This is a genomic window from Photobacterium lipolyticum (assembly GCF_003026475.1).
GTDB classification, from domain to species: domain Bacteria; phylum Pseudomonadota; class Gammaproteobacteria; order Enterobacterales; family Vibrionaceae; genus Photobacterium; species Photobacterium lipolyticum.
The window spans coordinates 112,819-169,673 of record NZ_PYMC01000007.1 but is presented as its reverse complement, the minus strand read 5'-3'; the positions used below and the strand labels follow the sequence as shown (position 1 = coordinate 169,673).

At 50.0% G+C, this 56,855-nt stretch carries 56 protein-coding genes (2 of these 56 only partly in view); 33 read left to right on the top strand and 23 right to left on the bottom strand.

Annotated elements, in window-relative coordinates; all coding sequences use genetic code 11:
* The 3 genes from glpT to glpD form a co-directional block, all read left to right on the top strand.
* Window positions 1-1,144 carry the 3' portion of a glycerol-3-phosphate transporter gene (gene glpT / locus C9I89_RS11745; protein ID WP_107283550.1) on the top strand. It extends 227 nt beyond the left edge of the window, so only the last 1,144 of its 1,371 coding nucleotides appear in the window; its start codon lies beyond the left edge, outside the window; it ends in the stop codon at window positions 1,142-1,144.
* A 97-nt stretch (window positions 1,145-1,241) separates the two neighbouring features.
* Window positions 1,242-2,003, top strand: coding sequence for a DeoR/GlpR family transcriptional regulator (locus C9I89_RS11740; protein WP_107283549.1), 762 nt, complete (start codon window positions 1,242-1,244; stop codon window positions 2,001-2,003).
* Between the two features lie 275 nt (window positions 2,004-2,278).
* Window positions 2,279-3,820, top strand: coding sequence for a glycerol-3-phosphate dehydrogenase (gene glpD / locus C9I89_RS11735; RefSeq protein WP_107283548.1), 1,542 nt, complete (start codon window positions 2,279-2,281; stop codon window positions 3,818-3,820).
* A 106-nt stretch (window positions 3,821-3,926) separates the two neighbouring features.
* Here glpD and C9I89_RS11730 read toward each other — a convergent pair whose 3' ends face one another.
* The gene (locus tag C9I89_RS11730; protein WP_170107687.1) at window positions 3,927-4,343 is read right to left on the bottom strand and encodes a flagellar basal body-associated protein FliL; all 417 of its coding nucleotides are present in this window, start codon (window positions 4,341-4,343) and stop codon (window positions 3,927-3,929) included.
* 168 nt (window positions 4,344-4,511) lie between these two features.
* On the opposite strand from C9I89_RS11730, the gene C9I89_RS11725 reads away from it, so the two are divergent.
* A complete protein-coding gene (locus tag C9I89_RS11725) occupies window positions 4,512-5,054 on the top strand; it encodes a chorismate--pyruvate lyase family protein (RefSeq protein WP_107283546.1) in 543 nt (180 codons plus the stop codon).
* On the top strand, window positions 5,048-5,911 hold the full coding sequence (ubiA, locus tag C9I89_RS11720) for a 4-hydroxybenzoate octaprenyltransferase (protein WP_107283545.1): 864 nt from the start codon (window positions 5,048-5,050) through the stop codon (window positions 5,909-5,911). The genes C9I89_RS11725 and ubiA overlap by 7 nt, the downstream gene beginning before the upstream one ends.
* Window positions 5,912-6,209: 298 nt before the next feature.
* On the opposite strand, the gene plsB is transcribed toward ubiA, so the two are convergent.
* On the bottom strand, window positions 6,210-8,651 hold the full coding sequence (gene plsB / locus C9I89_RS11715) for a glycerol-3-phosphate 1-O-acyltransferase PlsB (RefSeq protein WP_107283544.1): 2,442 nt from the start codon (window positions 8,649-8,651) through the stop codon (window positions 6,210-6,212).
* A 334-nt stretch (window positions 8,652-8,985) separates the two neighbouring features.
* Here plsB and lexA point away from each other — a divergent pair, with 334 nt between their 5' ends.
* The 5 genes from lexA to C9I89_RS11685 all read left to right on the top strand — a co-directional run bounded on the left by lexA (window position 8,986) and on the right by C9I89_RS11685 (window position 14,358).
* Window positions 8,986-9,606, top strand: a complete 621-nt coding sequence (gene lexA / locus C9I89_RS11705; protein ID WP_107283543.1) for a transcriptional repressor LexA — start codon at window positions 8,986-8,988, stop codon at window positions 9,604-9,606.
* Between the two features lie 474 nt (window positions 9,607-10,080).
* Window positions 10,081-11,229 carry a cytochrome c oxidase subunit II gene (coxB, locus tag C9I89_RS11700; RefSeq protein ID WP_107283542.1) on the top strand — a complete coding sequence of 383 codons (1,149 nt, stop codon included), beginning with the start codon at window positions 10,081-10,083 and terminating at the stop codon, window positions 11,227-11,229.
* A 13-nt stretch (window positions 11,230-11,242) separates the two neighbouring features.
* On the top strand, window positions 11,243-12,847 hold the full coding sequence (gene ctaD / locus C9I89_RS11695; protein ID WP_107283541.1) for a cytochrome c oxidase subunit I: 1,605 nt from the start codon (window positions 11,243-11,245) through the stop codon (window positions 12,845-12,847).
* Between the two features lie 15 nt (window positions 12,848-12,862).
* Window positions 12,863-13,447, top strand: coding sequence for a cytochrome c oxidase assembly protein (locus C9I89_RS11690; protein WP_107283540.1), 585 nt, complete (start codon window positions 12,863-12,865; stop codon window positions 13,445-13,447).
* A gap of 8 nt (window positions 13,448-13,455) precedes the next feature.
* On the top strand, window positions 13,456-14,358 hold the full coding sequence (locus tag C9I89_RS11685) for a cytochrome c oxidase subunit 3 (RefSeq protein WP_107283539.1): 903 nt from the start codon (window positions 13,456-13,458) through the stop codon (window positions 14,356-14,358).
* 135 nt (window positions 14,359-14,493) lie between these two features.
* Here the strand turns inward: C9I89_RS11685 and C9I89_RS11680 are convergent, their stop codons facing one another.
* Complete coding sequence (locus C9I89_RS11680) at window positions 14,494-14,703, bottom strand: DUF2909 domain-containing protein (RefSeq protein WP_107283538.1); 210 nt, start codon at window positions 14,701-14,703, stop codon at window positions 14,494-14,496.
* Between the two features lie 26 nt (window positions 14,704-14,729).
* Between C9I89_RS11680 and C9I89_RS11675 the strand changes: the two genes are divergently transcribed.
* The 6 genes from C9I89_RS11675 (at window position 14,730) to C9I89_RS11650 (ending at window position 20,016) form a co-directional block, all read left to right on the top strand.
* Window positions 14,730-15,407, top strand: a complete 678-nt coding sequence (locus C9I89_RS11675) for an SURF1 family protein (RefSeq protein ID WP_107283537.1) — start codon at window positions 14,730-14,732, stop codon at window positions 15,405-15,407.
* Window positions 15,404-16,012 carry a cytochrome oxidase gene (locus C9I89_RS11670; RefSeq protein ID WP_107283536.1) on the top strand — a complete coding sequence of 203 codons (609 nt, stop codon included), beginning with the start codon at window positions 15,404-15,406 and terminating at the stop codon, window positions 16,010-16,012. Before C9I89_RS11675 ends, C9I89_RS11670 begins: the two co-directional genes overlap by 4 nt.
* A gap of 4 nt (window positions 16,013-16,016) precedes the next feature.
* Complete coding sequence (locus tag C9I89_RS11665) at window positions 16,017-17,078, top strand: COX15/CtaA family protein (RefSeq protein WP_107283535.1); 1,062 nt, start codon at window positions 16,017-16,019, stop codon at window positions 17,076-17,078.
* Window positions 17,026-18,030 carry a heme o synthase gene (gene cyoE / locus C9I89_RS11660; protein ID WP_425440411.1) on the top strand — a complete coding sequence of 335 codons (1,005 nt, stop codon included), beginning with the start codon at window positions 17,026-17,028 and terminating at the stop codon, window positions 18,028-18,030. The genes C9I89_RS11665 and cyoE overlap by 53 nt, the downstream gene beginning before the upstream one ends.
* A gap of 140 nt (window positions 18,031-18,170) precedes the next feature.
* On the top strand, window positions 18,171-19,520 hold the full coding sequence (gene dinF / locus C9I89_RS11655; RefSeq protein ID WP_107283533.1) for an MATE family efflux transporter DinF: 1,350 nt from the start codon (window positions 18,171-18,173) through the stop codon (window positions 19,518-19,520).
* Window positions 19,521-19,659: 139 nt separating this feature from the next.
* Window positions 19,660-20,016: a 3D domain-containing protein gene (locus tag C9I89_RS11650; protein WP_425440413.1), complete on the top strand. Its 357-nt coding sequence runs from the start codon at window positions 19,660-19,662 to the stop codon at window positions 20,014-20,016.
* A gap of 102 nt (window positions 20,017-20,118) precedes the next feature.
* On the opposite strand, the gene nfuA is transcribed toward C9I89_RS11650, so the two are convergent.
* Both nfuA and C9I89_RS11640 read right to left on the bottom strand, forming a co-directional pair.
* On the bottom strand, window positions 20,119-20,697 hold the full coding sequence (nfuA, locus tag C9I89_RS11645; protein ID WP_170107690.1) for a Fe-S biogenesis protein NfuA: 579 nt from the start codon (window positions 20,695-20,697) through the stop codon (window positions 20,119-20,121).
* A gap of 124 nt (window positions 20,698-20,821) precedes the next feature.
* Window positions 20,822-21,517, bottom strand: coding sequence for a ComF family protein (locus C9I89_RS11640; protein ID WP_107283530.1), 696 nt, complete (start codon window positions 21,515-21,517; stop codon window positions 20,822-20,824).
* Between the two features lie 37 nt (window positions 21,518-21,554).
* On the opposite strand from C9I89_RS11640, the gene bioH reads away from it, so the two are divergent.
* The 3 genes from bioH (at window position 21,555) to C9I89_RS11625 (ending at window position 23,306) form a co-directional block, all read left to right on the top strand.
* On the top strand, window positions 21,555-22,319 hold the full coding sequence (gene bioH, locus C9I89_RS11635) for a pimeloyl-ACP methyl ester esterase BioH (protein WP_107283529.1): 765 nt from the start codon (window positions 21,555-21,557) through the stop codon (window positions 22,317-22,319).
* A gap of 114 nt (window positions 22,320-22,433) precedes the next feature.
* Complete coding sequence (locus tag C9I89_RS11630) at window positions 22,434-22,808, top strand: hypothetical protein (protein WP_107283528.1); 375 nt, start codon at window positions 22,434-22,436, stop codon at window positions 22,806-22,808.
* A gap of 33 nt (window positions 22,809-22,841) precedes the next feature.
* A complete protein-coding gene (locus C9I89_RS11625) occupies window positions 22,842-23,306 on the top strand; it encodes an ATP-dependent Lon protease (protein ID WP_107283527.1) in 465 nt (154 codons plus the stop codon).
* 179 nt (window positions 23,307-23,485) lie between these two features.
* On the opposite strand, the gene C9I89_RS11620 is transcribed toward C9I89_RS11625, so the two are convergent.
* Both C9I89_RS11620 and greB read right to left on the bottom strand, forming a co-directional pair.
* Window positions 23,486-25,855, bottom strand: a complete 2,370-nt coding sequence (locus C9I89_RS11620) for a Tex family protein (protein ID WP_107283526.1) — start codon at window positions 25,853-25,855, stop codon at window positions 23,486-23,488.
* Between the two features lie 153 nt (window positions 25,856-26,008).
* Entirely contained in the window at window positions 26,009-26,479 is a 471-nt protein-coding gene (gene greB / locus C9I89_RS11615) for a transcription elongation factor GreB (RefSeq protein WP_107283525.1), read from the bottom strand.
* A gap of 288 nt (window positions 26,480-26,767) precedes the next feature.
* Here greB and ompR point away from each other — a divergent pair, with 288 nt between their 5' ends.
* Both ompR and envZ read left to right on the top strand, forming a co-directional pair.
* Window positions 26,768-27,487, top strand: coding sequence for an osmolarity response regulator transcription factor OmpR (ompR, locus tag C9I89_RS11610; RefSeq protein WP_107283524.1), 720 nt, complete (start codon window positions 26,768-26,770; stop codon window positions 27,485-27,487).
* Between the two features lie 3 nt (window positions 27,488-27,490).
* Window positions 27,491-28,822, top strand: coding sequence for a two-component system sensor histidine kinase EnvZ (gene envZ, locus C9I89_RS11605; RefSeq protein ID WP_107283523.1), 1,332 nt, complete (start codon window positions 27,491-27,493; stop codon window positions 28,820-28,822).
* A 52-nt stretch (window positions 28,823-28,874) separates the two neighbouring features.
* Here envZ and C9I89_RS11600 read toward each other — a convergent pair whose 3' ends face one another.
* From C9I89_RS11600 to C9I89_RS11570, 7 genes are all read right to left on the bottom strand, one after another.
* Window positions 28,875-30,248: a uracil-xanthine permease family protein gene (locus C9I89_RS11600; RefSeq protein WP_107283522.1), complete on the bottom strand. Its 1,374-nt coding sequence runs from the start codon at window positions 30,246-30,248 to the stop codon at window positions 28,875-28,877.
* Window positions 30,249-30,654: 406 nt separating this feature from the next.
* Window positions 30,655-32,736 (bottom strand): ATP-dependent DNA helicase RecG, encoded by a 2,082-nt coding sequence (gene recG, locus C9I89_RS11595; protein WP_107283521.1) that lies wholly within the window; start codon window positions 32,734-32,736, stop codon window positions 30,655-30,657.
* A gap of 15 nt (window positions 32,737-32,751) precedes the next feature.
* Window positions 32,752-33,459 (bottom strand): tRNA (guanosine(18)-2'-O)-methyltransferase TrmH, encoded by a 708-nt coding sequence (gene trmH / locus C9I89_RS11590; RefSeq protein WP_107283520.1) that lies wholly within the window; start codon window positions 33,457-33,459, stop codon window positions 32,752-32,754.
* Between the two features lie 140 nt (window positions 33,460-33,599).
* On the bottom strand, window positions 33,600-35,705 hold the full coding sequence (spoT, locus tag C9I89_RS11585) for a bifunctional GTP diphosphokinase/guanosine-3',5'-bis pyrophosphate 3'-pyrophosphohydrolase (protein ID WP_107283519.1): 2,106 nt from the start codon (window positions 35,703-35,705) through the stop codon (window positions 33,600-33,602).
* Between the two features lie 18 nt (window positions 35,706-35,723).
* On the bottom strand, window positions 35,724-35,999 hold the full coding sequence (gene rpoZ / locus C9I89_RS11580) for a DNA-directed RNA polymerase subunit omega (RefSeq protein ID WP_107283518.1): 276 nt from the start codon (window positions 35,997-35,999) through the stop codon (window positions 35,724-35,726).
* A gap of 49 nt (window positions 36,000-36,048) precedes the next feature.
* Window positions 36,049-36,675: a guanylate kinase gene (gene gmk / locus C9I89_RS11575; protein ID WP_107283517.1), complete on the bottom strand. Its 627-nt coding sequence runs from the start codon at window positions 36,673-36,675 to the stop codon at window positions 36,049-36,051.
* Window positions 36,676-36,920: 245 nt separating this feature from the next.
* Window positions 36,921-37,784, bottom strand: a complete 864-nt coding sequence (locus C9I89_RS11570; protein WP_107283516.1) for a YicC/YloC family endoribonuclease — start codon at window positions 37,782-37,784, stop codon at window positions 36,921-36,923.
* A 260-nt stretch (window positions 37,785-38,044) separates the two neighbouring features.
* On the opposite strand from C9I89_RS11570, the gene rph reads away from it, so the two are divergent.
* Both rph and pyrE read left to right on the top strand, forming a co-directional pair.
* A complete protein-coding gene (gene rph / locus C9I89_RS11565) occupies window positions 38,045-38,761 on the top strand; it encodes a ribonuclease PH (protein WP_107283515.1) in 717 nt (238 codons plus the stop codon).
* A gap of 115 nt (window positions 38,762-38,876) precedes the next feature.
* Window positions 38,877-39,518: an orotate phosphoribosyltransferase gene (pyrE, locus tag C9I89_RS11560; RefSeq protein ID WP_107283514.1), complete on the top strand. Its 642-nt coding sequence runs from the start codon at window positions 38,877-38,879 to the stop codon at window positions 39,516-39,518.
* 292 nt (window positions 39,519-39,810) lie between these two features.
* Here pyrE and slmA read toward each other — a convergent pair whose 3' ends face one another.
* The 3 genes from slmA to coaBC form a co-directional block, all read right to left on the bottom strand.
* A complete protein-coding gene (slmA, locus tag C9I89_RS11555) occupies window positions 39,811-40,401 on the bottom strand; it encodes a nucleoid occlusion factor SlmA (protein WP_107283513.1) in 591 nt (196 codons plus the stop codon).
* 212 nt (window positions 40,402-40,613) lie between these two features.
* A complete protein-coding gene (dut, locus tag C9I89_RS11550; protein WP_107283512.1) occupies window positions 40,614-41,069 on the bottom strand; it encodes a dUTP diphosphatase in 456 nt (151 codons plus the stop codon).
* On the bottom strand, window positions 41,056-42,279 hold the full coding sequence (coaBC, locus tag C9I89_RS11545; RefSeq protein ID WP_107283511.1) for a bifunctional phosphopantothenoylcysteine decarboxylase/phosphopantothenate--cysteine ligase CoaBC: 1,224 nt from the start codon (window positions 42,277-42,279) through the stop codon (window positions 41,056-41,058). Before coaBC ends, dut begins: the two co-directional genes overlap by 14 nt.
* Window positions 42,280-42,630: 351 nt before the next feature.
* On the opposite strand from coaBC, the gene radC reads away from it, so the two are divergent.
* The 7 genes from radC (at window position 42,631) to C9I89_RS11510 (ending at window position 48,087) form a co-directional block, all read left to right on the top strand.
* On the top strand, window positions 42,631-43,305 hold the full coding sequence (radC, locus tag C9I89_RS11540) for a RadC family protein (protein ID WP_107283605.1): 675 nt from the start codon (window positions 42,631-42,633) through the stop codon (window positions 43,303-43,305).
* Between the two features lie 173 nt (window positions 43,306-43,478).
* Entirely contained in the window at window positions 43,479-43,715 is a 237-nt protein-coding gene (gene rpmB / locus C9I89_RS11535; protein WP_107283510.1) for a 50S ribosomal protein L28, read from the top strand.
* A 16-nt stretch (window positions 43,716-43,731) separates the two neighbouring features.
* Window positions 43,732-43,899, top strand: a complete 168-nt coding sequence (rpmG, locus tag C9I89_RS11530) for a 50S ribosomal protein L33 (protein ID WP_002535344.1) — start codon at window positions 43,732-43,734, stop codon at window positions 43,897-43,899.
* Between the two features lie 264 nt (window positions 43,900-44,163).
* A complete protein-coding gene (locus C9I89_RS11525) occupies window positions 44,164-44,658 on the top strand; it encodes a hypothetical protein (protein WP_107283509.1) in 495 nt (164 codons plus the stop codon).
* Window positions 44,659-44,681: 23 nt separating this feature from the next.
* On the top strand, window positions 44,682-45,491 hold the full coding sequence (gene mutM / locus C9I89_RS11520) for a bifunctional DNA-formamidopyrimidine glycosylase/DNA-(apurinic or apyrimidinic site) lyase (RefSeq protein WP_107283508.1): 810 nt from the start codon (window positions 44,682-44,684) through the stop codon (window positions 45,489-45,491).
* Between the two features lie 169 nt (window positions 45,492-45,660).
* Entirely contained in the window at window positions 45,661-47,004 is a 1,344-nt protein-coding gene (locus tag C9I89_RS11515) for a UDP-glucose dehydrogenase family protein (RefSeq protein ID WP_107283507.1), read from the top strand.
* Between the two features lie 78 nt (window positions 47,005-47,082).
* Window positions 47,083-48,087, top strand: coding sequence for an NAD-dependent epimerase (locus C9I89_RS11510; RefSeq protein ID WP_107283506.1), 1,005 nt, complete (start codon window positions 47,083-47,085; stop codon window positions 48,085-48,087).
* A 71-nt stretch (window positions 48,088-48,158) separates the two neighbouring features.
* On the opposite strand, the gene coaD is transcribed toward C9I89_RS11510, so the two are convergent.
* Together coaD and C9I89_RS11500 are read right to left on the bottom strand one after the other, a co-directional pair.
* Window positions 48,159-48,644: a pantetheine-phosphate adenylyltransferase gene (gene coaD, locus C9I89_RS11505; protein ID WP_107283505.1), complete on the bottom strand. Its 486-nt coding sequence runs from the start codon at window positions 48,642-48,644 to the stop codon at window positions 48,159-48,161.
* Between the two features lie 30 nt (window positions 48,645-48,674).
* Window positions 48,675-49,727, bottom strand: a complete 1,053-nt coding sequence (locus C9I89_RS11500) for a glycosyltransferase family 9 protein (RefSeq protein ID WP_107283504.1) — start codon at window positions 49,725-49,727, stop codon at window positions 48,675-48,677.
* Between the two features lie 92 nt (window positions 49,728-49,819).
* Between C9I89_RS11500 and C9I89_RS11495 the strand changes: the two genes are divergently transcribed.
* Window positions 49,820-50,524, top strand: coding sequence for a 3-deoxy-D-manno-octulosonic acid kinase (locus C9I89_RS11495; RefSeq protein ID WP_107283503.1), 705 nt, complete (start codon window positions 49,820-49,822; stop codon window positions 50,522-50,524).
* Here C9I89_RS11495 and waaA read toward each other — a convergent pair.
* Window positions 50,509-51,807 (bottom strand): lipid IV(A) 3-deoxy-D-manno-octulosonic acid transferase, encoded by a 1,299-nt coding sequence (gene waaA / locus C9I89_RS11490; protein ID WP_107283502.1) that lies wholly within the window; start codon window positions 51,805-51,807, stop codon window positions 50,509-50,511. The genes C9I89_RS11495 and waaA overlap by 16 nt on opposite strands.
* A gap of 202 nt (window positions 51,808-52,009) precedes the next feature.
* Between waaA and C9I89_RS11485 the strand changes: the two genes are divergently transcribed.
* Together C9I89_RS11485 and C9I89_RS11480 are read left to right on the top strand one after the other, a co-directional pair.
* Complete coding sequence (locus C9I89_RS11485) at window positions 52,010-53,062, top strand: CDP-glycerol glycerophosphotransferase family protein (RefSeq protein WP_107283501.1); 1,053 nt, start codon at window positions 52,010-52,012, stop codon at window positions 53,060-53,062.
* A gap of 4 nt (window positions 53,063-53,066) precedes the next feature.
* Window positions 53,067-53,843, top strand: a complete 777-nt coding sequence (locus C9I89_RS11480) for a glycosyltransferase family 2 protein (RefSeq protein WP_107283500.1) — start codon at window positions 53,067-53,069, stop codon at window positions 53,841-53,843.
* 130 nt (window positions 53,844-53,973) lie between these two features.
* Here the strand turns inward: C9I89_RS11480 and C9I89_RS11475 are convergent, their stop codons facing one another.
* The 3 genes from C9I89_RS11475 to C9I89_RS11465 form a co-directional block, all read right to left on the bottom strand.
* The gene (locus C9I89_RS11475) at window positions 53,974-54,699 is read right to left on the bottom strand and encodes a glycosyltransferase family 25 protein (RefSeq protein ID WP_107283499.1); all 726 of its coding nucleotides are present in this window, start codon (window positions 54,697-54,699) and stop codon (window positions 53,974-53,976) included.
* Window positions 54,700-54,801: 102 nt separating this feature from the next.
* Window positions 54,802-55,884, bottom strand: coding sequence for a glycosyltransferase family 4 protein (locus C9I89_RS11470; RefSeq protein WP_107283498.1), 1,083 nt, complete (start codon window positions 55,882-55,884; stop codon window positions 54,802-54,804).
* 2 nt (window positions 55,885-55,886) lie between these two features.
* Window positions 55,887-56,855: the 3' portion of an O-antigen ligase family protein gene (locus tag C9I89_RS11465; RefSeq protein ID WP_107283497.1), read on the bottom strand. 357 nt of this gene lie beyond the right edge of the window; only the last 969 of its 1,326 coding nucleotides appear in the window; its start codon lies off the right edge, out of view; the stop codon is at window positions 55,887-55,889.

Sequence of the window (56,855 nt, the reverse complement as noted above, 5' to 3'; positions counted from 1 at the left end):
TTATGGCTTATCTAAATTCTTAATGGGTAGCGTGTCTGACCGTTCAAATCCGCGGTATTTCCTTGCTGCCGGTTTGACCATGTCGGCCCTGGTGATGTTGTGCTTTGGTTTCATGCCTTGGGCAACAAGCAGTATTACCGCCATGTTTATTCTGTTGTTCCTGAACGGCTGGTTCCAGGGTATGGGATGGCCGGCCTGTGGTCGTACTATGGTGCACTGGTGGTCACGTAAAGAGCGTGGTGAAATTGTGTCGGTCTGGAACGTGGCGCATAACGTGGGTGGTGGTTTGATTGGCCCGATGTTCCTGTTGGGTTTATGGGCCTTCAATGATGACTGGCGCACCGCGTTTTACGTACCTGCGTTCTTCGCGTTGCTGGTTGCAGCTTTCACATTAATCGCAATGCGTGATACACCGCAGTCTTGTGGTCTCCCTTCCATCGAAGAGCATAAAGACGATTATCCTGATAACTATGATGAATCACATGAGAAAGAGATGACCGCGAAGGAAATCTTCTTCAAGTATGTGTTTAACAACAAGCTATTATGGTTCATTGCGATTGCTAATGCTTTTGTTTATCTGATCCGTTATGGCGTACTGGACTGGGCACCGGTCTATCTGAGCGAAGTCAAAGATTTTACGGTAGATAAATCATCTTGGGCTTACTTCTTATACGAGTGGGCGGGTATTCCTGGCACATTATTGTGCGGCTGGATGTCAGATAAGTTCTTTAAGGGACGTCGTGCACCTGCCGGTATTCTGTTTATGTCCCTGGTGACTATTGCGGTATTGATTTATTGGTTTAACCCGGCTGGTAACCCAATGGTTGATATGATGGCACTGGTTGCGATCGGCTTCTTGATCTACGGCCCGGTTATGCTTATCGGTCTGTATGCGCTGGAGCTGGCACCGAAAAAAGCGGCAGGTACAGCAGCCGGTCTGACGGGCCTGTTCGGTTACTTGGGTGGCGCAGTAGCAGCAAATGCTATTTTGGGTTACACCGTTGACCACTTTGGTTGGGATGGTGGCTTCATGGTGCTGACGTCAGCATGTGGCTTATCCATCTTCTTCTTGGTGCTGGCAATGGTTGGCGAAAACAGTGTTCATGCACAACGAGCACTTGATAGTGCACAGCAAAATGCATGATTGAGATCGCCGTCATTGGCATCTTGCCAAAGCTGTAGGTAATATGACAGGGCTTCGCATTCGCGGAGCCTTGTTGCAACCAGGAGCTGCGTTAGCCGTGAAGCAGAGCAAACGTCATCAGGAAATCATCGATATCGTTAAAACCCAAGGCTATGTCAGCACTGACGACCTAGTTGAACGTTTTAAGGTAAGCCCTCAAACTATTCGTCGTGATCTCAATGATCTGGCTTCGGAAAATAAAATTCGCCGCCACCATGGCGGAGCGACGATCCCATCCAGTTCCGAAAATACCTCCTACACGACCCGTAAAGTCATGCAGTTGGCGGAAAAAGATCGCATCGCAATGGCGATGGTTAAGCATATCCCTGATGGAGCGACGCTGTTTATTGATATTGGTACCACCCCGGAAGCCGTTGCGCGTGCCTTGCTCAATCATAATGATCTACGCATTGTGACCAATAACCTCAATGTCGCTAGTGTGCTGACCGGCAAGGCGGATTTCCGGGTTATTCTGGCGGGGGGCGAAGTGCGCAACCGGGATGGTGGCATTGTCGGTGAAGCGACACTGGACTTTATTTCTCAGTTCCGTCTCGATTTCGGCATTATGGGGATCAGCGGTATCGATCTTGATGGTTCATTGCTGGACTTTGATTATCATGAAGTTCGTGTTAAACAAGCGATTATTGAAAACAGCCGCTGTGTCATGCTGGGTGTGGATCATACCAAGTTTGGTCGCAATGCGATGGTCAACTTGGGGGATATCAGCCAGATTGATATGCTGTTCACCGATGCTCAACCACCTGAAGAGCTGGCCAAGCACCTGCAGGAAAATGACGTCCATACTGAAATTGTTGGCTAACGAGTCAATGCCTGTCTGAATGACTGACAATATTGATGAAGAAACGGGCTACCAGAGATGGTGGCCCGTTTTTTTGTGGCCATACCACTCCGGGTTAAGAGCTATACAGAACCACTAGAATCGAAATAGTTTACCCGCTACGTTCATGTAACAAATCAAAAACAAAAAGGGTGATTTTTAATAGCGTGTTCGCTATTATGAGCGAATGCGAACTTAATTTGAGTATTGTTGCTCGTTTGGTTTCGAATCATCGATGTAATGTGGAAGGTAACGGCATGACGGCAGAAAACGAACATATCTTAGATGTAATTGTTGTGGGGGGGGGTATCAATGGTGCTGGTATTGCTGCCGATGCGGCCGGCCGGGGACTGGATGTCGGCTTATATGAGGCTGATGATTTCGCGTCTGCCACGTCGTCTGCCAGTTCTAAGTTGATCCATGGTGGTTTGCGCTATTTAGAGCACTATGAGTTTCGCTTGGTCGGGGAAGCCCTTGCTGAGCGCGAAGTACTATTACGTAAAGTCCCGCATATTGCACGCCCAATGCGTTTCCGTTTGCCACACCGTCCTCATCTTCGCCCGGCCTGGATGATCCGTGCCGGCCTGTTTCTTTATGATCACCTGGGCAAACGTACTACCTTACCTGGCAGCCACGGTCTGACGTTTGGCCAAGATTCGGTCTTAATACCTGCCATCACCAAAGGCTTTGAATATTCAGACTGCTGGGTTGATGATGCGCGGTTAGTGGTACTGAATGCGATGGAAGTGGCGGAAAAAGGCGGGGAAGTGCGCAACCGCTGCAAAGTTGAAAAAGCGGTACGTGAGGGGGAGTTATGGATAGTGACAGTGCGCGATGTGCTGACCAACCAGATCTTTGTTCGTAAAGCACACGCTCTGGTGAATGCGGCGGGTCCTTGGGTTAAAGCTTTCTTTGATCAGAGCATGGAAGAAAACTCTCCGCGCAATATCCGTTTGATTAAAGGCTCGCACATCGTCGTGCCGCGTGTCCATGATGAACCACAGGCTTATATTCTGCAGAACGAAGATAGCCGTATTGTTTTTGTGATCCCGTATCTGGATCGGTTCTCGATCATTGGTACCACCGATGTGGAATATAAGGGTGACCCACGTCAGGTTGCAATTGATGACAACGAAATCGACTATTTACTGAAGGTCTATAACGGACATTTCGTGAAGCGATTAAACCGAAATGATGTGGTGTGGACCTACAGCGGTGTGCGTCCGCTGTGTGATGATGAATCCGACTCGCCACAAGCCATTACCCGTGACTACACGCTGGAATTAGATCAGGAAGGGGGCAATGCGCCATTACTGTCAATCTTCGGCGGCAAGCTGACGACATATCGTAAGCTCGCTGAAGCGGCAATGACCAAACTGACCCCGTTCTTCCCGCAAATCGGACAAGCCTGGACTGCAAATTCATACTTGCCGGGTGGTGAAGCAGCTTTTGATGGTCAGCAGCTGGCCCGCCGGCTGCAGCAGCAATACCCATGGTTAACGGCATTCACCAGCGAGCGCATGGCGACTAACTACGGTACTCGCGCATCAGCATTGCTGGAGGGGGTGAGCTGCGAAGCGGAGATGGGGCTGCACTTTGGGGAAGGCTTATATGCCAAAGAACTTGATTATATGATTGAACATGAATTTGTGCAGGCTGGAATCGACGCGTTATGGCGCCGGAGCAAACTTGGCCTGTATCTCAATGAAGAGCAGGTAGGTGCGGTGACACAATATATTGCCGACAAAGTTCAGAATCGCGGGTCAAAGGGGCAAATCCGGCCTGAAGCGGCAGCCTAGCTATTGCTGGTATAGCCTCGCAGCGATGGTCATTTTCTTCATCATAATAAAAAGCGCTCACTGAGCGCTTTTTTGTGTCTGCTTGATATATTGAACACTGAAAACGCTACTGATAGAGGTATTTCGTAAACAGTAATTCGGTCAGGAGCTTCTGGTTTGTCTCGCGGATCAACAGTTCATTGACCTTGTTCAGGCACTCCTGGCGGATCTCTTCGCGTCCTGCCAAAGACTTCACTTTGACTTCAGGCTGCTGGCCGATGATGTTAATGATGGCATCGCGGATCAGTGGTGCATGGTGCTCCACTTTGGTTATGAGATCCGGATCTGACACCATCAAATCAATTTGTAAGCGCAGATAACCGAGCTTCTTACCTTGAGTCACGTAGTTGGTCGTGATGTCGGGTGATAACGTGTAGTAGCTGTATTGTGGCATTAGTGGCGCCGCATCTTCCGCCGCAGCATGATGAGAGGCCAGGGAGCTGGTAAGCAGTAGTATTAAGCCAAAGACTTTTGATTTCATCATTACACTCATAGGGTTATCATAATTTTCCGCAATGAATTGCTATCTTTCGATCGGAACGATATTCGTATCCGTTACAGCTTGCTACAATAGTGTTTCTTCATGGTAATAAATTAACCGCATTCTACCAAGTTCTTTTCATGTTCGGCCGGTAGAATTTGTATTGGGAAAATGTCGGAATTCAAACAGTTGTATAAACCCTTGTTGGATAGCGCCTGTTGGCAGTCGCCAGATTCCGTGGCACTAGAGGGGACAGAGTTTGGGCATTGGTTGCTTGAACCCGATTCATTATCGCGTCGTCTTGAGCGGCATTGTGACACATTTACTGTTTCTCTGCTCGAGCAGCAGAAAATAGATAAATCTTTGTTATCAGACGATGAGCGAGCCTTGCTCGGGGATAAGGAGTGCCTGATGCGCAAGGTTGTGTTGCGGGGCGATGGCCAGCCATGGGTGTTTGCCTGTACCTTAATCCCGCTATCGACACTGACCGGGCAGGAGCGTGATCTTGAGCAGTTAGGCGAGATACCATTAGGGTTCAGAGTCTTTACTGATCGCAGTGCCCGTCGTGACGCGCTTGTGGTGGCCAATGTCGGCTCTGAGGAGAAGCCTTTGTGGGCAAGGCGTTCGCGCTTATGGATAAATGATAAACCTTTGCTGGTGGCCGAATTATTTCTGACGCAGGCACCGGTTTACTCAAAGGAGAGCCAATGTTAGCGATGACCAAAGCGAGAGCATATTGGCAGCTTGCACGATTTGACCGCCCGATCGGGAGTTTACTGCTGCTTTGGCCAACACTCTGGGCCTTGTTTCTGGCCGCCGATGGATTACCGGATATGCCGGTGCTGGCGGTATTTGTGCTCGGGGTGATCTTTATGCGGGCCGCAGGCTGCGTGATCAATGACTTTGCCGATCGCCATTTTGATGGCCATGTGAAACGAACGGCTAACCGGCCGATGCCGTCGGGCAAAGTGTCAGAGCGTGAAGCGTTAGGCCTTTTTGGCCTGCTGGTCCTAGTGTCGTTTCTGTTGGTGCTGACCATGAATACCCTGACTATTATGCTGTCAGTCGTCGGCTTATTGCTGGCGGCGGCTTATCCGTTTATGAAGCGATATACCCACTTGCCTCAGCTTATCCTGGGCATGGCCTTTGGCTGGTCGATCCCCATGGCTTATGCTGCACAAGCGGGTGAATTACCTGCTGCAGCGTGGTTGCTGTTCATTGCCAATATTCTATGGACCATTGCTTATGATACTCAGTATGCGATGGTTGATCGTGATGACGATATCCATGTCGGGATCAAATCGACAGCCATATTGTTCGGGCGTTTTGACAAAATCATCATTGGTTTATTGCAGTTAAGCACTCTGGTGGTACTGATTGCTGTTGGTCAGATGCTGGCTCTTAACCAGACCTATTATTGGTGTCTGCTTGCTGCCGCAGCGCTGTTTGTGTATCAGCAGATGCTGATCCGCAGTCGTGAAAGAGAATTATGCTTCAAGGCTTTCTTGAACAATAATTACGTTGGTATGCTGATTTGCGGCGGTATGGGGATCAGCGTGTACCTCGGCTGATCGCCAATTAACTCAATGAAGAAGCGCCATATGGCGCTTTTTTTGTGTCAGTGGTATTGGCAGATTATTACTTGTACAGCTTATTGGGCTTAGGGGGTGCTGTAGGTCAAAAGCTTATATAGCTGTACACCTTACAGAGCTTTGGGTTACCGATAAGTCAAAAGCTGCACAATTTAAAATAATGGCATGTTAACGGCAAGAAAAAAGCTGGCATTAAGCCAGCTTTGTAGGGATATTTTCAGTATCTAGTATCTAGTATCTAGTATCTAGTATCTAGTATCTAGATCCTTGCCACCCTTTACTCGTTATTTACTTGCTTATCATCCCGGTTAATGACGGCCTGAATTGTGAGCTTCACTTCAGGTGATACCAGAGCGGCTAACTGATCGGCGAGGTTTTCAACGGGGCGAGATACTGCATGGCACTCGTCGGTGAGGTAACCTTCATGGCGGAGGGTCTTCACCAGAATGGCAAATACCCCTTTATCAAAGAACTCGGGGGCATTGATGCCGTGCAAGCGGCTCAGACGCTGGGCCATCATCTGGCTTTGCTGTTCCAATTCGCTCTTTATCATCTGCGGTTCGGCACATAGCAAGGTAAGGGTAATGCTATAGCGCTGCAGTGTCTCGGTGATCGTACGGGCTAACAGTTGTAGTGGTCCGATACGGGAACCATTGAGTGAAATAGTCTGGCCATCACTTAATAGCAGGCGCTGGCGAACCAGCTCCTGGATCAGCGAATCAATCACGTCATTGAGTTCTTCTGTTTCATAGCGCAGGAACAATTCCGCTTTGAGGAACGGATACAGCCGTCCAACCTGTCGATGGATTTCATCAACCGTCAGACTTTGATACTGAACCACGATATGGGCAATCAGAGATGGCAGCGCAAACAGGTGAATGATGTTATTGCGATAATAGGTCATCAATATTGATTGCTGACGGTTAAGCGAGACGACATCTCCCAGGCTGTCACGTTCAACAATGAATTTATCCATCGCGATAGCGTGCTCGACCAGTGCTTTTGCATCGTCTTCGGGAACGGTGCTCTGGCTGGAATACGGTGTATTGCGCAGAATTTGCAGATAACTATCGATCTGCTGCTCCAGCTCTTCACGACTTAGTGCGCGCTGGCGCGATGACAACAGCGCCAGTGCACACAGGGTCAGGGCATTGGTTGCTGCGGCATCGTTGATATGGGTCATCATCTTCGTTGCCAGCTGATTGACCACAGGGTTCATCCAGCCTGGTTTTTGCGGCTCGATCGGGTCAATGTCATTGTGCCAGTCAGGTACGTTGTCATTGAGGTACTGGTTAAGCGGGATAGGCTCACCAAAGTTAACATAGCCCTGGCCCAGATTACGCAGCTTACGCAAAGTACGCAGAACCTGACCGACGTTTTCTTTTTCTTTGCGTTTACCGCGCAGCTCATTGGCGTAGGTTGCCACTTCCATCACGTGTTCGTAACCGATATAGACAGGCACTAAGGTGACAGGACGGTTCAGACCACGCAGCATGGCCTGAATCGTCATCGACAGCATGCCGGTTTTAGCGGGCAGCAAACGACCGGTACGGGAACGGCCGCCTTCACTGAAGTACTCGACCGAGTAACCTTTGGCAAAAAGTTCAGCCAGGTACTCGCGAAACACGGTGGAATAGAGGCGATTACCTTTAAAACTGCGGCGAATAAAGAACGCACCACCACGGCGGAAAATAGGGCCGGCCGGGAAGAAGTTCAGGTTAATGCCTGCCGCAATATGCGGAGGAACCAGCCCTTCTTCATACAGAACGTACGACAACAGCAGATAATCCATATGGCTGCGGTGACAGGGAACATAGACGATTTCATGGCCGTCTTGTGCCAGTTTACGCACCCGCTGGGCATTGTTGATATTGAGCCCCTGATATAGTCTGTTCCATAGCCAGCCAAGGAAACGTTCGCCTTTTTTGATCAGGGAATAAGAAAAATCGGCCGCAATTTCTTCCATCATATCGATGGCTTCTTTTCGCACCTTTTCAATCGGCACATCCCGGCTCTGGGCTTCTTCTCTGACGACCTTGTCGATGGCTTTTGAAGCCAGCAAACGCTTAAACAGTGCCTGGCGATCAGGCAGGCGGGGCCCCGAAGCTGCAATTTTCTGACGCGAGAAATGAATTTTCGCCACCCGCGCCAGTTTATGGGCAATGGCGTCATCGGTGCCGTGGTTGTCTGCCATGTAACGCAATGATACCGGCGTGCTCAGGCGTACCAGGCAATCGCGGCCATGGCCTAGAATGGCCGTGAATTTTTCCGGGCCGTTAAGCGGATGCAGGATCGGACTGCGGTTACTTTCTTTACCGGGTTTACGCCCCCATAAAATCGATGCAGGCACCAGCTGGATATCTAGCTCTGAATCCTGTTTGTGCTGCTCCAGCAACTCGATAAACAGATCGATAGATTCTTGCGGTAATTCGCCATTGGTGCCAAAAATACTTGGTCCGTTAGCGACATACACATAGCGGGGGAATTGGCGGTTGCCAATCACCAGCGGAGATAGCGGATCCGGTAATCCCCGCTCCTGGGTGCTGCTGCGCAGAGTCATCAGATCGGTGTTAGACCGAAACGGTAATATATAGATAATTGGTCGCTCTAAGTCCAACTCCAGATCTTTGACCGGATCAGAAGGAATTGAATTGGTTTTAACCAGCAGAGAAAGCGGCAAATTCAGTAATTTTTGATAGATTTTCTGCCAACTTGACATGTCTTTTACTAGCCTCGAATTCTTAATGCGTGGCTAGGATAGCAGAAAATAGTGGCGCTCATGCAGCGAAAATGCGAGATATCAACGTAAAGTCATCAATTTGAATGATGTTTCCCATAAATTACTAATTCCGTTGATCAACTCTTCCCGGGCGCGGGCATGACGAGGTTAGCAAGGGTTAGGTATCAAGGGTGGCTGCAACCATGGGCCGGGTGATAACCGGACGATGGTTCATGCATTTCCGGCAAATTGTTCTTTTCGTAAACAATTGCCTTTTCAAGCCCGTAAACACTGGATATACTCACAGTGAACTGTATAAACAAACAGGTGAGCCATGAAGCCGTTAACGCCGCGCCAACAAGAAGTCTTTGATTTAATCAAAGCAAAAATTGAAGATAGTGGGATGCCGCCAACACGTGCTGAAATTGCTCGTGAACTTGGCTTTCGTTCTGCTAATGCTGCTGAAGAGCATTTAAAAGCCTTAGCACGTAAAGAAGTGATTGAAATCATCCCGGGTGCCTCCCGCGGTATTCGGGTGCTGGTTAACAATGATGAGCCACAAGAGCAAGGATTGCCTTTGATTGGCCGTGTTGCTGCCGGTGAGCCGATCCTGGCTCAGGAGCATGTTGAAACCCATTACGATGTCGATCCGGCCTTGTTCAAACCTCGCGCCGACTTTCTGTTGCGGGTCAATGGAATGAGCATGAAAGACATCGGCATTATGGACGGTGATTTACTGGCTGTGCATAAAACCCAGGATGTCCGCAATGGCCAGGTGGTGGTTGCCCGTGTTGATGATGATGTCACCGTAAAACGGCTGGATAAGCAAGGGGCTCAGGTGCTGTTGCACGCCGAGAATGAAGAGTTCGAGCCGATTGTTGTCGATCTCGAGCACCAGCAGCTAACGATTGAAGGCATTGCCGTCGGGGTTATACGTAACGCTGACTGGATGTAGTTCGTTGCAAAACGAATGCTTCCCGCTACGCCATGTGTAGCGGCTCGGTAATGGACTTGCCCTGGGTGAGTCCATGAGTTGCTACAGTTCGCTGGATAATCACTTCATCACAAAATGTGTTTGAAAGGGAACGCCATTCCAACACACATTCCATTCGAATTGAGTTCCCAGAGGAAGCTCTGAATCTCGCACCTTGAGGCAGTTTGGGTATATTCATCTGTAGAACTTACTCGCATCATTAATTTATCTCTGCTTTTTCACTGCTTGGCACAAGCATACCTCTGTTATCCCTTTTTATTATTTGCCGGCAATTCTTTGCTCATTTCACTGATCTTGTCCTAAGTTGAATGTTAATAAAGTGTTAATCGCCACCAGGTGTTGCTGCACTTGTTATCCATGGTGTCTTATGGGTGAATGTTTTTCTTTGGCCAGTTCTTGATGAATGTCAGGATGACAGAGGGAGGGATCAGGGTGATGATTCGCCAACTGATCAGCACAATAATGGTAGGTTTTTGGGCGCTACCCGCAGCTGCCGAAACCGAAAGTATGCGGTTGAACATGACGCAAGGGGTAACTCAGGTTAGCCAGCGGGTTTTTGATCTCCATATGACCATTTTTTACATCTGCGTCGTCATTGGGATTGTGGTTTTTGGTGTGATGTTCTGGGCAATTCTTCATCATCGTAAATCCCGCGGCGCCGTTGCTGCTTCGTTCCACGAAAGTACTAAGGTCGAGATCGTCTGGACCATCATTCCTTTCGTCATTCTGATCGTGATGGCTGTGCCGGCAACGAAGACCTTGCTGGCTATGGAAGATATCTCCCAATCCGATCTCACCGTTCAAATTACCGGTTCGCAATGGAAGTGGCATTACCGCTATTTTAACGAAGATATAGATTTTTACTCACTTCTCGCCACATCTCCGGCGCAAATCGATAATACCCGAGAGAAACGCGAAAATTATTTGCTGGAAGTGGATCGTCCGCTCGTATTGCCGGTTGGCCAGAAGGTGCGCTTCCTGATCACCTCGCAAGATGTGATCCACTCCTGGTGGGTCCCGGATTTTGCCGTTAAGAAAGATGCCAACCCAGGCTTTATCAACGAAGCCTGGACCCGGATTGATAAGCCGGGTATTTATCGTGGCCAATGTGCAGAGTTGTGCGGTAAAGACCATGGCTTTATGCCGATTGTGGTGATTGCAAAACCTCTGGCTGAGTATCAAGAGTGGCTGCAGATGACCAAGGTGACTCAGCAGCAGGCCCGTGAAGAAGAACAGCGTTTGCTGGCGATGGAAATGTCGATGGATGAGCTGATGGGCTTGGGTGAAAAAACCTATCTCGCCCGTTGTGCCATGTGCCATCAGCCTAATGGCCAGGGCATTCCCGGTGCCTTCCCTGCACTGGCAGGTGTGGGTGTGGCGTCTGATACAGGCAGGCAATTAGAACATATCAGTGTGGTGGTGCATGGCCGTGCCGGTACCGCGATGCAGGCTTTTGGTCCGCAATTAGGTCTGAAGGAGCTGGCTGCGGTGATAACGTACGAACGTAATGCCTGGGGTAACAATACGGGCGATACGGTACAGGCAGCAGAAGTGCAGGCAGTGCTTAACGGTGAAGATTTATAAGGGGCGATGATCGATGACGGATATGTTACGCGAGCAGACGGAAGGTGAAGAAACGGAAACGCATCAGACCCACGCCCCTCACCAGACCGGTCTTAAGCGCTGGCTGTTTACCACCAACCACAAAGATATTGGTTCACTCTACCTGATGTTCAGCTTTGCCATGTTCCTGACTGGCGGGGTGATGGCACTGGTGATCCGGGCCGAGTTATTTCAGCCGGGCCTGCAGCTGGTTGAGCCTAACTTTTTTAACCAGATGACCACGATACATGGCCTGATCATGGTATTCGGGGCCGTCATGCCGGCTTTTACCGGGTTGGCAAACTGGATGATCCCGATGATGATTGGCGCACCGGATATGGCCCTGCCACGGATGAATAACTGGAGCTTCTGGATCCTGCCCTTTGCCTTTGCCATGTTACTGTCGTCGCTGTTTCTTGAAGGGGGCGGGCCAAACTTCGGCTGGACCTTCTATGCCCCGCTATCGACGACATTCAGTCCGCAAAGTACCGGGCTGTTTGTGTTTTCTATCCATATTATGGGGATCAGCTCGATCATGGGGGCAATCAATGTGATTGTCACGATTATCAATTTGCGGGCACCGGGCATGACCTATATGAAAATGCCGCTGTTTGTCTGGACCTGGCTGATCACCGCGTTTCTGCTGATTGCGGTGATGCCGGTACTGGCCGGTGCGGTGACCATGGTACTGACCGATAAGTTCTTTGGAACCAGTTTTTTTGATGCCGCGGGCGGGGGCGATCCGGTGATGTTCCAGCATATTTTCTGGTTTTTCGGTCACCCGGAAGTCTATATTATGATTTTACCGAGCTTCGGTATCATTTCGGCGATTGTACCTGCCTTTTCCCGTAAAAAGCTGTTTGGTTACAGTTCGATGGTATATGCCACCGCCTCGATTGCCGGGCTGAGCTTCCTGGTCTGGGCACACCATATGTTTACCACCGGTATGCCCGTTGCTGCCGAGTTGTTCTTTATGTACTGCACCATGCTGATCTCGGTGCCGACCGGGGTAAAGGTCTTCAACTGGGTCGCCACGATGTGGCGCGGCTCGCTGACCTTTGAAATCCCGATGATGTTTGCCATTGCTTTTATCGTGCTGTTCACCATCGGTGGTTTTTCCGGCCTGATGCTGGCCATTACACCGGTCGATTTCCAGTATCACGATACCTATTTTGTGGTGGCCCACTTCCACTATGTGCTGGTATCGGGCGCCATCTTCTCGATCATGGCGGCGGCCTATTACTGGTTGCCGAAATGGACCGGTCACATGTTCGATGAACGGCTGGCGAAGTGGCATTTCTGGTGCTCGGTGGTGTCGGTCAATATTCTGTTCTTCCCGATGCATTTCCTGGGGCTGGCGGGAATGCCGCGCCGTATTCCTGATTACGCGTTGCAGTTTGCCGATGTGAATGCGGTGGTCAGTATCGGCGGCTTTATGTTTGGCCTGTCGCAGCTGATCTTCTTGTGGGTGGTGATTAAATGCGTCAGGGGCGGAGAGCCCGCCGCCGCCAAGCCTTGGGAAGGTGCCGAAGGGCTGGAGTGGACGGTGGATTCCCCTGCGCCGCACCATACTTTTTCGACCCCGCCCAAAATCGATTAAGTAAAGGAACGTGATATGAGCCAGCAGCCAGAGCAGATCCCGCCCGGCCATGACAGGCCGACAGATCATCGCGCAAAACAACGCTCGCTGTGGTCCCTGGTGCTGATGGCAGTGGTGATGTTTGGTTTTGCCTTTGCCCTGGTGCCGCTGTATGACGTGTTTTGCGATATTACCGGGATCAATGGCAAAACGGCGAATACGCCGGCAAGCCAGAGCCGGGAAGTTGATCGCGGGCGGGAAGTCACGGTGGAATTTGTCGCTTATATCAATCCGGGAATGGATTGGATATTCGAGCCGCAAGTCACCCGGGTGGTGGTTAACCCGGGTCAGATCCAGACCATTAAGTATGCGGCCCGTAATCTGACGGCGAACAGCTCGGTCGGGCAGGCGGTACCCTCGGTCTCGCCCGGCCAGGCAGCCCGCTATTTCAATAAGATTGAGTGTTTTTGCTTTAACCACCAGCCACTGGAGGCGGGGGGATCGGCTGAGCTGCCATTGGTTTTTTATATCGATCCGGAATTGCCGGAAGAGATAAACACCCTGACCCTGGCTTACACGCTATATAACGCCCAGCCGGAGAGCACGGCACAAACGCAATGAGGTTGAAGATGTCGAATCCTTACACAGAGCATGATCAATCCATCCCTCATCCCCATGAGCATTATTATGTGCCGGCAGCGAGTATCTGGCCGATTGTCGGGGCGGTGGCGCTGTTTCTTATCGCCTTCGGCGCAGGGGCAACGGTCGGTGGTCTGTTCGGTGGCCAGGGGCCATGGATCCTGCTGGCAGGGGTGGGTTTGCTGCTGTTTATGCTTACGGGCTGGTTCCGTGATGTGATCCGCGAGTCGATGGGCGGGCTGTACAGCGCCCAGATGGATCGCTCGTTTCGCCAGGGCATGAGCTGGTTTATTTTTTCGGAAGTGATGTTCTTTGCTGCTTTTTTTGGCGCGTTGTTCTATGCCAGGATGATTGCCGTGCCCTGGCTCGGCGGGGCCGGTAATAATGCGATGACCAACGCTGTATTGTGGCCGGAATTTATCGCGCAGTGGCCGTTGCTGACCACCCCGGACGGCACACAAACCCAGGCTATGGGGCCATTCGGGTTGCCCTTGTACAATACCCTGATCCTGCTTATTTCCTCTGTCACCGTCCATATCGCCCATACCGCCCTGGAGCAAGATAAACGCACCCGCGTCACCCTGTTCTTATTGCTAACGGTCTTGTTAGGCGGCTTATTTGCTTACCTGCAGGGGGTCGAGTATGTCCATGCCTACCATGAAATGGGGCTGACCCTCGATGCCGGGATCTACGGCAATACTTTCTTTCTGCTGACCGGTTTCCACGGCATACACGTGACTTTAGGCACTATCATTTTATTCATTGTCTGGTGCCGGATAGTGAAAGGCCATTTTTCAGCACAGCAGCATTTTGCTTTTCAGGCCGGTGCCTGGTACTGGCATTTTGTCGACGTGGTGTGGCTGTGCCTGTTTGTGTTTGTTTACATACTTTAGTGGCGAGTGGCGAGTGGCGAGTGGCTAGTTTCTAGGTGAGAGGTTTTAGGGGCGAGTTTCTAGGTGCGAGGTTTTAGGGGCGAGTTTCTAGCTTCTCGACTCTCGATTCTCGGTACTAGTTTCTCGACTCTGAATTCAATATGGCCTTGGGTTTGGCTCGATAGCGCCGGTGGCCACCGCAACCAGCAGAATGGCAAATGCGATAACGGAGAATACGATTCGGCGCCCCAGATAATGCGAGGCAGGTTTTTCAGCCGGGTTGCTTTTGAGCATCAAAGGCAAGGCGCGGAACAGGTTAAGCACAATGAAGATCAGCAGGCAGACGATGATGGCTTTGATGAGCATGGCGTCTCCGGAACATAAGGATAAGTATGCGAAGGATCGGATTCATACTTTTTACTGTGGCGGTAATGCTGGTATTGGTCAAGTTAGGCCTGTGGCAAATGTCTCGCGCCGAGGAAAAAGAAGCGCTTAACACCGTGCTGGAGCGCCGCAGCGAACAGGTTTATTACAGTTTGGCCAGCTTGCCGGATGAGCCGCTGTGGTATGGCTTAACCGTCCATGGCCGGTTCGATCACAGCAAAGCCGTCCTGCTTGATAACCAGTTATACCGCGGTCAGCCGGGTTACCACCTGCTGTATCCATTTGCTGTTGATGATGGTTGGCTGCTGGTGAATCTGGGCTGGATTGCGGCACCCGTTTACCGTGAACAAGTGCCGGTCTTGCCTGAGCATCACGGCGAGTTACGTATTTCTGGTGTCATTGCTCCGCCTTCACTGCTCATTGAGCTGGCGGCAGAGCCGTTAGGGGAAAGCTGGCCGCTGCGGGTGCAGAATATTCATCTTGATCAACTCTCACGGCAGATGGAGCTGCCGCTGCAACCGTGGATATTGCAGATCGATCCCGACCATGCGGTGGCATTACAACAAACCTGGATCCCGGTCGTGATGGGACCGCAAAAGCACTATGCCTATGCTCTGCAGTGGTTCCTGCTGGCCGTTGCGGTCTCCGGGCTGGCGTTTTGGTGGCTTAAAAGGAGCCGTATATGAAGAGACATGGAATGTTATTGCTGCTACTCGGGGTCTTTATGCTGCCCTTGCTGCTGGCCAAAATAGTCCTGGATCTCAACTGGTATCAGGGGGGAGTGACCAATCGCGGTCAGCTGCTGGCTTTCCCGCTGGCATCAGACTGGCTGACGGAACCCGGTAAATGGCAGCTGGTCTATTTGTTGCCACCATCGTGTGATGCGCTATGTCAGGGGGCGCTGTTTAATTTGCGCCAGGTGCCGCAGGCCATCGGTGCGGATCAGAAGCGTGTCAGCAGTGTGGTATTGGTGGTTGATCTGCCAGCCTCATTCGCCTCGGATAACGCGGTTCAATCTCTGGCTGCGCTCCAAAAGCCGGCGGTTATTATACCCAGTCCAACAGATATGCAGACGCTCACCGCGGGGTTGCAGCTGATGAGGATCCCTGATCATGTGGTGGCTCAGATCGAGACGCTGGAGTATGGTACCGCCGCTATTTATCTCGCCGATCCTCTCGGGAACGTGATGATGGCCTACCCGTTAGCGCAAGGCAAAACCGCTATTCTGGCGCAGGGCAAAGATCTGCTGCGCGATTTGAAACGGCTGCTGAAAGTCTCAAGGATAGGTTAAGCCCATGTCATTATTCAGCTTCAAGCATCTCATCTATCTGACCTTTGTCTTGTCTTTGTGCGTTATCGCATTGGGAGCCTATACCCGCCTGACGGAAGCCGGGCTGGGCTGTCCTGACTGGCCCGGCTGTTATGGCTTTATCTCAGTACCGCAAGGCAGCGAGCAGCAACTGCTGGCTCAGCAGGCCTTTCCTGATATACCCGTTGAGGTGAGCAAGGCCTGGAATGAGATGGTTCATCGCTATTTTGCCGGCAGTTTAGGCCTGCTGATCCTGGTGATCAATATCATCGCCTGGCGACGTCCCGCGACGCCAAAACGGCTGCCTGCCTTGCTGCTGGTTACCGTCATTTTCCAGGCTCTGCTCGGAATGTGGACGGTCACTCTGGTGCTGATGCCAGTGGTGGTGATGGGACACCTGCTTGGCGGCTTTACCACCGCGTCTTTACTGTTGCTACTGGCGTTGAGAATCCGTCAGCGTGAGATCCAGCCCTCTTTACCGAAAGCGTCTTTATCACGCCACTCATTTTCGCCACCACAGTCGTTACAGATTATGGGGCTGGTGGCGTTGCTGGTGGTCGCAGGACAGATCGCCCTGGGTGGCTGGACAGCAGCAAACTATGCCGCCGTTGCCTGCACCCAATTGCCAATTTGTGAAGTGGACTGGCAGCAGCACTTTGATGTGAGCGCCTTTGAGCCGATCCAACCGGAACATGACAGTTATCAATATGGGGTGCTGAATTACCATCAGCGCGTCTCGATCCATGTCGCCCACCGGATCGGTGCCATGGTGACAACCACCGTTCTGGTGCTGTTGATGTGGCGTTTATGGCGGCAATCCGTACCGCGTCGGTACGGTCTGGGGCTTGGCATTGCCCTTGCTTTGCAGCTTTGTCTGGGGATCACCAATGTGGTAGCGAGTCTGCCGCTGCTGGTTGCCGTCGGACATAATCTGGTCGGGGTGATCCTGTTACTGATGCTGGTCGCGACTAATTACCATCTTTACTGCTGGCGAGATGTTCAGCGATACACGGACAAAATGGCACCGGAGGGCAGAAGCCATGGCTAAATCTCAGTTGTTAGGAAATGGCGGGAGCACCGCTGCCGGCAAAACCACCGTTCAATCCAGGGCGGCACCCTTAAAAAAGGTGAAACCGGCATTATGGCGTGATTATCTCACCATGACCAAACCGAAAGTGGTGGCAATGCTACTGCTTACTGCCCTGGTCGGAATGTGTCTGGCGGTGCCGGGGATCCCACCCGCAAAAGCGGTTGTGCTCGGGCTGTTGGGGATCGGTTTTCAGTCAGCGGCGGCGGCGGTGTTTAACCATGTACTGGATCGCCGTTTAGATGCTCAGATGGCGCGTACTTATCACCGCCCGTTGGCCAAAGGCCGGGTAGCGACGTATAAAGCGGTGTTATTTGCTTCCGGCTTAATGGTGCTGGGGTTTGCTCTGCTGCTGGCACTAAACGCTCTGACGGCCTGGCTCACCATGGCCAGTCTGGTGGGGTATGCGCTGGTTTATACCGTGTGGCTAAAACATGCCACGCCGCAGAATATCGTGATCGGCGGATTGGCAGGGGCAGCGCCACCGTTGCTGGGCTGGACGGCGGTGACCGGGCAGCTTGATCCGTATGCCCTGTTACTGGTCATGCTGGTCTTTACCTGGACCCCGCCGCACTTCTGGGCGTTGGCTATCCACCGCAAAGAAGATTATGCCAAAGCGGGTATTCCGATGCTGCCGGTGACGCACGGCATTGAATTTACCAAAACGATGGTGCTGCTCTATACCGTCATTCTTTTTGTCGTTGGCTTGCTGCCCTGGCTGACAGGCATGAGCGGAGGCTTATATCTGATTGGCAGCAGTATACTGAATGTCGGTTTTATTGGTTATGCGGTGAAGCTGAAATTTGCCGATACGGTCGGCCACGCCTGGGCAACCTTCAAGTATTCAATTTGGCATCTCTTAGTGCTGTTTGTGGTGCTGTTAGCCGATCATTGGCTAATGGCATTGCTGTAATGGTGGTAACGCCCCGTTAGATTTATTCCTCTAATCACTGCCGGTGGCTTTTGTCACCGGCAGCAAGTCGCTACACTGTGGTGTCATATTAATTTTCTGATCTCGGTTGTAATCGATCGCCATCAGGCTTGGGGTTTGCAGTGCTAGCAGCGTTAAAGAATGTCTCATTACATCGTCAGGTTTTTGCGCTGGCGATCCCTATGGTGTTATCCAATATTACCGTGCCGCTTTTGGGGCTGGTTGATGCGTCGGTGATCGGCCACCTGGATCAGTCCTGGTATCTGGGCGGGGTGGCCGTGGGGGGCACGATGATCAACATGACGTTCTGGCTGCTCGGCTTTTTACGGATGGCCACGACCGGATTATGTGCTCAGGCCTATGGTGCCAGTGATAAAGATGCGCAAGCCGGGGTGTTCGTTCAGGGCATTGCCATGGCCTGGTTGCTGGCATTGGTGCTGATTGTGTTCCATCAACCGGTTGCCTCGCTGGTGTTTCATCTCAGCAGTGCCAGTGAAGAGGTGAAGTTTTACGCTGAGCAGTACTTCACTATCCGTATATGGGGCGCGCCGGCCGCACTCGCCAACTTTGTCATCATGGGCTGGCTGCTGGGAACGCAGAATGCTCGTTCCCCGATGTGGCTGCTGATCGCCACCAATCTGGTGAATATCATCCTCGATGTGTTGTTTGTGCTCGGATTTGGCTGGAAGGTGCAAGGCGCTGCAGCGGCTTCGGTTCTGGCCGATTACAGCGGGTTGTTACTCGGGTTGTGGTTTGTCTACCGGCATTGGCTGGCGCAGATGTTGCCCTCACTCAGAGATAAAATCATCAGTGTGCGCCATGGCATGGGACGGCTGCTGAAACTGAATCGGGATATTTTTCTGCGCAGTTTGTGTTTGCAGCTGACGTTTGTCTTTATGACGTTTCAGGGGGCAACGCTGGGCGACAACGTGGTGGCGGCCAATGCGGTACTAATGAGCTTTCTGATGCTGGTGTCGTACGCAATGGACGGTTTTGCTTACGCCATGGAGGCCTTGGTGGGCAAAGCCATCGGGGCCAGAGATCGCGACGCCCTGGGACGCTTCCTGATTGGTACCACGTTCTGGAGCCTGATCATCTCTCTTCTCCTGACACTGGCCTTCACGGTGTTCGGCCGTGAAATTATCGGGGTGATATCAGATCTTCCTGCGGTACAGCAAGAGGCGATGAAGTATTTACCGTGGCTGGCGGCCGTGCCATTAGTATCGATGTGGTGTTTCTTGCTGGATGGTATTTTTATTGGCGCGACCCGGGGTAAAGAAATGCGTAATAGCATGTTTGTCGCGGTATGTTGTTTTTTTGCTATCTGGTGGTGGTTGAGTGATTTTGGCAATCACGCCCTGTGGGGGGCGATGCTCGGTTTCATGGCCATGCGCGGGATTGGCCTAGCTGTCATATTTGCTTACCAATGGCAGAATAATATTTTCCTGGAACCCGCCAGTGCAAACAGTTAGTTAGAATTATTCAACTGTTATTGATTCTTTTTACGACAAAAAACTCTACACATCCGCCTATCAATTTGTTTAAAATGTGCACAATTGTTGAGTGGTGATTTAGATGAAACGAACGATATTTGTTTTTTTGCTGACCGTGATGGCGTTTGGCTGGGGAGCCGATGCATTGGCTCACGGGCAAGTAAAAAAACTTAAAGTGACAGCGACAGCGTACAATTCGGTACGTGCACAAACGAATGCCAATCCAACGCAAGCCGCCTGGGGTGACAAGTTAAAGCCCGGAATGAAAGTGATCGCCGTCTCCCGCGATTTGCTGGGAATGGGACTGACCCGAGGCGCGAAAGTGAAAATTTCTGGGCTGCCCGGGGAGTACGTGGTGTTGGATAAAATGCACAAGCGCTGGTCACGGAAGATTGATATCTACATGGGCAAAGATATTCAGGCGGCCAGAAACTGGGGGCGCCGTTCGGTGACTATCACCTTGCTTGACTCGTAAAGATAAAGTTGAATTATAAAAAAGCCGCATGATGCGGCTTTTTTTGTGGATAAAAACAGAGATATAAACGTCGAAGACCTTTTAGCTTCTGCTTCTAAACACTTAATAATACGAATGCTCACCACGGGCGTGTTCGGTAATATCACGCACGCCGGTAAGTTCACCGTCAAATTGAGCCAGCAGCTCTTTCTCAATCCCTTCTTTGAGGGTGACATCAACCATTGAACAGCCATTGCAACCACCGCCGAACTGCAGAATGGCCACACCGTCTTCAGTGATTTCTGCCAGGGAAACGTTACCACCGTGACCGGCTAGCTGCGGGTTAACCTGAGTCTGAATAGCATAGTCAACACGTTCCATCAGTGTGGCATCGTCAGACACTTTACGTACTTTGGCGTTAGGTGCTTTCAACGTTAGCTGTGAACCCATTTTGTCAGTAACAAAATCAATTTCAGCATCATCCAGAAAAGGCAGACTTAGTTCATCAATATAAGCCGAGAACAGTTCGAGCTTAATTTCAGTATCGCTCGCTTCAACCGCTTCTGGTGGGCAATAAGAGACACCGCACTCTGCATTTTGAGTCCCTGGGTTAACCACGAAAACTCGGATATTGGTACCCTCAGGCTGCTGGGCAAGAAGCTTGCCGAAGTGCTGCTGAGCGCTTTCAGAAATAGTGATCATAGACACAACGTAATACCTGACTTATTTAGTAAGATTTAACCTATTCTACTCTTAGACGTAGTTTCTATCACCCCCTTATTCTTTGCAACTATGATTTCACCGCCGGTTTGGGTGATTTTTGTGATCATTTCATCGCTGGCGTATAGCAGATACAGTAGATATCGACCCGCTTAACACCCTCGTTTTGCAGTAAGTGGGTGAGCTCAGTGACCGTGCTGCCGGTGGTCACCACATCATCGACGATGGCGATATGGTCAGGCAACTGCTTTGCTTTAAGTATAAAGGCTTGATACAGGTTTTTCTCGCGCTCCTTTTTCGTCAGCTGTTTCTGAACTTTAGTGTGGCGTATGCGGCAAAAGCCATGGGGCAGACACCGGCTATCGGTACTTGTGGCAATAGCCCGGGCCAAATTGTTGCTTTGGTTGAAACCGCGGGAAAGGCGGCGCAAAGGGTGCAGTGGCACCGGCAAGATAACCGGTGCAGGCTCATCTATTTGCTGTGCCAGCAGCAGGCCCAAAGGTTGTGCCAGCCAGAATTTTTTGCCGAACTTAAGCTGGTGGATCAGTTGGCGCAACGGAAAATCATATTCGCCCAGCCGGTATAACCGCTGCCATGGCGGCGGGGATGTGAGGCACTGGCCGCAATGGCTGACAGGGAGAAGGGTGGTGGCGCCACAATGCGAGCAATAAGGCGGCTGGGGAAAACTGGCCAGACAATGATGGCACCATACCCGTTCACCGGGTGACAACGGCAGATGGCACAGCTGGCATTGCTGGTTGGTCCATTGAAAGATTGATCTTAGCGATGAAGGGGATAACATCGTTGCCATCCTATTGCGTCAAAGGAAGGAAGTGTAAATGACAACCACGCTACATTGGCAAACGGAAGGGCAAGGTTCGGATCTGGTTCTCATTCATGGCTGGGGAATGAACGGTGCCGTCTGGCAACAGGTACTGCCGCTGCTGACGCCGCATTTTCGGGTGCACTGGCTGGATTTGCCGGGCTATGGTCACAGCCATGAGATGCAGGTTGATAGTATTGAAGAAATGGCACATCTATTGCTTAATAAATCACCAATGTCGGCAGCCTGGTTGGGTTGGTCACTAGGCGGTTTGGTAGCAACTCAGGCCGCTTTGTTAGCCCCGGAGCGGGTCTCGCGTTTAATTACGGTCGCGAGTTCCCCGAGGTTTGCGGCAGAAAACAGATGGCGAGGGATCAAACCTCAGGTGTTAGATGATTTTCGGCAGCAGTTAGGAAAAGACTTCCAGTTGACGGTAGAGCGTTTTATGGCGTTACAGGCCATGGGTAGCCCAACGGCAAGGCAAGATATTAAGCAGCTTAAGCAAGCGGTGCTGTCACGTCCGCAGCCGAACCCGGAAGCCTTATCGGTTGGCCTGCGCCTGCTGGCTGAAGTCGATTTACGGGAACAGGTCGCGCAGATCTCCCAGCCCTGGTTACGGTTGTACGGGCGGTTAGATAGCCTGGTGCCGGTGAAAATTGCGACGGAATTAGATCAGCTGGCACCGCGGTCAGAGCGGCAAGTCTTTGCCTCGGCATCGCATGCACCGTTTATTTCTCATCCTGAGGAGTTTGTGCAAGCGTTGCGTAAATTCATCGATTAGGCCTGATTTTTGTCATGTGTGTGGGTTATCGGCAATTATTGTTTAAACTTTCTACAGAGGTTGCCGATAGTAAAAACATGGAGTTGCTCGGTTTATTTGACTAGAGAGGCCATAATGACAATAGGAAGCGTTGGCGATAATTCAACTTATTCGCCAGTATCATTACACGGGTCGGCTGCGGTCTCAGTGAAAACTGAAGAAGGGAATCAAGCGGCGGATAAAACCAGTACCGGTAAAGCAGCACAAACGACGGTCTCTATTTCAGAGCAAGCGAAACGTCAACAAGCGGCTGAAGCGGGTACACAGGCAACAAAAGCTGATGGTACCACTGAGACTGAAGCGGCCAGTATGGCCGAGTCTTTTACCTATGGTGCATTGGGGATGGATCACCCCGACGAAGTGAAACGCAATACCGATGATTTCTATACTGCCGGGCAAGTCCTGTCTGCAATAGGAACGGTCGGCGCAGTGCTGCTCGCTATCGTTTAAACCATTAGCTGATGTTTGGAGAGCCACATCAGCATGATTTTTTCACCTGTGAATGCGGGAGCACCGGCCATTGCTCCTTCTGTTAACCCACCAACCGAGCAGACCGCTCGGGATAACCGCGTGCGTGAAAAAATTGTCCCGCCGAGTCAAAGCCCCGAATCTCCCCGGGAAAAACCATTAAGCAGCGAAGAAAAGCAGCTAAAAAAGCCCTCCTGGGATCCGAGTGAGCACCCTGATTATGGTGAGTTGCCACCGACAGCAGAAAAACAGTATGGCTATCAGGCTGAATTTGAGCAGCTGGTAAAAGCGTTATCGGCTGATAGTTACCTGGCCGAGGTGACGGATCTCGGCTATTCGATGCACATTAAATTACCGCGCGAATTGCTCGAACAGCTAGAGCAAATCAACCAGACTGAACGTACCCGCGGGGTGATTGCCCATCGTTATGCCCAGGCGACGGTGCCCAACCCGCCGACCGATTATCTTGTGGTGCTGTAAAGAGGTTCGAGAGACGAGTTTTTTAGATTCGAGTATCTAGGTTAAAGAGGCGAGTTTTTAGGTTCGAGATTCTAGTTTCTAGATTTAAAAGCTTGAAGCCTAGAAATATCTAGAGACGAGAATCCTCGCCTCTAGCTCCTCGCCTCTAGCTCCTCGCCTCTAGCTCCTCGTTACTGATACTACTTTTTCGCTTTGGCAAATGCAGCCGCAAAGGCACCGCCCATGGCATTGCCGGAGGCGTTGTTCGCGTTATTACCACAGTTGCTGTTATTACTGCGGTTACTGTTATTACCGCTGTGGTTGCCATTGTTTGGCTTCGAGCGATGGTGATCCTGACGCTGAGCTTGCGGTTTGCGAGCCGGTTTTTCTTGTCCCGGTTCATCGCTCATCCGCATCGACATGGCAATGCGCTTACGCGCCAAGTCCACTTCCATCACTTTGACTTTAACGATGTCACCGGCTTTGACCACTTCTCGGGGGTCGGAGACGAACTTGTCTGACAGCGCAGAGATATGGACCAGACCATCCTGATGGACACCGACATCCACAAAAGCACCGAAGTTGGTGACATTGGTGATCACCCCTTCCAGAACCATTCCCGGGATCAGATCTTTCACTTCATTGACGCCTTCAGCAAACGTGGCCGTTTTGAACTCCGGGCGCGGATCGCGGCCGGGCTTGTCCAGCTCGCTGATAATATCGGTGACGGTCGGCAGACCAAATTTATCATCTACGTAATCAGCGGCTTTCAGGCTGCGCAGGAACTCAGTATTGCCGATAATGGCATCCATCGGTTTGCTGTTGTTCGCTGCAATTGTTTTGACCACGGCATAGGATTCCGGGTGTACCGCAGAGCTGTCGAGAGGATTCTTGCCGTTCATGATCCGCAAGAAACCCGCGCACTGTTCAAAGGCCTTAGGGCCTAAACGTGCCACTTTCTTCAGCGTGGTCCGGGCTTCAAAGCGGCCGTGTTCGTCGCGATAATCCACCACGTTCTGAGCCATGGTTTTGCTTAAACCGGCGACCCGGGTAAGCAGAGCAGCAGAGGCGGTGTTCACATCCACGCCGACGGCGTTGACACAGTCTTCCACCACCGCATCAAGGCGTTTTGCCAGCATGCTCTGGCTGACGTCGTGCTGGTATTGGCCCACACCGATCGATTTCGGGTCGATTTTCACCAGCTCAGCCAGAGGGTCTTGCAGGCGGCGGCCGATAGAGACGGCACCCCGTATTGATACATCGAGGTTCGGGAACTCGTTTGCCGCCAGTTCGGAGGCGGAATACACCGAAGCCCCGGCTTCGCTCACCATGACGCTCTGAATTTTCAGATTGTTATCTTTTAGCAGCTTGGCGATAAAGCTGTCGGACTCACGTGAAGCCGTCCCGTTACCGATGGCAATCAGATTGACCTGATGCTTGTTAAGCAATGCCAGTATTGTCGCTTCTGACTGCGCGACCTGGCGCTGAGGCTGATGCGGATAAATGGTCGCGGTATCAACCAGCTTGCCGGTGGTATCGATAACCGCGATTTTGCAGCCGGTACGCAGGCCCGGATCGAGTGCCAGTGTGGTACGGGGCCCCGCCGGTGCCGACATCAGCAGATCTTTCAGGTTATCGGCAAAGACCTGCATGGCGCCCTCTTCGGCTTTCTCGCGCAGCGCGCTCATCAGTTCGGTCTCCATGTGCATTAAGATTTTAATGCGCCATGCCCAGCTGATCACCTGCTTGCGCCAGACATCAGCCGGCTGGCTGCCCAGCTTCACACCGTAGTGATCGGCAATAATCACTTCGCAGTATGAGCTCCGCACGCCTTCCTCCTGATTGGGATCAGCATTGAGCGATAACTGCAGGAAGCCTTCATTACGGCCGCGGAACATGGCAAGAGCACGGTGTGACGGGACGTTGGTCAGTCGTTCGTTATGTTCGAAGTAGTCCTTAAACTTCGCACCTTCCTGCTCTTTGCCATCGACCATGTGTGAAGTGAGTTCGGCATTGGCCAGTAGGTGGCGACGGATCTTGTCCAGCAGGCCGGCATCTTCGGCAAAGCGCTCCATCAGGATGGCACGGGCGCCATCCAGGGCGGCTTTGGTGTCGCTAATGCCCTTGTCGGCACTGATATATTGCTCGGCGGTAGCTGCCGGGTCATTTTCCGGCTGCTGCCATAAGGTATCTGCCAGCGGCTCCAGTCCCGCTTCAATAGCTATCTGACCTTTGGTTCGACGCTTTTGTTTGTAAGGCAGGTACAGATCTTCCAGCCGGGTTTTGCTGTCGGCAGAATGAATATCCGCTTCCAGCTGCGGGGTCAGCTTCCCTTGCTCGGTAATGGATTTCAGGATGACCTTACGGCGGTCATCCAGTTCACGCAGGTAGCCCAGACGGGATTCCAGATTACGTAACTGGGTATCATCCAGCCCGTTGGTGACTTCCTTACGGTAACGGGCAATGAAAGGTACGGTATTACCGTCATCCAACAGAGTCACTGCCGCGGTAACTTGCTCATGACGAACATTCAGTTCGCTGGCAATTATCTGATTGATAGAGTTGCTCATCCGTTGGTATCTCTTGGTTGTCGTTAACCGCTCCATTCTACGGAGGATTCTGGTGGTGACAAGGTGCGGTGTGTTAAGAGTGTGTCGTGGGCGGCTGATTATGATGACAATGGAAGGCGGGGTAGCGAAACGCCGCCTGAGCCAAGGAAGGGCTTAGCGGTATTTAATACTGTTGACGAACCACTGCTTTTTCCCTTGCGGGGTCATCACTTCGGCTTCTTCATCGACTTCTTTGTTTAACAACGCGCGAGCCATCGGCGAGTCGATAGAGATGTAGTCATTACGGCCGTAGATTTCATCGGGGCCAACGATTCGGAACGCTTTGCTGTCACCGTCTTCATTTTCAATTTCAACCCAGGCGCCAAAGAACACTTTGCCGTCTTGCTGGGGGGAGTAATCAACCACTTTGACGATGTCGAGGCGTTTGCGCAGGTAACGCACCCTGCGGTCTATTTCGCGTAGTAACTGCTTGTTATATTTGTAATCTGCGTTTTCACTACGGTCACCAAGGCTGGCTGCCCAAGTAACTTTTTTGGTGATCTCAGGACGTTTTTCCTGCCACAGGTAGTCCAGCTCTTGTTTAAGCTTGTCGTACCCTTCGCGGGTGATTAAGTTGGTTTTCATTGTCTGATCCTGAGTCGCTGTTTTTTCCTGAATAGATATTGTAACGGATTGCAGAGGGCGTCAATCATTGCGATAGGAAATAGTTTGAGGAGTGATTTGGATAATTTCCATAAATTAAGGTAGCTTAGAACGCAGGTTTGCTTCGGAACCATGATATCGATGAGCCGCCGGACATAATCCGTAACAATTTTTGACCGTGATTTAGCGACCTATTCAGCACCAAGGCGCTGGAGTTGAGTAAAATAGTCGCTGAGCTCGATAACAAGATCGATGCAGGTAAGGTGAAATATGCAGGAAAATTATAAGATTCTGGTTGTTGATGATGACATGCGTTTACGTGCACTGCTCGAGCGCTACTTGTCAGAGCAAGGGTTCCAGGTACGCAGCGTCGCGAACAGTGAGCAAATGGATCGTCTGTTATCCCGTGAAACCTTCCACTTGATGGTGCTTGACTTAATGTTGCCGGGTGAAGATGGCCTGTCGATCTGTCGCCGCCTGCGTAATGCCAATAACATGTTGCCTATCCTGATGCTAACCGCGAAAGGTGACGAGGTTGACCGTATTGTCGGCCTTGAGGTCGGGGCGGATGATTACCTGCCGAAACCGTTTAACCCGCGAGAACTGCTGGCGCGTATTCGTGCGGTACTTCGCCGTCAGACGATTGAAGCGCCCGGTGCGCCAAGTGTTGACAGCAAAATGATTGAATTTGGCGACTTCCGGTTGAATCTTGGCACGCGTGAAATGTTCCGTGGAGACGAATCTATACCACTCACCTCGGGAGAATTTGCGGTACTGAAGGCACTGGTCACCAATGCGCGTGAACCGATGTCGCGTGATAAGCTGATGAACATGGCACGTGGTCGTGAATACTCGGCAATGGAACGCTCGATTGACGTCCAGATCTCACGTCTGCGCCGAATGGTGGAAGAAGACCCGAGCCGTCCGCGTTATATTCAGACCGTCTGGGGTTTAGGCTATGTATTTGTTCCTGATGGTGATGAGGCGTAATCCATGCGGATCTCTCCCCGCAGTACGTTTGCCCGTACCATCATTTTGCTTGCAGGCTTGCTTATTGCAAGCCAGATTTTCTCTTATCTCGCGGTAGTAAACTACGCGTTGCTACCCGGTCTGCAGCAGTTCAATCGCATTATTGCCTATGAAGTACGGCTGATGCTCAAAGAAGATCTGGATTTAGCCGACGGCCATACCTTCCATCTTGATACGCCGGTACGCCGCCAGTTGCTTGAGCAGCTCGGGGTTACCCTGCATCCTGTCGATGGTCCAGATAATGCTGAGTACCATCAGGCGACCGAAGTGGAATACCTGAGTGAAGAGATGAGCCGCGAACTGAATTCGCCGACCGAAGTACGCTTAGTGCTGGGTGCTGACAGTTATGTGCTGTGGATGAAGTGTGATGCGATGCCGGGCTTTCTGATGCGGATCCCGCTCTCGGAATTGCAGGAAGAGGATTTCTCGCCACTGTTTCGTTACAGCCTGATGATTGCCTTTATGGTGATTGCCGGTGGCTGGCTGTTTATCCGGATGCAGAACCGACCGCTGGTGGCGCTGGAAAATGCGGCGTTGCAAGTCGCGAGAGGGGAGATCCCGCCACATTTGCCGGTGAAAGGGGCGTCGGAGATCCGCGCGGTGACCAAAGCCTTCAACCGGATGGCGGAAGGGATTAAACAGCTGGAAGATGACCGGGCCTTGTTACTGGCCGGGGTCAGCCATGACTTGCGTACGCCGTTGACCCGTATTCGCCTGGCCACGGAAATGATGTCGCCCGAAGACAGCTACCTTGCCGACAGCATGATCAAAGACACGGAAGAATGTAATGAGATCATCAGTCAGTTTATGGACTATCTGAAATCCACCAAAAAGCAGGCGGTCGAAGTGATCGACCTGAATGACTTGCTGCAAGAAGTGGCGGAAAGCGAAGGCGGCTACGAGCGGGAAATTGAGCTTGATCTGGGTGATATTCCCGGCATCGTCGAAGCCAATAGTGTTGCGATGAAGCGATTAGCCGCTAACCTGGTGGTCAACGCGATCCGCTATGGTAACGGCTGGGTTAAGATCACCAGTGGTACTTCTGCTGATCGTAAATCAGTCTGGTACAGTGTTGAAGATGATGGCCCGGGGATTGAACCGGATCAGGTTTCACGGATGTTCCAGCCGCTGACCCGTGGCGATTCTGCGCGCGGCAGTGAGGCGGAAGGAACCGGGCTGGGTTTAGCCATTGTGAAGCGCATTGTTGATCAGCATGACGGTAGCATAGTGGTGAGCAACCGCAGTGAAGGGGGGCTGAAAGTACAAATCAGCCTGCCGCTGATAGCGAAGAAGTAGTGAGTCGAAGGTGCGAGTGTCGTGGTCCTGGGATCTCGACACTCGCTTGTTCTTAATCTTTCTGCTCTTCCGGTAACACCAAGTTCAGTATTATTGCCGTGATCCCGCCGGCAGCCATGCCGGAAGATAAAATTCCTCTCACCCAATCGGGCATGAACTGCAGAATTTCAGGCTTCTGAGCAATACCCAGCCCCATAGAAAATGACAGCGCCATGATCAGAATTGCGCGCCGGTCGAGTTCACAGCGCGAGATAATACGGACCCCGGAAGCGGCAATGGTACCGAACATTACAATGGTAGCACCGCCTAATACCGGCTCAGGGATCAGCTGCACCAAGTTCGCCACACCCGGAAACAGGCCAAGCAGTATCAGCATACCTGCCACGAAGTAACCGATATAGCGGCTGGCAACGCCCGTCAGCTGGATAATGCCGTTGTTCTGGCTGAAGGTTGAATTAGGGAAGCTGTTCAGTACCGATGCCAGAGCCGAGTTAATACCGTCAGCCAGTACGCCGCCCTTGATGCGTTTGAGGTAAACAGGCCCCGCCACAGGTTGCTCTGAGGTTTCTGATGTTGCCGTGATATCACCGATGGCTTCCAGCGAAGTGATGGCGAAAACAATAACCAGCGGGATCAGCAGGCCCCAGTCAAACCCTAAGCCGTATTGCATCGGCATCGGAATCGCAATCAAAGCACTTTCTGCTGTACGAGATGTGTCCAGCATGCCGGTAAACCACGCCAGCAACGTACCGGCTGCCATGGCAATCACGATTGACGATACGCGCAGGTAGGGGTTTTTCACTCGATTCAACAAGACGATGAAGCCCAAGACGGTACCCGCAAGCATTAAGTTATCCAGGCTGCCAAAGCTGCCGTTTTCAATCGCGGCATAACCGCCGCCCATAGAGGTTAAGCCAATCTGGATCAGGGTGAGGCCGATCAGGGTGACCACAATACCCGAGACTAGCGGGGTGATAATGCGCTGGGCGTGTTGCAATACGCGTGAAATGAACACTTCAGTGAGTGAGGCTACCAGAATCGTACCGAAGATAGCCGCCATCATGGTTGGAATATCGGCACCGCCTGCTTTTAGTGCCAAGCCAGCGCCAATGATCGGGCCTAGAAAGTTGAAACTGGTGCCTTGAATCGACAGCAAGCCAGAGCCCACCGGGCCAAAGGTACGGATTTGGATAAATGAGGCAATTCCGGAGGCGAACAAGGACATACTGACTATGGTATTGGTGTCGCTGGCGGGCAAGCCAAGCGCCTGGCAAATGATCAACGACGGAGTGATCACCGCAACAAACATTGCCAACAGGTGTTGGGTGGCAGCAAAGAGCGTTTCCGGCAGTGGCGGCCGGTCTTCTAAACGATAGATCAGATCAGAATGGCGTGGTGTTTCAATGTTGCTATGCTGGCGGGTCATGGCCGTGTTTATCCTAAGTTTACTTCTTTATCCCGATCAGATGCGCTGAATGGGCATCAATACGTGAAAGCCGGATAGTTCTGTGATTGCTGTTACTCAGATCCAGACCAACACAAGGAGAAGTGAATGTGGGTGAAATTTGTGCGCTATTTTAATTATCTTTCCGTAAATAGCAAACGATTGCGTTGTTTGGTGATGATAAAATTTCACTTGATGAGCAATTAGGATGGAATGGGAAAAATGGTAACAGATGTTCCAGAGTACTTATATTTACTGGGAAATGCAGATCACACTGAGGAATAATATTGCTAATTTGGGTCTAAATGCTGGCTAAAAACGAGATGTTTTTCTATTTTCGACCAGGTTTTGAAATCAAGCAGGCTTAATATGAGGTAGCCTGCCTTCGTTAAGCATTCGAATAGTTTTCCCGCTGTCCCAGCCAGCGCTGAACAATGGCTTTGGCATTGCTCGGGTATTTATCGTGAAGATAGCGAGCCATTTTTTGTACTTGCGGAATGAGGTGCTGGTCACGAACCAGATCGGCGATCTTAAAATCAGCGATACCAGTTTGTTTTGTCCCTAACAGTTCACCCGGGCCACGGATTTCTAAGTCACGCTGCGCGATAACAAATCCATCGCTGCTCTCGCGCAATACACCTAGGCGCCTTTGGGCTGTCTTCGAAAGTGGGGCGTGATAGAGCAATACGCAGTGGCTGGCAACTTTCCCCCGACCGACACGGCCGCGGAGCTGGTGGAGCTGAGCCAGACCTAAACGCTCGGGGTTTTCAATAACCATCAGGCTGGCATTGGGGACATCCACACCGACTTCAATGACCGTGGTCGCGACGAGTAAATGCAGTTCACCGGCTTTGAAACGTTGCATCACGGCTTGTTTTTCTGCCGCCTTCATGCGGCCATGTACTAAACCTACTTTTAGCTCTGGCAGTAATGCCGTGAGCTCGTCAGCGGTATCGGAAGCGGCTTGCGCTTCTAACACTTCAGACTCATCGATAAGGGTACAGACCCAATACGCCTGGCGGCCTTCATTAAGACAAGCCGAACGAATACGCTCAACGATTTCAGCACGACGAGAATCCGGCAGGGCCACGGTCTGGATCGGTGTTCGGCCCGGTGGTAATTCGTCTATTACTGAGGTTTCAAGATCGGCATAAGCGGTCATGGCGAGCGTCCGGGGGATCGGGGTTGCCGTCATGATCAGCTGGTGAGGATAACGTCCCTCATTCGCGCCTTTTTCCCGTAGCTCCAGTCGCTGGTGGACACCAAAACGGTGTTGCTCATCGATAATCACCAGTGCCAGGTTATTAAATACCACCTGTTCCTGGAACAGGGCATGGGTACCGACCACCATTTTTGCTTCGCCGCTTTCAATCCGGGCCAATTCTGCTTCGCGGGCCTTGCCCTTGAGCTTACCGGCTAACCAGCCAACCTGAATATCCATCGGATTCAGCCACTGGGCAAAGTTTTGCGCATGCTGCTCGGCCAGTAGTTCTGTCGGTGCCATTAAGGCTACCTGATAGCCGTGTTCGATTGCCCGCAGGGCTGCCAGTGCGGCGACCAGGGTTTTCCCTGAGCCCACGTCTCCCTGCACTAAGCGCATCATCGGTTTGGCCTGCGCCAGATCGGTTTCGATGTCGGCGACAACGCGTTGCTGGGCGCAGGTCGGGCTGAATGGCAGGCTGGCAAGGAGGCGGTTTTTTAAGTTGTCGCTAGGGGCGAGCGGCCAGGCATTATGTTGCTGACTTTTCGTGCGCAGTGCCAGCATCGACAGGTTCTGAGCCAGCAGCTCTTCTAAAATCAACCGATGCTGAGCGGGGTGCTTGCCTTCTTCCAGCTGGTCCAGCGATACATCCGGTGTTGGCCTGTGCATCACATGAAGCGCTTGTGCCATGGTCATCTGGCGATCATATAAACCATCTGGTAACAGTTCCGTGACAGCGGCTTTATCAAGTAAACTCAGTGCTTGATCCGTTAGGTTACGCAAGGTTAGCTGGCGCAATCCTTCGGTGGTGGGGTAAACCGGGGTCAGGGTTTCTTCGACGGTAAGCCTGGTTGGCTCAGAAAAAACGGAGTAGTCAGGATGGATGATTTCCAACCCGTATTTACCGCGTTTTACTTCGCCATAGGCTTTGACCTGTTTACCTTCCGATAAACTGTTTTTCATTGCCGCATTGAAATTGAAAAAACGTAAGGTAGCAGAGCCGGTGTCATCAGCAATTTTGACCGTCAGCATGCGACGTTTACTTAAGGTAATGCTGTTACTGACGACGGTGCCCTGAACGGCAAGGTGCTGACCCGGCATGACACTGGCGATAGGCCAGATACGGGTGCGATCTTCATAGCGGAGCGGCAGGTGGAAAAGCAGATCCTGAACCGTAAATAGGCCCACTTTTTCTAACTTTTCTGCCATCTTAGCGCCAACCCCGGACAGTTCCGTCAGGGCGATGGTCTCTAATAACTTTCCGCTCATTGCTCTTGCTGATCCTTATTTGGTTTTCTTCTTCGGCTCAATAGCCTGCATGGTTGCCCACCATGCCTCATCGGCGACGATTTGACCTTCGCTATCGAGTGGCGGATAAGGCAAACCTTTACGACGAGCGACTTTGGCTAATACCGGATGACCGCGCTCAAACAGAATGCGATGAACGACGTCGTCTGGCAATAGGGTGGTTTCTCGTTCATACATGCCCGCAAGCTGACGCTGACGTTGTGCTTCATACAGGATCAGGGCGCTGGCAACCGAGACGTTGAGCGACTGTACCATACCCACCATCGGAATGATGATGTCCTGATCCGCCATTGCCAGAGCTTCAGCGGTGATCCCGTTTTTCTCGCCGCCTAAAATAATTGCGGTCGGTTTGGTGTAATCGACATCACGAAAATCAATCGCGGTGTTAGATAAGTGGGTCGCCAGCACTTGCATACCCTGGGCTTTCAGCTGGCCGACGGCTTCGACCATGTTGTCGTGGGTTTCTAGTTCGACCCAGTTACGTGCCCCGGCAGAGGTATGGCTGAGTACCCGCATATTGTCTTTCGGCCAGACGGCATGGACTTTGTGAACCCCGACGGCATCAGCAGTACGAATAATGGCTGATACGTTGTTCGGTTTATGCACTTCTTCCATGCATACGGTTAAATCGGGCTGGCGGGTAGCCAGTACTGAGTGGATCCGTTGGTAACGATCAGGAGTCATAGGCTGTTTAGTGTTTTGTTTGAGGGGCGAGGGTTGAGATATTTAGTTTCTAGTTTCTAGTTTCTAGTTTCTAGTTTCTAGGAGCAAGTTTCGAGGGGCGAGTTTCTATATTCAAGTTTCTAGAAACTCGCTCCTGGACGTTAATTTTTCTGGCGTGACACACGAACCACATTGGGCATCACACGAATACGGCGCATGATATTGGCCAAATGAATACGGCTCTTGGTGGTCAGGCGTACCGTCACGGTGTACAGGCGACCATCTTTTTCTTCGGTCGCAAGACCTTGAATGTTGGAACCGGTTGCGGCGATGGTATTGGTTAACGCCGCCAGCGCACCTTGATGGTTTTGCATATCGACTTTTAAATTGGTGATGAACTCTTGCTCGAATTCTTCGCTCCATTCAGCCGGCATGTACTTATCCGGTTCGCGCTGATAACCACGAATATTCGCGCACTCTTCGCGATGAATAACCAACCCTTTACCCGGGCTGACGTGAGCCATGATCGGATCACCATGGATTGGATGGCAGCAATTGGCAAAGGTCAGCAAAATACCATCAGCACCACGAATTGCCATCCGTCGGCCGGTTTCTTTGGTGCTGCTGATATCACTGTTATTGTCGAGCAAACGGCGGGCAACGACCACGCTCATTAACTCGCCTAAACCGATATCTGCTAATAAGTCATCAATACTATCGAGGCGTTGATCTGCCAGCAACTGAGCCATTGTATCAGGGGCGACTTGATCAATACTGAGCTCGCCAAGGGCATGGTTGAGCAGACGACGACCTAAGGTGACTGACTCTTTACGACGCATGGTTTTCAGTACCTGGCGGATCTTGGTACGGGCACGGGAGGTCACCACATAGTTCAGCCATGCGGCATTCGGGCGAGCACCGGGGGCACTGATAATATCGATAGTCTGACCGTTTTTCAGCGGTTTACTCAGCGGATACGGTTGGCGATCAACGCGCGCACCGACACAGGCATTGCCTACATCGGTATGTACCGCATATGCAAAATCGACGGCTGTGGCACCGACGGGGAGCTCCACTATGCGCCCTTTCGGGGTAAAAACGTAAATTTCATCTGGGAACAGATCGGATTTAACATTCTCAATGAATTCAAAGGAGCTGCCGGCACTTTGCTGCAATTCGAGCAGGCTTTGCATCCAGCGCTGGGCTTTAACCTGAGCGGTGGTGCCGGGTTTTTCTCCGTCTTTATACGCCCAGTGAGCCGCCACCCCTTTATCCGCCATCTGATCCATATCTTCAGTACGGATCTGGACTTCAACCGGCACGCCGTGAGGGCCGACTAAGGAGGTATGCAGCGATTGGTAGCCATTGGCCTTCGGAATGGCAATATAGTCTTTCATCCGGCTCGGGCGAGGTTTGTACAGGTTATGGACCTGGCCCAATACGCGATAACTGGTATCCAAGTCTTTCACTAAGATCCGAAAAGCGTAGATGTCCATAATCGTATGGAAACGCTGTTCTTTGTTTTTCATCTTGTTATAGATGGAATACAGGTTTTTTTCGCGGCCTAAGACTTTGCCTTCGATCCCCGCATCGTCGAGACGTCCCTCGATTTCAGCGTGGATCTTGTTAATCATTTCTTTACGGTTGCCCCGTGCAGATGCAACGACCTCTTTGAGTACCCGGTAACGATTAGGATAAAGTGCTTCAAAACCTAACTCTTCGAGTTCGGTTTTAATATTATGAATACCTAGGCGGTGGGCAAGGGGAGAAAAGATCTCTAAGGTTTCACGGGCAATACGGCGGCGTTTGTCCGGACGCAGGGCACCTAAGGTGCGCATGTTGTGCGTACGGTCAGCCAGCTTGATCAGAATAACGCGAATGTCATGGGCCATTGCCATGATCATTTTGCGGAAGTTTTCTGCCTGTGCTTCTTTACGATCGCGGAACTTCAGCTTATCCAGCTTCGATACCCCGTCAACCAGTTCGGCGACAGTCGAGCCAAAGCGGCTATCGAGATCGTCTTTGGTCACTTCGGTATCTTCGATCACGTCGTGGAGCAGGGCTGCCATTAACGTCTCGTAGTCGAGGCGCATTTCGGCAAGAATACGGGAGACGGCAATCGGGTGAATAATGTAGGGTTCGCCACTTGAGCGGGTTTGCCCTTCGTGAGCATCACGCGCAACGAGATACGCCTGCCGAAGAGCCTCTATCTGAGGCTCTGGCAGGTAATCAATTGCGACTTCTTTCAGGCTATCAAAAAGATACAATTCGCCCGGTTCCCTGAATTAACGGTGGTCGCCTGCAATAGCGCTAACAGCTGCTAGCTCTGCTGCTTCTTGCTCTTGAACTTCCTGACGCTCGCGAGCATCGAGAATGTTTTTAGTGATCAGGCCTTCTTCGATTTCACGAAGGGCAATCACTGTATACTTGTCGTTTTCTTCCGGAACCAGTGGATCCTTACCGCCAGTCTGCATTTGACGAGCGCGGCGTGAAGCTACTTGGATCAGATCGAAACGGTTGCCAATTTTATCAACTGCATCTTGAACGGTTACGCGTGCCATGGAGGGCTCCAGTGGTTATATAAAAAGATGGAAAATTGTACAAAAATACTTACTGTTCTGCCAGTAGGGCATTCAGCATACTGTTATATTTAGCAGTTTGCTTGTCTTGCTTCAATCGTTCTGCACGGATAATAGACTTAAAGTCCATCAGTGCGGCATCGAAATCATCATTAACGATCACATAATCGTATTCGTTGTAATGAGAAATTTCTGAACGCGCTTCTTGCATGCGACGTGCAATGACAGCTTCGCTGTCCTGACCGCGAGTGTTAAGGCGGCGTTCTAGCTCCTCTTTTGAAGGAGGTAAAATGAAGAGACTTTTCGCGGCTGGCATCTGCTTGCGAATTTGTCGCGCGCCCTGCCAATCGATATCTAAGAAGACATCAATACCTTTATTAAGCTGTTCTTCAATCCAGGGACGAGACGTACCGTAGTAATTGCCAAATACTTCTGCATGTTCAAGGAATAACCCTTTATCTGCCAGATCAGTAAATTCTTCAACGCTGATGAAATTGTAATGAACACCATGTTCCTCACCTGGGCGCATACCGCGTGTGGTGTGGGATACGGATACTTTCATGTCATAGGTCGGGTTAGTTTCAAGGAGTGCATTAATCAAACTTGATTTACCAGCGCCACTCGGGGCCGACACGATGTATAGAGTACCTTTGCTCATTGCCTGTTTTCACTCAGTGATAGAAGGGCGCGCAGATTATCACGAACTGCACAAAATTGAAATTAGCTGATTGCTTGAAATTTCATCTTTTCTGCCACTGATTGAAATTAACCGATGACATATTGCCAATCACTTAAGCTTGGCTGGTTTTTACTTTAATTTCAAAGTTCTCAGCAATAATAAAAAAGGCAGGTCATCTGCCTGCCTTCTTCACGATTAAGATGCGATAGCATTGTGGCTATCGATTATTCGATATTCTGGATCTGCTCTCGCATCTGCTCAATCAGTACTTTCAGCTCAACCGCTGATGCGGTGATGTCGGTGCTGATCGACTTTGAGGCCAGGGTGTTCGCTTCACGGTTAAATTCCTGCATCATGAAATCCAGACGGCGGCCACATGCGCCCCCTTTTTTCATGATCTTCTGAGTTTCTTTAACGTGAGAGTCGAGGCGATCCAACTCTTCTGCGACATCACTTTTCTGTGCCATCATAACCAGCTCTTGCTCAATGCGGCTAGGGTCCAGTTCTACTTTTGCATCTTCAAAGCGGGTCATCAGACGTTCGCGCTGCCAGCTAATGATTTCAGGCATGCGTTGACGCACTTTTTCGGCTTCAATCGAGATAGCATCAAGACGCTGTACGATCAGCTCTTTCATGTTTTCGCCTTCACTGGCGCGTGCTGCGATGAAGTCGGTGATGGCCGCATCAAAACCCGCAAGCAGATCTTTGTTGATGACATCCAGATCTTGCTCCGGTGCTTCCATCACACCAGGCCAGTTCAGTACCTGGAAAGGACCAATATTGCCTTCACCCGCCGTCTCTTTTACCCACTTGGCAGCTTTGATGACTTGCTTAGCCAGATCTTCATTGATGCTGAGATCACTGCTTGCTGCCTGATTGGCTTCAAAACGCAGGTTACATTCAACTTTACCGCGGGCCAGACGCTTACGAAAACGCTCGCGCAATACCGGCTCTAAACCACGGAATTGCTCTGGCATACGCAAATACGTTTCCAGATAACGTTGATTAACAGAGCGGATTTCCCAAACGGCAGTGCCCCAGTCGCCTTTTACTTCGCGACGGGCATAGGCGGTCATGCTATGGATCATTGGCTGTTGGCCCTTTTTATAAGATGGAATGTAACTACTTATTAAGCTTACTGGCATACAGCAGGAAGCGTAATAGAAAGAATAGGTGCGTAGTTACCAGATAGCGCTGATTATACTCACCATTGATTATAAAAGAAATGAAGCGCAATACGGCGCGGCTTATTTCGTTGCGGTATGAAGGAGGAGGGATTCGCGTGCACTGCGCCAGATAACTGGCTATAATCGCCGGTTAATATAGCCCAGCTAAAGGTAAACCCCCGATGCGTCCAAGCGGAAGAAGCACCAGTCAAGTACGTCCAATTACGATCACCCGTAACTTCACAGCACATGCTGAAGGTTCAGTATTAGTCGAATTCGGCGATACCAAAGTGATCTGTACTGCAAGTGTGGAAGAAAATGTACCTCGCTGGTTAAAAGGCAAAGGACAAGGTTGGGTTACTGCTGAATATGGCATGCTGCCACGGGCAACTCACACCCGTAACCGCCGTGAAGCATCCAGTGGCAAGCAGGGCGGTCGTACCATGGAGATCCAGCGTCTGATTGCCCGTAGTCTGCGTGCAGCGGTTGATCTGGAAGTGCTGGGTGAGCAGATGATCACGGTAGACTGTGATGTTATCCAGGCTGATGGCGGCACGCGTACGGCTTCTATTACTGGTGCGATGGTTGCGCTGGTTGATGCGATTAATTATATGATTGAAAAAGGCAGCCTGAAAAAGAGCCCGTTAAAAGGCATGGTGGCTGCTGTTTCTGTCGGTATCTATAACGGTGAAGCAATTTGCGATCTTGAGTACCTTGAAGACGCGGCGGCAGAAACCGACATGAATGTGGTTATGACCGAAGAAGGCAAGATGATCGAGATCCAGGGGACGGCAGAAGGAGAAGCCTTCAGCCACGAAGAATTACTGGCTATGCTCGCCCTGGCGAAAGACGGCATTGCCGACATTATCACGATGCAGCGAACGGCATTGGAAAGCTAATTATTGAGCGGCTCTATTGAGTCGCTTTTTTTTGTCTAAAATTTGTCGAATCAATGAATCCGATAAAGTTAGCGCGTAAATCGAAATACCTATATAGCAATTTTAAGGAGATACCATGAAAGCATATCAGCGTCAGTTCATCGAATTTGCCCTGGAAAAAGGGGTATTGAAATTTGGTGAGTTTACTCTGAAGTCTGGCCGCCAGAGTCCGTATTTTTTCAATGCGGGTCTGTTCAATACCGGCCGTGATTTAGCTCGCCTTGGCCGTTTTTACGCTGAAGCCTTGGTGGATGCGGGTATCGATTATGATGTGCTGTTCGGCCCTGCGTACAAAGGGATCCCAATTGCGACAACCACCGCCGTTGCGCTGGCGGATCACCACGATGTGGACACACCGTATTGCTTTAACCGTAAAGAAGCGAAGAACCACGGTGAAGGTGGCAACCTGGTCGGTAGCGCGCTGGAAGGCCGCATTATGCTGGTTGATGATGTGATCACGGCCGGAACTGCAATCCGTGAGTCGATGGAAATCATTAAGGCCAACGGTGCGGATCTGGCCGGTGTGCTAGTTGCGATTGACCGTCAGGAAAAAGGCAAAGGCGAATTGTCTGCGATTCAGGAAGTGGAGCGTGATTTCGGTTGCGCGGTTATCTCAATCGTATCGCTAGACGATGTGGTGACTTACCTGGCAGAACAAGACGGTATGGACGCCCACCTAGCAGCGGTGAAGGCGTATCGCGCGGAGTATGGGGTATAAAACGAGCGGGAAGAGCGGAACTATGGCCCTGAGAACCTAGGGGTAAGAAGTTTCAAGTAACGAGGTTCGAGTGGCGAAAAAAAAAGCGAATAGCTTGATTCTCAACTCGGGTCGGTGAGCTTGTCCTGCAGGACCACAGGACCACAGGACCACAGGACCACAGGACCACAGGACCACAGGACCACAGGACCACAGGACCACAGGACCACAGGACCAGTAACAAAAAAGCGAGAGGCATTCACCTCTCGCTTTTTTTATCTCTAAACTTTCATCTAGGCTCTCGCCCCTGTTCTTACCCCAACTGCGCACTGAGCAGTTGCCAGTAGTCGTCAAAGTTTTCGGTTGGCTTGTATTTGAAGCTGGAGCGAACATAGCGGTTCAGGCTGCCTTCAACCTGGCCTAACAGCTGAGCGGCTAGAATGCTCTCATCGACCGGAAAGCCTTTCCCTTCACGCAGTTTTCGTTCGCGCAGGACCTGACGTATCTGGGTTTCAATCCGCTCGAATAACTGGTTGATCCGTGATTGCAGGCGGTCTTGTTCAAACATCAGAGCATGGCCGGTCATAATGCGGGTCAGTCCCGGGTTGCGTTCAGCAAAGACCAGAACGAGCTGTAGCACCATGCGCAAGCGGTTCATGGTATCTTTTTCTTCATCCAGGATACGGTTGATGCGGGTAGTGATTGAATCTTCAATAAACTCAATCAAGCCTTCAAACATGCGAGCTTTACTTGGAAAATGTCGATACAGCGCGGCTTCAGATACGCCGACTTGTGCTGCCAGTTTTGCTGTTGTAATGCGTTGGCTGCCTTGGGTCGATTCCAGCATTTGTGCCAGCGCTTGCAAAATTTCTTCGCGACGATTGTTTTTTTTGTTGCCAGCCATGAATAACCGTTCCTTTTCGAATGGTACTGCCTTACGACAGCGTGAAACCCGTCTATCTTAGCGATGCTACTGCGTTGTGAAAAGCGCAAGCTGCAGATAGTGATCTCTTTATCGACAAAAAAAGCGCAACCTGTAGGGCTGCGCTTTATATTTGATATCACTCGTTTAATTGCTAATCATATTACGAGTGTTTTTTATCCTGAGCTTGCTTGTTAGCTACGGCCAGAATGGCCGAAACCGCCTTCGCCGCGATCGCTGGAATCAAAGTCAGAGACGATATTAAATTCAGCCTGGACCACAGGGACGAAAACTAACTGGGCAATACGGTCGCCTGCTTCGATAGTAAATGTGCTGTGGCCTCGGTTCCATACCGAAACCATAAGCTGGCCCTGGTAGTCAGAGTCGATAAGGCCAACCAGGTTACCCAGTACGATGCCGTGCTTATGACCTAGACCTGAACGCGGCAGAATCGTTGCGGCAAGGCTCTGGTCGGCAATGTGGATCGCCAGGCCTGTTGGCACTAAATGGGTCTGACCCGGTTCGACAACCAGCGCTTCATCCAGACAAGCACGCAGATCCAGACCTGCAGAGCCTTCAGTCGCATAGGCTGGCAGAGGAAATTCGTTACCGACACGGGGGTCGAGGATTTTAAGATCAATTTTTTTCATGCTTTTTCTCTTTATAAAGCGCGGTGATTTCTGTTATCAGCTGTTGTCCCAGTTCACTTTTTGAAGTCAGTGGCAGGGCTTTGTCGCCCGCAGGCCAGTACAGGTGCAGTGCATTGCTGTCACTGTTAAATCCCTGACCTTGCCGGGAAACATCATTGGCGCAAATTAAATCTAAATTTTTACGGGTTAATTTGCCACGAGCGTATTGTTCCACATCCTGGGTTTCGGCTGCAAACCCAACGGTAAAGGGCCGTTGCTGAACCAGTGCCGCGACGGTGGCAACAATATCCGGGTTTTTGACTAACCGCAGTACCATTTCATCCTGATCAGATTGTTTTTTCACCTTCTGCTCGGCAACGTCTGCCGGGCGGAAGTCGGCAACGGCCGCGCAAGAGATGAAAATATCATGCTCAACGGCGTGCTTCATTGCCGCCTGATGCATTTGTTCGGCACTGTTGATATCAATACGGGTGACGCCAGCCGGTGTGGCAAGGTTAACCGGGCCGCTGATCAGGGTAACCCGAGCGCCGCGCTTAGCGGCGGCGGCGGCAATGGCATAGCCCATTTTTCCCGAGCTGTGGTTGGTCAGGTAACGGACCGGATCAATCGCCTCGCGGGTCGGACCTGCGGTAATGGCAATTTTCAGGCCGGATAAATCGGCTGGTTGGAAAAAGTCTTCAGCCAGATGCACTAATTGCATGGGTTCCAGCATGCGCCCTGGGCCAACATCACCACAGGCTTGCTCGCCACTGGCCGGTCCCCAGATGTGGACCCCCCGGCGTTTTAAGGTGGCAATATTTTCCTGGGTGGCGATGTTGCCGTACATCTGCTGATTCATCGCCGGCGCAACGGCTACCGGAGAATCAGTCGCGAGGCATAGAGTGGTCAGCAAATCATTACCCATACCGGCACTGATCCGCGCAATTAAGTCTGCGGTAGCGGGTGCCAATAGCACCAAGTCAGCCCACTTTGCCAGCTCGATATGTCCCATCGACGCTTCGGCCGCGGGATCGAATAGACTATCGGAAACCGGTTTGCCGGAAACGGCCTGCATGGTAAGCGGCGTGATAAATTCTTGTGCCGCTTTAGTCATGACCACGCGTACTTCGGCACCACGCTCAATCAGGCGACGTGTCAGTTCTGCACACTTATAAGCCGCAATCCCGCCACTTATACCCAGAAGTATTTTTTTTCCTGCCAGTGTTTGCATTGTTTTATCCAAATCAAAATTTTGTCTAAATCAAAATTTATCTAAACCAAAAAGTTTTGCTTAAAACCAGGGGCTGTTTATCTTGCTGCAATGTCGAAAGATACACCGCCCCAAAACTGCAGTACAAGATAACATTAAAGGAGGGCTGATTCATCGTTAGAGAAGGTTCTGAAAGTGGGTTTGCTAAGAACACCGGTACTTTAAGAACCAATGAGCGGGTAAGATCGTAGATTGAGGGCGAGTGTAATGTAAGCGTGAAAATAAACTGCGATGATTTTCCCACAACAGAATGCGCAAGTTGAATTTGATTATGAAAACACATCTTCTGAGGCGATTGCCGAAGAGGTGTTTATGTCATTGAAGCTACTGCCTGCTGAATCTCGACCGCGGGAAAAACTATTATCTCGGGGAGCCAAAGCCTTATCTGATGCCGAGCTACTCGCTATTTTTTTACGTACCGGTATGCCCGGGATGAATGCGATTGAGCTGGCGACTTACTTGCTTAACGAATTTGGCTCACTTCGGGCATTACTAGCGGCCGATAAAAAAGCGTTTTGCTGCCACAAGGGGCTGGGCCCGGCAAAATACGCTCAGCTGCAGGCGGTATTGGAAATGAGTCATCGTCATTTGGAAGAGACATTGACGAAAGGTGATGCCCTGACTAGCCCGCAACAGACAAGGCACTATTTAAGCCAGTTATTGCGAGATCGGCACCGCGAAGCCTTCTATGTTTTATTTCTTGATAACCAGCATCGGGTCATTTCCGGAGAGGTTTTATTTGAAGGAACGATCGATTCTGCGTCTGTGTATCCAAGGGAAGTGGTAAAAAGATCGTTAGAATTTAATGCAGCCGCACTCATTTTAGCGCATAATCACCCATCAGGCGTAGCTGAACCTAGTCAGGCAGACCGTCGAATTACTCGAAGAATCAGCGATGCGCTAGGTTTGGTCGATATTCGTGTCCTGGATCATTTTGTTGTCGGTGATGGAGAGATTGTCTCTTTCGCAGAGCGAGGTTGGCTATAAATTAAGCTAAATTTGCGGAAAAAGATGAGAAAGGATCGCTCGGGACTTGAGCAACTGGTTTTGACTTAGTATAATGCGCGACCTTTGATAGCTGTGGTTATATGTGAAAACACTTTTTCGCATTGAATTAACCACGGTAGATATCGAGCTGAAACGATTTGGAGAAGACAGCAATGTCCCGAGTATGCCAAGTAACTGGCAAGCGTCCTGTAACGGGTAACAACCGTTCACACGCACGTAATGCCACCAAGCGTCGTTTTCTGCCGAACCTGCAAACTCATCGTTTCTGGGTAGAAGGCGAAAAACGCTTCGTTAAACTGCGTCTTTCTGCGAAAGGTATGCGTATCATCGACAAGAAAGGTATTGATATCGTTCTTGCAGAGATGCGTGTTCGCGGCGAGAACGTTTAAAGAGAGAGTTTAAAAAATGGCTAAAGGCATTCGTGAGAAGATCCGCCTAGTATCATCTGCTGGTACAGGACACTTCTACACTACCGATAAGAACAAGCGTAACATGCCAGGCAAATTTGAGATCAAGAAATTTGATCCAGTAGTTCGCCAGCACGTTATGTACAAAGAAGCTAAAATCAAGTAATCGATTTGAAATTCTTTGATAAAAACCCAGTTTAGACTGGGTTTTTTTATACCTGAAATTTGCCCTGAAAAACGGGTTTCCTTCCTTGTTGTCTTTGCTTTTATAAACCCAAGTAACCTCAAGATGCTCGTTTCAGCGATAATTTCCAGATGCTAAGGTCAGGCGCTGAATTGCAGATATAGCGCTCTACATCAAAAATCAGGGTATACAATTGCTATAATGTTATGATTCAAGATCATGATACTAGGGCCAAGGAGAGCCTGGATGAAACTATCACGCCGTGGATGGAATAATGTAATCATTGCTGCCGTTGTTGGTTTTATTGCAATGGTCCAGCTTCCTGAGCTGATAAAAGAACGTTTATCAAACGCATCATCATCTTCATCAACGACGTCCTCACCATCACCTGCTGTGCAGCGCTTACTGCCTGAGCAGGCGGTGATCACTCAGTTAGTGCTGCCGCACTATCAGATTATGTTACAAGGTGGTCAGTGGGTCGCTGAACCGTCGATGCAGTCGAATCTGCCGGCAGTTGTCAATCGCTGGCAAACTATTGCGGGTACTGCCGTCGACAAAGAGACCATGACGCAGTTGAAACCTCAGTTAACAGCGCCGCGTACCGTCGAAATTTGGCTGAGGATGACAGAAGAGCCGATACGTGTGACTGTGTACCAATTGCCCCAGTTCTGGTTGTTGCAAGGCTGGGAAGGAAGATGGCTGGCAATCTCTGTCGACGATACTTATTTATTTCCTGACTGACAGATGACGCTACGAGAATATCTATGCCTGAATTACCTGAAGTAGAAGTGAGCCGGATGGGGATCACGCCTCATGTGGTGGGTCAGACGGTGACACAAATTATTATTCGAAATTCACGTTTACGTTGGCCGATCCCAGAAGATATTCAGCAGATTGAAGGACAGGTGATCCGCAGTATCCGTCGCCGGGCGAAGTATCTGTTGTTACAGACAGATGCCGGATACGCGATTATTCATTTAGGTATGTCAGGCAGTTTACGGATCTTACCGGCATCCATACCAGCGGAAAAGCATGATCACGTAGATTTGGTACTCTCAAGTGGGGAAGTGCTGCGTTATAACGATCCACGCCGTTTCGGTGCCTGGTTATGGGAGCTACCGGAGCGACAGCATCCGGTACTCAGCAAGCTGGGGCCAGAGCCACTGAGTGATGGATTTACTGCCGAGTACCTGTTAGAGAGAGCGCACGGTAAGCGTACCGCGATCAAACAATTGATTATGGATAACCAGGTCGTGGTCGGGGTGGGTAATATCTATGCCAATGAATCGCTGTTCAGTGCCGGTATTGATCCGAAACGTGCTGCCGGTAATATCTCGTCGCAACGTATAGCGATCTTAGTGGCTGAAATTAAAGCTGTGTTGGCGTTTGCCATTGAGCAAGGTGGTACTACCTTGAAAGACTTTAAAAATGCGGATGGCAAGCCGGGGTATTTTGCCCAAGAATTACAGGTATATGGAAAAGGTGGCGAGCCTTGCCCTCGATGCGACAAGCTATTGAGTAACATTAAGATAGGTCAGCGTGCCACGGTGTATTGCAGTCACTGTCAAAAATAGAATTTAAGATGTTATGAACAAAGAGAATTATCAATGTATTCATGATATCGGCACCGTATAATCTAACGCTTAATGGCCAGTCGTGACGTCAAATGATACGTGTCGGTTGCTCTTAGTCGCCATTAGCGTTGTTGGTGCAAAACCGCTTTAATTATTTTGGGAACAGAACATGAAAGTTACAGTTTTTGGTATTGGGTATGTTGGCCTGGTTCAGGCTGCCGTTCTGGCGGAAGTTGGCCATGAAGTGGTGTGTGTCGATGTTGATCAGAACAAGGTTGAGAACCTGAAGCAGGGGATTATTCCTATTTATGAACCGGGTCTGACACCGCTGGTCAAAGAAAACTATGAATCAGGCCGCATCACCTTCACCACGGATGCTGAACTTGGCGTTAAACATGGTCAAATGCAGTTTATTGCTGTCGGTACGCCACCAGATGAAGATGGCTCTGCCGATCTGCAGTATGTGTTAGCGGTTGCCGGCACGATTGCCAAGTATATGGATGATTACAAAGTGATCATCGATAAATCGACAGTACCGGTCGGTACTGCAGATAAAGTACAAGCCCATGTGGCAACAGCGCTTGCAGAGCGTGGCGCTGACATTGATTTTGATGTTGCCTCTAATCCTGAATTTTTAAAAGAAGGCGCGGCTGTTGCGGATTGCCGTAAACCCGATCGCATTGTTATTGGTACGGATTCTGAGCGGGTTGAAAAACTGATGCGTGAGTTGTATGCGCCCTTTAATCGCAACCACGACAAGATCATCTTTATGGATGTTCGGTCAGCCGAGCTTACCAAATATGCTGCAAACTGCATGCTGGCTACCAAGATTTCGTTCATGAACGAGATGTCGAACCTGGCAGAAAAACTGGGAGCGGATATTGAGCAGGTTCGCAAAGGTATCGGCTCTGATCCCCGCATTGGCTACCATTTTATTTATCCGGGCTGTGGTTACGGTGGTTCGTGTTTCCCGAAAGATGTGCAGGCATTGGTGCGTACGTCCCAGGGGATTGGCTATCAATCTGAGTTGCTGGAAGCGGTAGAGCGAGTCAACTATCGCCAGAAAGATAAGCTAATGGCGAATCTGAACCACCATTTTAATTCTGATCTTAAAGATAAAACGATTGCGGTTTGGGGGCTTTCCTTTAAACCCAATACCGATGATATGCGAGAGGCATCCAGCCGGGTGTTAATGGAGTCACTGTGGCAGGCGGGAGCGAAGGTTCAGGCGTTTGACCCCGAAGCGATGGAAGAGTGCCAGCGTATTTATGGAAATCGCGACGATCTGCTGCTAATGGGGACTAAAGAAGCGGCATTGCAAGGTGCCGATGCGCTGGTGATCTGTACCGAGTGGACGAACTTCCGTGCTCCTGATTTTGATTTCATTGCGACGACATTAAAAGAAAAAGTGATTGTTGATGGCCGCAACTTATTTGAGCCGGTACTAATGCAAGAGCGCGGTTTTAGTTATTACGCGATTGGCCGCGGTGACAGTATTCGTCCCGTAATTTAAAGACAAAATGCCACTGTTCATCTCTTTGCTGTTTATGACATAGCAATGAGGTGGACAGTGATAAAAGACAGGTAAAGTATGAAATATCTCGTAACGGGTGCAGCAGGTTTTATTGGTAGTGCGGTGACGGAACGCCTTTGCGACCAGGGCCATGATGTCATTGGTATCGATAACCTGAATGATTACTACGATGTCTCGCTCAAGCATGCGCGTCTTGAGCGTGCTGCTAACGAAAGATTCACCTTTATCGAGCTGGATTTAGCAGATCGTGACGGCATGGCGACTTTGTTTGCCGAGCAGCAGTTTGATCGTGTTATTCATCTGGCAGCCCAGGCCGGAGTACGTTACTCCATTGATAATCCGATGGCCTATGCCGACAGTAACTTAGTCGGCCATTTGGCCGTGCTCGAAGGGTGTCGCCATAATAAAGTCAAACACCTGGTCTATGCGTCTTCAAGCTCGGTATATGGCCTGAACCAAAAGATGCCGTTTAATACCTGTGACAGTGTGGATCATCCGATTTCATTGTATGCCGCAACGAAGAAATCCAATGAGTTGATGGCCCATACATATTCGCATTTGTATGGTGTTCCCACCACTGGCCTGCGTTTCTTTACTGTCTATGGCCCCTGGGGGCGTCCTGACATGGCATTGTTCAAATTTACCAATGCGATTGTCGAAGGCAAAGGCATCGATGTGTATAACAATGGCGATATGCGCCGTGATTTCACTTACATCGATGATATTGTTGAAGGCATTATCCGCATTCAGGATGTGATCCCGGAAAAGAACAAAGACTGGACGGTCGAAGCGGGTTCGCCTGCAACCAGCTCGGCGCCTTATAAAGTGTATAACATCGGCCATGGCAGCCCGGTGAAGCTGATGGACTTTATTGAAGCGCTGGAAGAGGCGTTAGGGATTGAAGCGAAGAAAAACTTCATGCCGATGCAGCCCGGCGATGTGTATGCAACCTATGCCGATACTGACGACTTATTTAACGCTACCGGTTACCAGCCCGCGGTGAAAGTGAAAGAAGGCGTTAAGGCATTTGTTGATTGGTATCGTGCGTTTTATAAGTGCTGATGATCTAATTACATGAAGTGCAAAAACAAAAAGGAGGCTATGGCCTCCTTTTTTTGAATGCGGATTACGTGCTACTTTTTATGCAGCTTGACATTAAGCGCTGCGGTAATTTGAGGGTCGACGAATTGGCTCACATCGCCCTTGTGAAGTGCAACTTCTTTCACAATGGTTGAGGAAAGGAAAGAGTTCTCTTCGGATGGGGTAAGAAAGACGGTTTCTAATTCTGGCATTAAACGGCGGTTCATGTTCGCCAGCTGGAATTCATACTCAAAGTCAGAGACCGCGCGTAAGCCGCGAACTAAGATATTAGCATTAGATTCCTTGGCGAAATCGACCAGCAGACCAGAAAAACCAACGACTTCAACGTTGGATAAATGCTTGGTGATGGCCTGTGTGAGCGTGACACGCTCTTGCAGATCAAACAGGGGCTTCTTGCTCGGGCTGGCTGCAATACCGACCACCACATGGTCAAACATAGCGGCAGCACGCTCAATTAAGTCAAGATGGCCATTGGTGATTGGATCAAAAGTACCCGGGTAGATAACGCGTGTTGTCATGGTGATCTTCCGTTAAATAAAATAATTTGTTTAGTGCGAAACCGATGGTGAGATCAGACTGTCGAGTATGGACTTTACTTTTTCGACACTGATGTCTTTCATTAAGTCTTCGCCTTTCACTCTGGTGCCCCAAGGCAAGGCATCAACCGGTTTTCCATGTTGTTGTTCGGCATGTTGATCGTAAACGCTCGCCACGTGATCCAGGCTATTGTAAGGCCCGGTTCTGTATGGGTTACTGTGAGCATACAACCCAATAACCGGTGTTCCCTGGGTGGTAGCCAGGTGCGCAGGGCCGGTATCCGGGGCTAAGACAACATCGACTTGCCCTAATAAGGCCGTTAATTGCTTCAAGTTGGTCTGGCCAATCAAATTAACGACAGGCTGCTGGCTGTATTGTTCTATTTTCTTGCCCAGCGCAATTTCTCTGGGAGCCGGTGAACCGCATAGCAGTACCTGCATACCTTTGCTGTTAGCATAGTCCGCAATTTCTGCATATCGCTCGGTTAGCCAGTTGCGTTCATCTTTGCTGGCGGCAGGAGAGATCAGCAGGGTTTGTTTTCCCGCTGTGTATTGCTGAGCAAACCGGACATCTTCTTCCGCCAGCGGAATATTCCAGCTTGGCGCAGAAAAAGGAACCCCGAGATAACGGGCAAAATCCGCGAAATTGTCCAGGACATGAAAGGCATCGGTTTTTGGCAGGTGCTTGTTAGTAAACAGCCATTGTCCTTCTTTGGTGCGGTTGCGGCCAAATCCAACGCGGTATTTAGCTTTAATGCCCAATGATAGTACACTTGCACGAAGTGCTGCTTGCATATGGAGTAAGGCATCAAACTTTTGCCCTTTTAATGCACGCCAAACAGTTCGCATACCGGCAAGACCGGCTTTTTTATCAAAGGTGACGACGGTTATCCCTGGCAAGTCACCGATAAGCTGGGCTTCTATTTTCCCGGTAATCCAGGTGATTTCTGTTTGAGGCCAGTGGCATTGTATTGCTTGCACCACGGCAATCGCGTGGCAAACATCACCAATTGCAGATAATCGCAGAATACACAAAGATTTCGGCGGAGTAGAAAATAGCGCCATTGCTGATACCCAATAATGATTTGAAGATGGAATTATGCAGTTCACTCAGGTGATTGTAAAATAACGAAGCGTAACCTGTCAGGAGTTTCACCGTGGAAGAATTGTGTTTTGATAACCAGCGCATCTGGTTTGACCCGAATTTGTTGCAAGAAGATCCGAATGTATGTTTTGACCCGGTGTTCTGGCAGCAAGGAGCAAAAGTGATTGGCTCGGCGGAAGGTCGAGGCACAACCTGGTTTGTTCAGGGTGAACGGTTACCGATGGCACTGCGTCATTATCGTCGTGGCGGACTATTTGGCAAACTGGTAGAAGACTCATATTGGTTTCTTGGCTGGAGCAAAACGCGCTGCGCTGAAGAAACGTTGTTGCTGCATAAGTTGGCGCAAGGTGGCGTGCGTGTTCCCCGCCCCGTCGCGGCGAGGGCGATCCGCTCCGGTTTAACTTACCGTGCCGATATTCTGGTTGAGAAGATTGATAACGCCAGGGATCTTGTGGCGTTGTTGCAAAAAAACAGCCTTCCCGAGCCTGTGTGGCTGCAGATCGGGGCAACGATCCGAAAAATGCACGATTTACAGGTGTGCCATACCGATCTGAACGCTCACAATATTTTGCTGGATGGCGACGAGCAGGTTTGGTTGATCGATTTTGATAAATGCTATGAGCAGTCGGGGTCAGCATGGAAAGAGAAGAACCTGGCCCGCCTACACCGCTCATTTGTTAAAGAGCAGGGTAAGCGAGGTATTCAGTTTCAGGACTCATGTTGGCAATGTCTATTGCAAGGTTACGCTGGGGCCTGAGTTGAAAGCTGGTGGTTGAGAGCGGTTAAGGTTTTGGCAACCGCACCTTGATTTTGTTTTACCACGTTCAAAGCGGCGGATCCCATGGATTGGCATTGTTCAGAGCTCGCAAAGAGTTGCGTTAGCATCAGCCCCAGTTCTTGGGCATCGGCACAGATCCAGACTGCATTGGCTGAGCATAACTGCTCAGTTATGTCGGTAAAATTGTAAAAGCTTGGCCCGGTGAGCGCGGGTTTCCCCAAGGCGGCAGGCTCTAACAGGTTATGCCCGCCGACCGCATCACCGATTAAGCTGCCGCCCATAAAGGTGATATCTGCAGCGCCCTGGAAGATCAGCATTTCTCCCATCGTATCGGCCAGATAGACCTGAGTATCGGCTGAAACCTCGGCATTGGCTGTGCGGCGCACACAGGTAAAGCCGGTATCGGCACACAACTGTTCAACCTGATTGAAACGCTCTGGGTGGCGCGGAACAAGAATTAATAAACTGTCCGGGTACTTTTGCAGAACAAACCGGAATGCCTCCAAGACTTGTTCATCCTCCCCTTTGTGGGTGCTGGCCGCGACCCAGACCGGCCGCTGAGCGCCTAACTGGCTGCGTAAATCTCTTGCTTGCTGTTTGATTGAAGCCGATATTTCGATGTCATATTTAATTGAGCCGGTCACCGTGACATTTTGCTCTTTCATCCCTAATGCTTTAAAGCGCTCCGCATCATCATGATGTAAGCACAAAACATGGTCGATATTGCGGGCCAGTAGATTGAAAATGGGCTGAAACTGACGATAGCGAGCCGCTGAGCGGGCTGACAGGCGGGCATTCATAATAATGATCGGTACGCCTGAATCGTGAACTGAGGCGAGGGTATTTGGCCACAGCTCAGTTTCCATAATCAGCATCGCAGAAGGTTTTATCGTTTTTAAAAAGCCTTTAACACACCATGAAAAATCAAGTGGCATATAACGGTGTTCAACCAGATCGCCCAGTTTGGCCACTTGCTCTGCACCTGTGCTGGTTGTCGTTGTGACGACAATGGGTTGCTCTGGGTTTTGCGCTTTTAAGGCTTTAATCACTGGAATGGCAGCAATAGATTCGCCAACCGAGACCGCGTGGATCCAGATAGGGCGGAGTGCGGTATTTTGGTTAGCGATCACGGGGGTAAAGCCAAAATGCTCTTTCCAGCGCGGGCCGAATGAAGGCTTTCCCGCTTTTTTCTTGTAAAGGCCGTAGAGTAGGAGTGGGGCGGCGAGGGAAAGTAATAAGGTGTAAAACCAGCGTATGAGCACGGTGTATTCCTTGATATCAGTCGGAAAGTTTTCTTGAGAGTGTATACGATGTTGTGAAAGGTTTTTACGACATTTTACTATTGATATAACCGGGCAAGGGTTAACGGGGATTTTCTGATATGATTACGGATTAACGCGATCATACTTTTTGCACTTTGGCTTGTTTTTTCAATACGCTTGTTTATACCGGGATTTTTATACCATGCAACAAATTGCTGATGGCTCAAATGAGAAGTTTTCATATCGTTTTTTATTTTATGTCGAACAAAACTATTCCTTTGCTATTTTGCGCCCCCTGCAAGCTGTCGCGATTGCTGCGGGTCATCAGGTTAAGTGGTTGCTGGCCGGCGATGAAGTGTCGAGAGGTTTTCTTGCAGAAGGTGAAGATGAGCTCCTGACCATTAAAGAGGCCGTTGATTATAACCCCAACGCGGTGTTTGTGCCGGGTGATCGGGTGCCGTCATTTATTCCCGGCCTGAAAGTGGAAGTGTTTCATGGTTTAAATGAAAGCAAGCGAGGCAATGTATACCCCGAACGCGGGATGTTCGACCTGTTTTGCACCGAAGGCCATGAACGAACCGGCATGCTTGAACCGTTAGCTGAAAAGCGAGGCTATTTCAGAGTTAAAGAGACGGGTTGGCTAAAGCTTGATAGCTTATTTAATTTTAAGTCAGAGACAACGTACTCAAGACCTCAGATCTTGTTTGCATCAACATTCACCCCAAGTTTGTCTTGTGCTGAATCGGTATATGAAGAAATTAAGGCGCTCAGCCAGCAAGGTGACTGGCATTGGTTGATCACCCTACATCCGAAGATGGATCCGCAAACGGTTGAGAAGTACCGTCAGCTTGAAAGTGATAATTTAACCTTTTTCGATAATGATAAAGTGATTGAACTGCTTCACCGAGCCGATGTTATGGTGTGTGATAACTCATCAATATTCCAGGAATTTTTATTGCTGAACAAACCTGTTGTCACGGTGAATAACCGTGAAGTTCAACCCTGTTTTATTAATATTACTGAGCCAGAAAACCTTGCGTCTGCTATTCGTGATGCATTGGCTCCAAGTAATGAACTACAAACTTATATTAAACGTTATGGCCCAGATATCACGCCTTATCTTGATGGGCAGTCGGCTCATCGTGTATTGGCGGCAGTCACTGAAATGCTGACTGAAGGCTGGCAGGATAAAAAGCCGGCGAATATATTTCGTAACCTGAAAATGCGAAAGAAAATGGGCTATTGGAAGTGGTAATCACATGCGAAAACATACACTGTCAGTTATTTTAATTACAAAAAATGAAGCCGATCGGGTCGAGGGCTGCCTGCGATCCGTCGCATCAGTTGCCGATGAAATCATTGTCTTGGACAGTGGTTCGACAGATGAAACGGTAGAAATTTGCCAGCGTTTTACTGATAACGTCACGGTGACGGACTGGCCTGGTTTTGGTAAGCAAAAGCAACGCGCTTTAGATAAAGCGACGTGTGACTGGGTGCTTTCAATCGATGCCGATGAAGCACTCGATAGCGACATGCAAACAGCGTTAGTTTCGCTACTTGAGCAGGAAACGATCGATAAAACGGCTTATCGTCTGCCTTGGGGCGTGACCCTTTATGGCAAGACGTTGAAATATGGTCGCAGTGCCCGTTCCGTGTTACGTCTGTTCAAGCGTGAGGGCGCGCGCTATACCTTAGATGAAGTACATGAAACGGTGGTTCCGGCTTCTGGCGAGAAAGGTATAATGCCTGGTTTACTGTTGCACTACACTCATCGAGATTACGGCCATGGCCTAGATAAGGCGGCTCAGTATGCTTGGCTAGGTGCTCAGAAATATCACCGTAAGGGCAAGAAGTCCCATGGTTTGGTATTGGCGCTGCTGCGTGCTATCTGGACCTTCTTCCTCATTTATGTGATTCGCAGAGGGTTCCTCGATGGCAGTGTCGGTTTTATTATCGCGATGACCTATGCCCAGGTGAATTTCAATAAATATGTTGGCTTGTGGTTGTTGGAGCAAGAGAGCAAAACTAAAAAATAGAGCCACTATTCTTGATGAACAATAGAATACCCATCAGCATAACTGTGTGGATGGGTATTCAAATACACTTGGAGGGTTAACAGGCAAGTGTACCGTCGGTCTATGTCGGCGGGGCTAAAACTGGTTTATTTTATCGTGACAGATAAAACGAAATCTGGCTGAGAAAATTACCCGTCATATTTCTTAATTTATATGCCAGGCAGATAATCCTGGTGCTAATGGACTTCTTCTGACTTCTCTTTCTCTTGCCTATGATTGATTCTTCACCGCTGGCTGATACAAAATAGGGTTCTAATCCGTATATCGCTTGTTTATGCATCCAGACATTGCGGATAAACACATCCACGGGAAGGCAAATTTCCTGGCTGTTATCTAGAAATGCTTTTGCGGTTGTTGGAGATATGGCATAACAAGTGGCACATTGTGGTACTTTCAGAAAGTTAGATAAGGTCATACCATCAACTGTAGCGACTTTGTACTGAGGTTTTTTATTGGTTGTTTCCAGTCGGATAAAACCGTATTTATCGATGACTTTCTCACTGGCACTGAACGCCTCAAGCACGCCATCTTTAATCGAGAGATCATCTTCAAACACAATAATAGACTGGTTCAAATCAACGCATTTCTGCCATGCCAGCATGTGGCTCGCGTAGCAGCCTATTTCACCCGGTGCCGCTTTCCTGCCGTAATTGAATAGAAATTCTTTTTCATTGTATTTTTCCAGAAGAGGATGATTTCCTTTTCTGCCATCAACGCCATCTATGAAATTAAAATGAATATGATGTTTATCAAGGATATCCTTTACCTTTTTGCGTCGGTCTAGGCTATCGGCAAGGCTTATCACAAAAGCTTCCATGTTCTCTTTTCCGAAAGTAATTATTTGTGTATTTAAATTATTAGTATAATTGACTGCTTTCTTACTTATTCGCCGCAATTGTAATTGCGGCTGTTGAGTTTGTTAGCCTTTGTTACATAGTTTTTCAAAGTATGCAATGTGCTTTTTCACGGTCTGTGCGGCATTGAACTCTTGATCCAGTTTTTGTTTAGCGGCAGCACTGAACTGAGAAATTTTATTTTTATCGGCAATGAGTTTATTCATCGCATCGGCGAAAGCATCGGCATCGCCGGCAGGGACAACAAAACCGGTTTTGCCATCATCGACCAGCTCCGGTGAGCCACCCGTAGTAGTAACAACCGAAGTCGTACCGTTGGCCATGGCTTCAATGATGGTGCGCGGCAGGCCTTCACCGCTGATTGATGGCTGAACCTGAAAATCGGCCATGGTCATAATTGAAGGTACGTCTTTGCGGTGGCCAACAAGGTGAATGCGATCAGCCATCGGGCTTTGTGCGATCTCTTCCAAATGAGGTTCAAAGCCGCTACCCACTAATAACAGATGGAAGTTTTCATTTTTAATGGCATGCGTTGCTTTAATTAATACCGAAATGCCTTTGCTTGGCCTGACATGAGCGGCACACACCGCGATGATGTGATCATCCGTTAACCCAAACTCACTTCTTTCTGTTGCCGGCACCTGATACCAGGCCAGCTGGTGACCTTTATAAATGGTGGTCACATTATCTTTGATTTTCCATACTCGTTTGGCCACATCTCGCCGAACCGCCTCAGATACACAAATAATACCGTCTACGCGAGGATTCAGGTGGGTCAGGTAGGCACTCGGATCATGACGGTATAATCCCCCCGTCGTTCCGCGGTAGGTGATCACCTTTGCCTTGGTACCGATGCTTGCCAAAATTGCATTGGGAATGGTTTTCGAGTTAAACGCGTAGAAAATATCATATTGGCCTTCTGCCAGCTCTTTACGCATTTTTTTTATGGTTTCTAAACAGATTTTTCTTTTTGGATAGCAGTCAATGGTTTTAACCCCATGCGCATTAAACCGCTCTACATACGGCGCATCGCCTTGGGTCAAGACCGTCACTTCGTGACCTTGCTTAACCATTTCAATAAACATTTCAGCTTCAGGGCGTACGCTGTTCCAAGCATGTTTATATGAGCTGGCAATTAGAATTTTCATTGTTACCCCTGTTGCTTATTTTGTAAGTGGAACTTAGCTTTATGAAAGTAGCTGCCAATATGTTCAATGATGTTCAATGATGCTAACTGTTTCTCTTCTTGTTCGTTATTGAGGCTGACTAACGAGGCAATAATACTGATAGTGATGAAACAGTAAAAAACGATCCCCGAGTTATGGGACAAAAAGGACTGGGTTAAGCAGTAGCTGGCGACTGAAACGACAAAAACCACCCCGCAACTGGCCAATGCGGCCTGTTGGGCTGAAGATGTTGAACGGCTATAGCGTTTATAAATAACCAGAGGGACGGCAAATAAGCCCAGCAGTGCAACCAAGCCGAGTAAGCCGCGCACTGAGGTATCTTCTAAATACTGGTTATGGGCATGAAAACCTTCATTATAGAGGTGCTGGCTGAGGATACCGGCTTTTACCTGCTCAAGCTGGTTGGCATGGCGACCGTTGACTCCCCAGCCAAAGATAGGTTTTTCCTTAATGCTGTAATAGGCGCTTTTCCAAAGGTCAAAACGAATACCGATTGAAGTATTGCTATTACCGTTTTGGTATTGGGCAATGTCATAGCCTATAGCATCAAATCGTTGCTCCATGACCGATGACGGTTGCAGAAATGCTGTGCTGACAGCTAGCAGCGTCAAGAGTATCGCTAGATAGCAACGCTTGGATAACCAGCTGCGATTTAAATAGATCAGAGCAGAGATAACAACAGGAAGGCAGATCCAGCCGCCCCGAGCGCCGGAAAGGAAGCTGCCGATAATGCCGGCACCAGCTGCTATGAAAAACGCGAAAGCTTTAATGTTACGCTGATTTTTTAGATGAAAAATCGTACCACACAGGCTAAGCAAGCCGAGCGACATGGCAATATTACCGCCTTGAATCGGATTGATATGAGCAACAAATGCGCGTGGCTGATCGAGGATAAATACCTGCAGGATGGCAACAGCGCCAGAGGCCAAAGC

What these genes read in the sequence shown, in the direction of transcription:
- glpD (WP_107283548.1), top strand. Translation starts at nt 2,279, where the DNA reads ATGACGGCAGAAAACGAACATATCTTAGATGTAATTGTTGTGGGGGGG.
- C9I89_RS11730 (WP_170107687.1), bottom strand. Translation starts at nt 4,343, where the DNA reads ATGATGAAATCAAAAGTCTTTGGCTTAATACTACTGCTTACCAGCTCC.
- C9I89_RS11725 (WP_107283546.1), top strand. Translation starts at nt 4,512, where the DNA reads ATGTCGGAATTCAAACAGTTGTATAAACCCTTGTTGGATAGCGCCTGT.
- ubiA (WP_107283545.1), top strand. Translation starts at nt 5,048, where the DNA reads ATGTTAGCGATGACCAAAGCGAGAGCATATTGGCAGCTTGCACGATTT.
- plsB (WP_107283544.1), bottom strand. Translation starts at nt 8,651, where the DNA reads ATGTCAAGTTGGCAGAAAATCTATCAAAAATTACTGAATTTGCCGCTT.
- lexA (WP_107283543.1), top strand. Translation starts at nt 8,986, where the DNA reads ATGAAGCCGTTAACGCCGCGCCAACAAGAAGTCTTTGATTTAATCAAA.
- coxB (WP_107283542.1), top strand. Translation starts at nt 10,081, where the DNA reads ATGATTCGCCAACTGATCAGCACAATAATGGTAGGTTTTTGGGCGCTA.
- ctaD (WP_107283541.1), top strand. Translation starts at nt 11,243, where the DNA reads ATGACGGATATGTTACGCGAGCAGACGGAAGGTGAAGAAACGGAAACG.
- C9I89_RS11690 (WP_107283540.1), top strand. Translation starts at nt 12,863, where the DNA reads ATGAGCCAGCAGCCAGAGCAGATCCCGCCCGGCCATGACAGGCCGACA.
- C9I89_RS11685 (WP_107283539.1), top strand. Translation starts at nt 13,456, where the DNA reads ATGTCGAATCCTTACACAGAGCATGATCAATCCATCCCTCATCCCCAT.
- C9I89_RS11680 (WP_107283538.1), bottom strand. Translation starts at nt 14,703, where the DNA reads ATGCTCATCAAAGCCATCATCGTCTGCCTGCTGATCTTCATTGTGCTT.
- C9I89_RS11675 (WP_107283537.1), top strand. Translation starts at nt 14,730, where the DNA reads ATGCGAAGGATCGGATTCATACTTTTTACTGTGGCGGTAATGCTGGTA.
- C9I89_RS11670 (WP_107283536.1), top strand. Translation starts at nt 15,404, where the DNA reads ATGAAGAGACATGGAATGTTATTGCTGCTACTCGGGGTCTTTATGCTG.
- C9I89_RS11665 (WP_107283535.1), top strand. Translation starts at nt 16,017, where the DNA reads ATGTCATTATTCAGCTTCAAGCATCTCATCTATCTGACCTTTGTCTTG.
- cyoE (WP_425440411.1), top strand. Translation starts at nt 17,026, where the DNA reads ATGTTCAGCGATACACGGACAAAATGGCACCGGAGGGCAGAAGCCATG.
- C9I89_RS11650 (WP_425440413.1), top strand. Translation starts at nt 19,660, where the DNA reads ATGGCGTTTGGCTGGGGAGCCGATGCATTGGCTCACGGGCAAGTAAAA.
- nfuA (WP_170107690.1), bottom strand. Translation starts at nt 20,697, where the DNA reads ATGATCACTATTTCTGAAAGCGCTCAGCAGCACTTCGGCAAGCTTCTT.
- C9I89_RS11640 (WP_107283530.1), bottom strand. Translation starts at nt 21,517, where the DNA reads ATGTTATCCCCTTCATCGCTAAGATCAATCTTTCAATGGACCAACCAG.
- bioH (WP_107283529.1), top strand. Translation starts at nt 21,555, where the DNA reads ATGACAACCACGCTACATTGGCAAACGGAAGGGCAAGGTTCGGATCTG.
- C9I89_RS11630 (WP_107283528.1), top strand. Translation starts at nt 22,434, where the DNA reads ATGACAATAGGAAGCGTTGGCGATAATTCAACTTATTCGCCAGTATCA.
- C9I89_RS11625 (WP_107283527.1), top strand. Translation starts at nt 22,842, where the DNA reads ATGATTTTTTCACCTGTGAATGCGGGAGCACCGGCCATTGCTCCTTCT.
- C9I89_RS11620 (WP_107283526.1), bottom strand. Translation starts at nt 25,855, where the DNA reads ATGAGCAACTCTATCAATCAGATAATTGCCAGCGAACTGAATGTTCGT.
- greB (WP_107283525.1), bottom strand. Translation starts at nt 26,479, where the DNA reads ATGAAAACCAACTTAATCACCCGCGAAGGGTACGACAAGCTTAAACAA.
- ompR (WP_107283524.1), top strand. Translation starts at nt 26,768, where the DNA reads ATGCAGGAAAATTATAAGATTCTGGTTGTTGATGATGACATGCGTTTA.
- envZ (WP_107283523.1), top strand. Translation starts at nt 27,491, where the DNA reads ATGCGGATCTCTCCCCGCAGTACGTTTGCCCGTACCATCATTTTGCTT.
- C9I89_RS11600 (WP_107283522.1), bottom strand. Translation starts at nt 30,248, where the DNA reads ATGACCCGCCAGCATAGCAACATTGAAACACCACGCCATTCTGATCTG.
- recG (WP_107283521.1), bottom strand. Translation starts at nt 32,736, where the DNA reads ATGAGCGGAAAGTTATTAGAGACCATCGCCCTGACGGAACTGTCCGGG.
- trmH (WP_107283520.1), bottom strand. Translation starts at nt 33,459, where the DNA reads ATGACTCCTGATCGTTACCAACGGATCCACTCAGTACTGGCTACCCGC.
- rpoZ (WP_107283518.1), bottom strand. Translation starts at nt 35,999, where the DNA reads ATGGCACGCGTAACCGTTCAAGATGCAGTTGATAAAATTGGCAACCGT.
- gmk (WP_107283517.1), bottom strand. Translation starts at nt 36,675, where the DNA reads ATGAGCAAAGGTACTCTATACATCGTGTCGGCCCCGAGTGGCGCTGGT.
- C9I89_RS11570 (WP_107283516.1), bottom strand. Translation starts at nt 37,784, where the DNA reads ATGATCCATAGCATGACCGCCTATGCCCGTCGCGAAGTAAAAGGCGAC.
- rph (WP_107283515.1), top strand. Translation starts at nt 38,045, where the DNA reads ATGCGTCCAAGCGGAAGAAGCACCAGTCAAGTACGTCCAATTACGATC.
- pyrE (WP_107283514.1), top strand. Translation starts at nt 38,877, where the DNA reads ATGAAAGCATATCAGCGTCAGTTCATCGAATTTGCCCTGGAAAAAGGG.
- slmA (WP_107283513.1), bottom strand. Translation starts at nt 40,401, where the DNA reads ATGGCTGGCAACAAAAAAAACAATCGTCGCGAAGAAATTTTGCAAGCG.
- dut (WP_107283512.1), bottom strand. Translation starts at nt 41,069, where the DNA reads ATGAAAAAAATTGATCTTAAAATCCTCGACCCCCGTGTCGGTAACGAA.
- coaBC (WP_107283511.1), bottom strand. Translation starts at nt 42,279, where the DNA reads ATGCAAACACTGGCAGGAAAAAAAATACTTCTGGGTATAAGTGGCGGG.
- radC (WP_107283605.1), top strand. Translation starts at nt 42,631, where the DNA reads ATGTCATTGAAGCTACTGCCTGCTGAATCTCGACCGCGGGAAAAACTA.
- rpmB (WP_107283510.1), top strand. Translation starts at nt 43,479, where the DNA reads ATGTCCCGAGTATGCCAAGTAACTGGCAAGCGTCCTGTAACGGGTAAC.
- rpmG (WP_002535344.1), top strand. Translation starts at nt 43,732, where the DNA reads ATGGCTAAAGGCATTCGTGAGAAGATCCGCCTAGTATCATCTGCTGGT.
- C9I89_RS11525 (WP_107283509.1), top strand. Translation starts at nt 44,164, where the DNA reads ATGAAACTATCACGCCGTGGATGGAATAATGTAATCATTGCTGCCGTT.
- mutM (WP_107283508.1), top strand. Translation starts at nt 44,682, where the DNA reads ATGCCTGAATTACCTGAAGTAGAAGTGAGCCGGATGGGGATCACGCCT.
- C9I89_RS11515 (WP_107283507.1), top strand. Translation starts at nt 45,661, where the DNA reads ATGAAAGTTACAGTTTTTGGTATTGGGTATGTTGGCCTGGTTCAGGCT.
- C9I89_RS11510 (WP_107283506.1), top strand. Translation starts at nt 47,083, where the DNA reads ATGAAATATCTCGTAACGGGTGCAGCAGGTTTTATTGGTAGTGCGGTG.
- coaD (WP_107283505.1), bottom strand. Translation starts at nt 48,644, where the DNA reads ATGACAACACGCGTTATCTACCCGGGTACTTTTGATCCAATCACCAAT.
- C9I89_RS11500 (WP_107283504.1), bottom strand. Translation starts at nt 49,727, where the DNA reads ATGGCGCTATTTTCTACTCCGCCGAAATCTTTGTGTATTCTGCGATTA.
- C9I89_RS11485 (WP_107283501.1), top strand. Translation starts at nt 52,010, where the DNA reads ATGCAACAAATTGCTGATGGCTCAAATGAGAAGTTTTCATATCGTTTT.
- C9I89_RS11480 (WP_107283500.1), top strand. Translation starts at nt 53,067, where the DNA reads ATGCGAAAACATACACTGTCAGTTATTTTAATTACAAAAAATGAAGCC.
- C9I89_RS11475 (WP_107283499.1), bottom strand. Translation starts at nt 54,699, where the DNA reads ATGGAAGCTTTTGTGATAAGCCTTGCCGATAGCCTAGACCGACGCAAA.
- C9I89_RS11470 (WP_107283498.1), bottom strand. Translation starts at nt 55,884, where the DNA reads ATGAAAATTCTAATTGCCAGCTCATATAAACATGCTTGGAACAGCGTA.